Raw genomic sequence first — 49,224 nt, 5'->3', positions numbered from 1 at the left:
ATATTGTAAAAACGCGCAGCTTCTCTAATACTCATTTTCCCATTCAAAATAGGTTGGAGAGCCTGTAATTTAAATTCGATTGTGTAGTGTTTACCCATAAAAAATCTGCACCTCAATTGTTGGTTTGTTGAGTCCAACTTTTGGGGTGCAGATCACTTTTCTAAATTATTTAAAAACTCACCGCACTTTTTAATTTTTTCAGTGCATTAGTTTCTAATTGACGAATACGTTCCGCAGAGACATTATATTTTGCCGCTAAGTCGTGTAGTGTTGCTTTGTTATCATCTAGCCAACGAGCTTTGATAATATCCTGACTACGCGCATCTAGGCTTTGTAGCGCTGCACCTAATTGCTCGGTTGCTTGACTTTCAAAGTTTTCATTTTCAAGCTCCGCTGCGAAATTAGAACTTTTATCTTCCAAATAAAGGGCGGGAGAATAGGTCTCTGTTTCTGCATCATCAGTGGGTAAATCAAAACCTACATCGGCACCGCTCATACGCGATTCCATTTCGATCACATCTTCTTTGGAAACACCCAATTCATTTGCCACGATATCAACTTCATTTTCATTAAACCAGCCTAAACGTTGTTTAGTTTTGCGTAGGTTGAAAAATAATTTACGTTGAGCTTTCGTGGTTGCGACTTTTACGATACGCCAGTTACGAAGAACATATTCGTGAATTTCAGCTTTAATCCAATGCACAGCGAATGACACCAAACGTACACCAACTTCAGGGTTAAAACGTTTAACAGCTTTCATTAAGCCGATATTGCCTTCTTGGATTAAATCAGCTTGTGGCAAACCATAGCCAGAATAGCCACGCGCAACATGGATCACGAAACGAAGATGCGACAAAATGAGTTTTTTCGCTGCATCTAAATCCTCGTGATAATACAAACGTTCTGCCAATTCCTTTTCTTCCTCTGCGGTCAGCATCGGATATTCATTTGCCGCACGAATATAACCTTCGATACTGCCTTGAGGAACTAACATCATTTGTGTTTCTTTATCCATCGTTTCCCTTCTTTATTTTGGCTTTTGCCAATCAATGTACCTAGTTATAGCACAATAAGCTATCTTATTGAACCAATTTGTTAATAAGACAGGTTTTATCAATCAAAAGTTCAATTATTCTAATTAATTCTGATTAATTAGCAAAGTGGAATGAGGGTTAAATTAAGATTTTCATCAACCACTTTAAATAATAAATCAATGTTCGGATGTTTGCCTGGATTTGCTTTGGCATCTTCGACGTGTTCTGCAAACCATTCAACACCTTGTTGTGCGGAAGTGCGGTTTAATTTCCCGTTAAATTTTTCAGCCAACGCATTATAAAGGCGAAGCGAACCTAATTTACCTGGTATGGCTGGAATGTTGTGGATAATCGTTTCACCATCCATCACATTTAAACCGGTTAAATGATCGATTGTGGGTAAGGTTTCTAAAATTTCTTTAAAGCTCATAGTTTATTTCCTTAATCTATATAAATTATGCGATAGTTTGCTCGCTATTTACTTCGCTAGTTGCACCGATAAATCGTACTTCAGGTTGTAAATATACACCAAATTTTTCTGCAACAGTTTGGCGAACATGATGGGCGAGTTTGACCACGTCTTGTCCTGTTGCCCCGCTTTTGTTAATTAATACTAATGCTTGTTTTTCATGAACGGCTGCACCGCCAATTTGAAAACCTTTAAGATTGCATTGATCAATCAGCCAGCCCGCCGCTAATTTCACTGAGCCATCTGCCTGTGGAAAGTGCGGTAGATTTTCGTGATGTTTTTTGATTTCCTCAAAATGTTCCGAACTGACCACTGGATTTTTAAAGAAACTTCCCGCATTACCAAATTCATTGGGATTAGGTAATTTACTTTGACGGATATGACAGACTTCATTAAAAATTTGTTTAGCGGTGACCGTTTTGGAATCGAATTCTACAAGCGAGCCATATTTTAGAATAGGCTGCCAATTTTTTGTGAGCTTTAATCCAACCGCTGTAATCACGTAACCTTGTTGATAACGATGTTTGAAAATACTTTCACGATAACCAAATTCGCATTGTTCTGTGTCGAGTCGGAAGGTTTCATTTGTATTTAAATTAAGCACATCTACATAATCGCACACATCTTTAAATTCAACGCCATAAGCACCGATATTTTGAATGGGCGCAGAGCCTGCACAGCCAGGAATCAGAGCCAGATTTTCTAATCCATAAATACCATTGTTAATAGACCATTCCACCAATTCATGCCAATTTTCACCGCCATTCACATGCAGGTAGTGAAAATCAGAATCTTGTTGGTGAGTAATGCCCATTAAACGATTTAAAATCACCACACCATTAAAATCATCCAAAAATAGCATATTACTGCCTTGACCTAGAAAAAGTGCGGGTAAATTTTCCGCTTTTGAATGAGCCCATGCTTGTTGTAGTTGTTCAATGCTATGCGCTTCGATAATTTCACGAGCATTAGCATGAATATGGAAAGTGTGAAAAGGTTGTAAATTTTGCATTTAAAATACCATTATCGGGTGCATAAAAAATTTATCTTTTATGCCAGCTGCTATGAATAATTATATCCACCGTAATCAACATAATGCGTGTGGAAGCGTGATTTTCACCTGTGTACCGCCTTGTTCGCGACGGATGATGTTAAATTCTGCGTTAAGTTGGCGACTACGTTCAGTCATAATATTTAACCCATAATGACCTTCAGGCTCTTCAAGGTCTTGAATACCGATACCATTATCTTCAACTAAAATTTCGTATTCGCCTTCTGCATTAATTTTGGCACTAATTTCAATTGCTGTGCCTTGAGAATGTTTGATCGCATTGGTGGTGGCTTCACGTACAATTTGTAGCACATGAACCAGTTGTTGTGGATTCAAACTTTGTGATGGCAATTGGCTATTAACATTCATTTGCATCGTTGTTTGTGAACGTAATGAGTCAATCACTTGTTCTAGCGCAAGCTGTAAATTAGCTTCTTGTATAGTTAAACGGAAAGTGGCTAAAAGCTCGCGTAATTGTGCATATCCACTCGAAAGAGCCTGTTCAAAATCACGAATAATGACCAAACTTTGTTCTTTGGATGAATCGCCTTCTTTTTTCAAGTTATGTTTAAGTAATGTAAGCTGGATCTGTAAAAACGATAGCACTTGAGCCAATGAGTCATGCAATTCTCGTGCGATAATTGACCGCTCTTCCATCAATAAGAGCTGTTCTTGTTGGCGTAAACTTTTTTGGAAATAAAGGGCTCGTGCAAGCATTTGAGCAAGGTTTTGCATCATTCTCGGATCGGGACAAGGCAATCCTGCTTGCCAAGAGAGTGCGCCGAATTCCTCGTTATCGACAGAAAGTGTCTCAGTTTGCAAAGAGCAGTCTAAATCTTGAGTACCAAAAGCAATATCCCAATGCTCTGCACCCATAACTTCAACTTTAATATATTTCAAATTCTCGCTGACCAGAATGTGATCGAGCACTTGGCTTAATACTTTATCATTGATTGTGTTGGCATTAAGAATTTGAGAACTTTGATAAAGTGTCGTCAAAGAGCGGTTAGTTTGGCGTAACTTTTGTGTTTTTTCGTTTACTGTTTCTTCCAAACGTGAATAAAGCTGCCCAAGCTCCGTGGACATTTGTGTGAAGATACGCGCCAATGTACCTAGTTCATTTTGTTTCGTTGTATCTAGCGGAATGTGATTGAATTGACGCATTTGCACTTGCATACTGGCTTTAGTCATTAAGTGCAGTGGTTTTACGACTTCCCGCTGTGTGTACCAAATCACATAAGACACCATGAGTAAAATTAACCACATCGCGAAAAAGAGCACTGATACGCCCAAAATCCATTTTTGTTCACTGAAACGTTGTAGCTCAAACACAAAATAATCAACATCTGCCACGTAGTCAGTGAGCTGATTACTATAGTTTTTTACATCGTGTTGGCGCGCATATTTTTCCATGTTCGTCCAGCGTTGCAAAATGTTTTGATAGGAATGTTTTAATACATTCGGTGTGAAAAATTGATTTTGAACTTCTAGTAAAGCAGATGAATGAAGGCTTATATGATAACGGCGCAAGTTCGTTTCCACGCTTTCTGGTTGTTCTTGCATTTCATAGAGCAGGCGATAACTTTGCATCCGCAAAGAACCTGAAATATTAATGGCTTCTGCATCATATTTATTACTGCTCATAATTGCCAAACTTAGCGAGCTAATCACGCCAGCAACGATGAGAATGATGAATAAATATTTAGCAATACGAGTGGAAACTGAACGTTTAGTATGCACAGGAAACTCCAGTGGAAATTTAGAAAAGTGCGGTGAATTTTTTATTTCTTTTTAAATTTAGCCCAAACTTTATCTTCTTGACCGCGCCATAAACGTTGAACATTATCGTGATGACGATAAATTAATAGACAACAGACCAAGGCAACGGGAAAAGTAAATTCAGGTTTAAACCACCACACATAAAAAGGCACAAGTAAAGCAGAAATAACCGCACTTAATGAAGAATAACCGCTGATAAGAAAAACGAAGACCCAAGTGCCTAATGTAGAACCCGCTACAGCCCAAGAAATTGGAGCAATCGCACCGAAAGCGGTTGCGACGCCTTTGCCGCCTTTGAATTGGAAGAATATTGGGAATATGTGCCCCAAGCAAGCACCTAGTGCGACCATGCCTAATTCAAATTGTGTGAGACCTAAATAGTAACCAACCCATACTGGCGTCATGCCTTTTAAAATATCAATAATTAGTACAGCGAGAGCAGACCAGCGGCCACCGATACGAAGCACATTTGTCGCCCCAGGATTGTTTGATCCATTTTGACGAGGATCCGGTAAGCCAGCAATGCGACAAATTAGAATAGCACTGGAAATAGAGCCTAAAAGATAGGCACAAAGCATATAAAAAAGGGCAAAAAGGCTCATTTTGTACTCCAGCAAGAAAAAATATTCGTTATTCTACCCAAAGTTGATAGCATACGCCTACAATAATTTTAGAGGAAATCTTATGGATCGTGTTTTTATTGAAGAATTGACTGTTTTTGCTCAAATTGGCGTATATGATTGGGAACAGCAAATTAAGCAAAAGCTTGTGTTTGATTTGGAAATGGCGTGGGATTGTAAACAAGCTGCGGAAACGGATGATGTTGCATATTGTTTGAATTATGCTGAAGTGAGTCAAGTGATAATTGATTATGTGGAAAGCAAACCTTTCTTGTTGATTGAGCGAGTGGCTTATGAAGTGGCGGATTTGCTTGAATCACGTTATCAACTTCAAGGATTAAAAATGAAACTGAGTAAACCGAAAGCTGTCGCGCAAGCTCGAAATGTTGGCGTATTGATTGTACGTGGATGTTTAAAATAATGTGAAATTTTCGTAAAAACTTGTCGGCTTTTTAAACGAAATTGACTAAAATAATCATGAGTTTTTACTGCAATAAAGGAGATTGCAATGAATATGAAAACCTTATTAGCACTAGCGGTTAGTGCGGTATGTTCAGTTGGTGTTGCGCAAGCACATGAGCATAATCATGATCACAATATGGCACCAAAAGGTGCTTCTATTGAAGTGAAAGTGCAACAACTTGATCCAGTAAACGGTAACAAAGATGTGGGGACAGTGACTATTACTGAATCTAACTATGGTCTTGTGTTTACCCCTAATTTACAAGGATTAAGCGAAGGCTTGCATGGTTTTCACATCCATGAAAACCCAAGCTGTGAGCCAAAAGAAAAAGAGGGTAAATTGACAGCTGGTTTAGGCGCTGGTGGTCACTGGGATCCTAAAGGTGCAAAACAACACGGTTACCCATGGCAAGATGATGCACACTTAGGTGATTTACCTGCATTAACTGTATTACATGATGGCACTGCAACTAACCCTGTTTTAGCACCACGTCTTAAACATTTAGATGATGTTCGCGGTCACTCTATTATGATCCACGCAGGTGGCGATAATCACTCCGATCATCCCGCTCCACTTGGCGGTGGCGGCCCACGTATGGCATGTGGTGTGATTAAATAATTCAATTGTTCGAAACGAAAAGTGCGGTGAATTTTCACCGCACTTTTTTTGCTAGGTATTTAGCGTTTAATTCACGACTTCAGCAGTATATTTCAGCTTATGAATCGCATCGAATAATTGCTGGTTTGTGACTTTGGAATCTTCCACAACCGTCACTAAACCATCTTTAATGGATGGTTTTGTTGAAATAACGCCATCAATATTACGCAGTTCTTTATTGACTAAGTAAGCGCAAAGCTGGCAATTCATTTCTTTTACTTTTAGCACAATTTGTTTGGTTTCATTCGCATGGGCGAAAGAAATTGCAAACAGCGAAAGCAAAAGTGCGGTACATAATTTCTTCATTTTTATTCCTAATTCGCTAATTCTAAAGTCCAAGGCAAAATTGTTGGATAAGTTAAGAAAAAAATCATCACGATAAAGACAATCCAATATAAAACGATAAGTTTTTTACGGGAAATATATTTGTTACAAATGATTTTTTTGGAAAATATCAACAGCCAAAATCCATAGGCAAAGGCGCATAATGAAATAATGAGCATGGGAATGCGCAAATAATCATATTCGCCTAAGCCAATCAACCAAGTAGACGATACGCCGAACACTAAATAAATTAATGGTGCGATGCAGCACAAAGTTGATGCCACCGCGGCGCTAAGTGCGGTGGCTATGGCAACCCAAAAGGATTTATTAGAGCTTTTTAGAGACGTAGTCATATTTAAATTCTTTTGGATCAAAGAAATTTAACGGATCTCCACCTACTTCTGCATATGGATAGCCGAAGTTATTGATCGGAGCTAGTTCTGGTTGTGGATATAAATTGAAATCACGGGCATGATTAAATCCGACCCAGTTTGCTTCCCAGTTACCAAACAAATATTTTGCTACGGCTTGTGTATCTTTATCTTCAACAGATTTTTTCTCTGCTAAACGCATTTTGGCAACGTCTGCGGAATCAACTGGTACCCAACCAAACCCTGCAAGGTAGAATTCAGCACGGCAGTGCTGACCGCCACTTACGTTTGCGATGCCTTGTTCATTTGCACTACCGAAAGCACCTTTGGAATATTTTCCCATTTTCTCTGCCGCACCTAAGCGAATACCAAAAATTTCACGAGCTGGGATGCCTGCCGCACGAGCAAGCGCCACAAATACAGAGTTAATATCGGTACATTTACCTTTTAATACGCCAGTGGTAAGAATTTTTTCTACATCGCCGTCACCACAACCTAATACAGAATTATCACGTTCCATATTTTTTACGATCCAACGGTGAATAAGTTCTGCTTTTTTCAATGGATTTGTTTCTTTGCCTACGATTTTGTCAGCAAATTCTTTCACTATGCCATCAGTTTTAATGTGTTGGGTAGCTTTTAAGTACTCTTGTACATCCACGGAATACTGAATATCTTTTGGCGGAGTATAATTCTCTAAAGCACCTTTCACCATTGGTTCGCGGTCTTTTGTTTCAATGACCATCGTGACTTTTAAATCACGCTTTTGTGCATCTTTATCCCAAGTGGCAAATAAGGTTTTCGCACCGTATTTATTGTTTTCTGTTACATAGGCATTCATGTAATTACCCTCAAAGTGAATCGATTTCACTTGTTGGTATTCTTCATTAAATGGCAATGGAACCCATAAATTGGTTTGTCCTTGCGAGCCTTTTGGCACAACTAAATCATAGGTTTGCGTGAATTCGTAAAGATGGGCGTCTGTATTGTAGTTTGGAATGTTGGTGTTTGCATGAGCTAACGAGCCACATGCAGAAAGCACCGCAACTGCGATAAGTTTCTTCATGAAGAGATCCTCTAGTTAATAATAGTTAAACTTAACATATTAGATAAACTAATACGCCGCTATGCTAACGGATTTTTGAGCAATAATTCAACCGTTTTGCATAAACTTTTTATTTTTCTTATATAAAAAATATTTTATTTCCCAACCGCACTTTCCTTCTAACATTTGACACCCCCAGCCCTTACACCTATTATTCCGTAGTTATTTATTTAAGATTTACGGAACAAAATAATTATGGTGAATAAAACCGCTCAACTTAAACAAGCTCTAGAAAATCGTATTCTCATTTTAGACGGTGCGATGGGGACGATGATCCAAAAATATAAACTCACCGAAGCGGATTTTCGCGGCGAGCGGTTTAAGGAAAGTGCGGTCGATTTACGCGGTAATAATGACTTACTGACATTGACTCAACCACTGCTAATTTCCGCTATTCATGAGAAATATTTGGCAGCGGGTGCAGATATTATTGAAACCAATACTTTTAGTTCAACTACGATTGCTCAAGCGGATTACGACTTGCAATCTATCGCTTATGAGCTCAATTTTGTTGGTGCAAAATTAGCTCGTTTGGCTGCAGATAAATATAGCACGCCAGAAAAACCTCGCTTTGTCGCAGGCGTGTTAGGGCCAACAAACCGTACGGCTTCCATTTCACCCGATGTAAATGATCCCGGTTTCCGCAATGTGACTTTTATGGAATTGGTGAATGCTTATGCCCAAGCAACAAAAGGCTTAATCGAAGGTGGTGCGGATTTAATTATGATTGAAACCATTTTCGACACGCTTAACGCTAAAGCGGCAGTTTTCGCCATTGAAAGTGTATTCGAAGAATTAGGCGTGGAATTGCCAATCATGATTTCCGGCACCATTACTGATGCTTCCGGTCGTACCCTTTCAGGACAAACCACAGAAGCATTCTACAACTCACTTCGCCACGCCAAACCGCTCACTTTTGGTTTGAACTGTGCGTTAGGCCCGAAAGAATTACGTCAATATGTTGAACAACTGTCTAAAATCAGCGAAACCTATGTTTCTGTGCATCCGAATGCGGGCTTGCCAAATGCCTTTGGTGGGTACGATTTAGGGGCAGAAGAGATGGCCGCTCATTTAAAAGAGTGGGCAGAAAGTGGCTTTGTGAACATTATAGGTGGTTGTTGCGGCACCACACCGGAACATATTAAAGCCTTTACTGAAGCGGTAGAAAACATCCCGCCACGCAAATTGCCACAAATCAAAACCGCCATGCGTTTATCCGGTTTAGAACCACTCAATATTGATGATGAGAGCCTGTTCGTGAACGTGGGCGAACGTAATAACGTGACGGGTTCGGCGAAATTTAAGCGTTTAATTAAAGAAGATAAATTTGCTGAAGCCATTGAAATTGCTATCGATCAAGTAGAAAACGGCGCACAAGTCATCGACGTGAACATGGACGAAGCCTTGCTCGACGGCAAAAAATGCATGACCCGTTTCCTCAACATTATGGCGACGGAACCCGATGCAGCCAAAGTACCGGTGATGATCGACTCCTCCAAATGGGAAGTGATTGAGGCGGGCTTGCAGTCAGTACAAGGTAAACCAATCGTTAACTCTATTTCCTTAAAAGAAGGTGAGGAAAAATTTATCCATCAGGCTAAATTGGTGCATAAATACGGTGCGGCCGTTGTGGTTATGGCATTTGATAAAGTGGGGCAAGCTGATACCGAAGAGCGTAAAGTGGAAATCTGTACCCGTGCCTATAACATCTTAGTCAACCAAGTGGGCTTCCCGCCGGAAGACATCATTTTTGACCCGAATATTTTCGCCATCGGCACAGGGATTGAAGAACACAATAACTACGGCGTAGATTTCATTAATGCCACAGGTCGTATTAAACGCAGCTTGCCACATGCCAAAATTTCGGGCGGTGTGTCAAATGTCTCTTTCTCTTTCCGTGGAAATAATGTCATGCGTGAGGCGATTCACGCAGTGTTCCTCTATCATGCCATCAAACAAGGCATGGACATGGGGATCGTGAACGCAGGACAGCTCGCGATTTACGATGATCTGGATCCGGAATTACGTAATGTGATTGAAGACGCCGTCTTAAACCGTACACCAGATGGTACAGAACGTTTATTGGATATTGCGGAAAAATATCGCAACCAAGGTAACGACGAAAGTGCAGTGGATTCTGTCGCCGAATGGCGCACTTGGCCGGTGGAAGAACGCTTGAAACACGCCCTCGTGAAAGGCATTACTACGCACATTATCGAAGACACCGAAGAAGCCCGCCAAAAATTACCAACGCCGTTAGAGGTAATCGAAGGTCCACTCATGGCAGGCATGGACGTGGTGGGCGATTTGTTTGGCGACGGCAAAATGTTCCTGCCACAAGTGGTGAAATCGGCGCGCGTGATGAAACAATCTGTGGCATATTTAGAGCCGTTTATCAATGCCACCAAACAAAAAGGATCCAGTAACGGTAAAGTGGTGATCGCTACCGTGAAAGGCGACGTGCATGACATCGGCAAAAACATCGTGAGCGTGGTGTTGCAATGTAATAACTTTGAAGTGATTGATTTAGGCGTTATGGTACCAGCGGACAAAATCATTCAAACCGCCATTGATGAAAAAGCCGACATTATCGGATTGAGTGGTTTGATTACGCCATCTTTAGACGAAATGGAATACTTCCTCGGTGAAATGACTCGCTTAGGTTTGAGTTTGCCTGTGTTGATTGGCGGTGCCACTACATCGAAAGAACATACGGCGATTAAACTTTATCCAAAATATAAAGAACACGGCGTATTTTATACCTCAAATGCCTCTCGTGCGGTAACGGTGTGTGCGACATTGATGAACCCTGAAAGCCGTGCGGCATTGTGGGAACAATTCAAGAAAGATTACGAGAAAATTCAGCAATCTTTCTCTAACCGTAAACCGCTTCGTAAACAATTAAGCATTGAAGAAGCACGTGCAAACCGCTTTGATGGCTTTAGTGGTGAATGGGCAGATTACGTGCCACCAACACCAAATCAAACGGGCATTGTGGAATTCAAAAATGTGCCGATTGCCGAGTTGCGTAAATTTATCGACTGGTCGCCATTTTTCCGCATTTGGGGCTTAATGGGCGGATACCCTGATGCCTTTGATTATCCAGAAGGTGGCGAAGAAGCACGCAAAGTATGGAACGATGCACAAGTGGTTTTAGATGAATTAGAGCAAAACCATAAACTCAACCCAAGCGGTATTTTAGGCATTTTCCCTGCAGAACGTGTAGGCGATGATGTCGTGCTTTTCTCTGATGAAGAACGCACACAAACTATTGGCACGGCTTATGGCTTACGCCAGCAAACAGAACGTGGCAAAAACAGCAAAAGTCCGTTTAACTTTGCCCTAAGTGACTTTATTGCCGATCGCGAAAGCAGAAAAAAAGACTGGATGGGGATGTTCGCCGTTTGTGCTGGTATTGAAGAAATGGAGCTTGTCGAAGGCTATAAAGCGGCAGGCGATGACTACAATGCTATCTTACTACAAGCTGTGGGCGACCGCTTAGCTGAAGCGATGTCGGAATACCTGCACTTTGAACTCCGCACCCGCATTTGGGGCTACACGCAAGAGGAATTTGATAACCAAGGTTTAATCAATGAAAACTATGTCGGCATCCGCCCTGCACCGGGCTATCCAAGCTGCCCTGAGCATACCGAAAAAGCCTTGATTTGGGATTTATTAGAAGTAGAACAACGCATCGGCATGAAACTCACCGAAAGCTACGCCATGTGGCCGGCAGCTTCTGTCTGCGGTTGGTACTTCACCCACCCTGCAAGTAACTATTTCACACTTGGTCGTATTGATGAAGACCAAGCTCAAGATTATGCCAAACGTAAAGGCTGGGATGAGAGAGAGATGATGAAGTGGTTGGGGGTTGCGATGAAGTAAGATTTATAATACTTTAAATCATTCATTAGCTTTCATAAATAAATTTAGATTTTATAAAAGGCTCTTGTTTCATAAAAAATTGAATATATGATACAGAAAATATTAGAATAATTCCTTTAGGAAATATAATGAATAATTTTAAAAATAAAATCTCTCCTTCCATGTGGCTTAATAATTTTCTTGGTAAAAGAGACTTGAAAAAACCTAATGGTTCACCTTTATATACTTACCAAGTAAGCGATAGTGAATTTAATGAACTAAAAATATATTTACAATCTGCCGTTCAGTACGACAAAGAAAATTATATTTTACCAGCACTATTCTGTCTATACTGTTCAGAATGGTATCGCAGGTTTTATAAAGGGGAATGGAGTTGGGAGCCTATATTAAAATCATTAAATATCAAATTAGAAACTAACTTTCGTAGCTACTTAGTTCAGAATGGACTTAAGTATTGGAATAGACAAATAATTCGATATAATAATTCTCATAACAGTTATCTTGGTTCGATATTTCGTGAAGGTGGTCTGCCTTACTCATTACTTATCCAAGAAGGTAGTCGATTCCAAGAATTATTTCGAAAGATCCTCGACCTATACTATAAAAATCCTCAACTTATCTTAGAACAGAACTCTTTACTACCTTTTCTTAATTACTTCCCCGAAGCATTTAAAGAGAGAACAACATTATCTTTAATCATAGAAATGGCAAGTAATTTAATATCCTTAGTCGACAAACATGATCTTGCCCATCAATCCGATCCAATTGGCTATCTTGAGGAAAATATCCCTGATTGGCGAATTAGATTTCCTATTCCTTTAACTGATGAAACTGCTGATAAATTTATGCTTGGGCTATTTAATTCAGTAGTTAAAGAAAAAAGATTAAAATTAAACAATAAACTTACCATTAAACAATATTTATCATCTTTATGTAACACTGAATTTAGTGTTTCACTAGATATTCCTAAAGTTTTTAGTTTTATCCCTTCTGAAAAAATCGCCCCGCAGAGATTGACTCTTTATCTTTATGAAGGTAATAGATGTTTAAGTGAAATAAGTTCCGCATATCTGAACCACAGTGACTCATCGAACCAAGAGAGAGTGGAGATTAAATTACGAAATACTAATGTGAATGTAAAAAGAATAAACTATGAAATGCCGCTAAGGTTGGTCATTACACAACAAGGCATGATTGTTTATCAAGAGCCTCTTATAGAAAGTGAACTATTAATTGATGATATGCCCATAATTTTAAGTGATGAGGAACGTCTTCAAGTTATGGGAATAGGTAGTGTAAAGAAAAAAAAGACATCACTACATCTCATGGTGAATAAATCATCAACGATTGAGTTAATTAGCCCTCATTCCAAAATACAACAAATTGATGAAACTAGTAAATATAAACACTATCGATTTAGTGGCGAAATAGTAATTATTCAAAATAGTGAAAAATTCTTTATTTCAAGCCTAAATAACCATACTAGAGAGGAAATAAAGATTGTTGGACACATGTTGCCTTATTTCACACCTAGCGGAAACCCTATCTATTTAGGCAGACCGAAGCTTAGTCAAAAGAATGATGTATTCAATTTAGAAATTCTAAATAATCAACATGATAACTCTATTTATGGTAGTAACTATGCTCGAATCTTAGACGGTGAAGGCAATACTATATTTAAGAAAAAAATATCCATTCTTCCTCCTGATTTTAAAGTAAAATTATATAACAACAGAACACCTAAAAATGGGATAGTTGAGTTTTCAACATCTCAATCATTTACAATAGAAAACTTATCTGATGGTTTAAGTAGCCAAATTACCCCCATTCCTGATATTGGGAAAAAACTACATGTAATAAGCAACTCAATTCCCCCATCTATACTAAAAATTAGAATCCGATGTAATTTAAGCTCATCTGTGGATATAGAGCTCCCTTTCCCTTCTTCTGGGGTATTATTAAATAAAGATCAGAATGAAATTCCAATTAATGAAACGCTTTCTTTAAAAGAACTTTTAGGATGTCGCTTACGTTTTTATCCTGATATTAATACAGCCACGGTATATACTGTAGACATAAAAAATAGCTTAAACAATCAGAAGTATTGGACTTACCATATTAACGATAAGCCTATTGACATAAACTTATATGAATTACGTCAAGAGATATTATCTTTACTATCTTCAACAGGAGTTTTAGATGAAAAAATAAAATTAATTATTTCAAAAAACAATGTAGAAATCAGACAAGTTAATATTCAACTTTATTGTGATAATCTTTCAATTAAAGATGGGGTTATAGATATACATGACAAAGATATAAAACTAGAATTATTATCTTTAACAACTTTAGAAACTGACTCTTTAATATTGGATGATAAAGGAAAATATTTACTTCCTAATCAAATTCACAGTCCAAGCTTAATTATTCCAAAAAAAGAATCTATCTTACAAACTAGGGCGGAATTCATTCAAGCTACACACTTAATTCCAATTCAAGAAGAGTTACAACATGCTATATCGCTTCCACCTGAGCAATATCAGGTTGGTATCCAAGTAGTATTAGATAAAATGGCAAAAGACATAAATCATCCTGGATGGGAATATTTAGATAAGCTTTATTCTGGGTTTAACTATTTACCTCTCCCTACATTCTTAGTATGGAAAGAATTGATTAAAAACTATGAAGCTCTAGTCATGTTCGTGGTAAGACATGATGAAACAGATAAAATCATGCAAACATTACAAGATGAATATAATGTTATTTGGACACTTATACCAATATCTACATGGCATGATCAACTCAATAGGTTTATACAAAAATACCAGGAACTTCCATCAGAAATATTAAATGCTTTATCAGAAAATAAAATCGATAAAATTTATTACTTTGCACCAGCTATAAAAAAGAAAGAAAGTAACATATTACCAATATCTATAATGCATAATTCCATATTACCTCAATGGTATCAAGAATTAAATAGAAGACACTTTAAAGAATATTGGATTTCTGAGTTTTCTGAAGAACTTATGGAATGGATCGAGATAAATCATCCAGCATTAAATTTTCCACTCTATAGTAAAGCACATCAAGCAGTAGTATATTTTCCCTTCTTTGCTGCAGCTGTTACAACTGGAAAAGCTAAATTTAATGATTTGAGAGATATTACAGATAAAGATTTTTATATTTTTAAATCTCTTATTGAATTTGATCCAGATTGGTTTAAACCAGTTTATTTATTTTCACTTGAATACCTTAACCAATTCTAGAAAGTAATAATGGCGAGAATAATATGAAAGCTTATTTTTCAAAACTAAGAACACAAACAAATAATAAAGCAAAAGAAGCGTCTTTAAGTATTTTAGGTATATCACAACCAGAATTAAGAAATCACTTAAGTCAACAAATGACTCAGTGCGAAGCTTTCGTGACTCAACCTATTTTTGAACCTATGTTTAGTTGGGAAAAACATATTCATAAAATGGAAGAATTAGGTAGAGAAGGACTACTATCTGAAGCTGTGATTGAAGCCCTTAATTCTGATAAAAATGACCGATATGTATTTAAGAAGTATTGGTATCCTTTCAAACACCAATACCAAGCATGGAAAGATTTACTTTCTAGAAATACGCAATCTAGAATTATTACTAGCGGTACTGGCTCAGGTAAAACAGAGTGTTTTATGGTTCCAGTATTAGAAGATCTTTACCGAGAAACAGCTCAAAATAATGAACAATTAACGGGGGTGAGAGCTCTATTTCTTTATCCTCTAAATGCACTAATCAACTCTCAACAAGAAAGATTAAGTGCTTGGACAAGCCACTTTGGAGATAAATTACGATTCTGCTTGTATAATGGAGAAACAGAAGAGTTTTCCGATACAGTAAAACATGCCCAAAAACTAACACCTCAGCAAGTCTTATCTCGTGAACTATTGAGAGAAAATCCATCGCCTATTTTAGTAACAAATGGCACTATGCTGGAACATATGTTAATTCGACAAATAGATGCTCCCATTATCAATAAATCTAAGGGAAAATTACGCTGGATAATTCTTGATGAAGCTCATACTTATGTCGGTTCACAAGCAGCTGAATTAGCCTTACAATTGCGTCGAGTTATGAATGCATTTGAAGTAAAAGCTGAAGATATTCGTTTTGTTGCCACCTCTGCAACGATTGCTGGGACAGATTCTGAAACACAGCTAAAACGATATTTATCTAACTTAGCCAATATTTCTGAATCACAAATTGCAGTTATCGGAGGACAACGTCAAATTCCAGCCCTTTCTACACTCCCCAAAAAATCACTTACATTAGAAGATATTGAAAAAATTGAAAGTGAAAATGAAATTTCAGAGCTACGCTTCAATGCCTTACTTAGCTCACCAAAAGCTATTGAAATCCGAAATTTATTTGCTCATAAAATAGTTTCTACTCAAGATGCATTGAATAAATTTATAGATCTTGATGAACCTACATTATACCGCTGGCTTGATCTTTTAACGTCAACAAAAAAAGATTCATCTAGCGAAGCATTCCTAAAATTACGTGCGCATTATTTTCAAAGAACTCTATCTGGGTTATGGGCATGCATTGATCCTAACTGTCCAGCCAAACAACATACACCACTAAAACAAAATTGGGCATTCGGTAAAGTCTTTAGTCAACAGCGTACAAAGTGTGACTGTGGTGCAGCTGTGCTAGAACTCGTATTTTGTGAAGAATGTAATTCTCCACACTTACTTGCGAATCTAAAAAATGAAAAATTAGTACAATGGATAGGAAAAGCCGAGGATGAATTTGCTTTATTAGATGAAGTGCTCCCTGAGGAAATGGAAATACCTGAAATAAGAGAACTAAGCTCTAGCGAGGAAGTACTTTTAAGTCGGAATGAACATGCTGATTATGTTCATCGGTATTTTGATCGTGATGGTCACTCTCAAGATATAAAAGAAAAAGGTATTTCGTATTACCAATTACATTCCAATACTCAAACCTGTTCATTCTGTGGATATACCGGGCGTGGAGCTTATGGGAAAGCCATGCGAAGAAGCTTATTAAGTGTGCCTTTTTATACCATAAACCTTACACCAACTGTTCTAGAATATTGTGCTGAAATTGAAAAAGATAAGTTGGATAAACCAAGTCGAGGCAAACGATTAATTACATTTACTGATAGTCGTCAAGGTACTGCAAAAATGTCAATAAAAATGCAGCAAGATGCCGAACGCTCTCGCTTAAGAGGTTTAGTTGTCAAAAAATTAAAAAGCATGGTTGAAAGTAAAAGCATACTTTCAGATGATCTTAAAAATAAAATGCAAGGACTGGGCAGTATGCCTAAAAATCTATTAAAGCAAAATTGGGATACACTACAACAAATTTTTTCTAACGATGAAAAAACAAGACAAGAAATTGAAGCATATTTACAATCTGAAGATGAAATAGTACCTCTTGCAAAATCGTGGTCTGAAATGATAGCTGAGTTATCTAAAGATCTTGATCAAATCATGGTTGAAGAAAATAACAAGCTTGCCCCTAATGTATTTGATAATACTGAGGGAAGCTTGCGATTAGCAAGTTTATTATTATTACGTGAATTTATGCGACGGCCTAAAAACCGTAATAATCTTGAAACGCAGGGATTAGTCAAATTAGTTTATCCTGCATTAAATAAAGTTACCAATATACCTAACAACTATTGGTCAGAAAGAGGACTTACTCTTAAAGACTGGAAAGATTTTCTCAAAATAGCACTAGATTTCTATATACGTGAAAATTTCTTTATTAAAATTGAAGATACCTTAAAACGATGGGTAGGATTACCTGTTTATGAACGTAGTGTAATTAGTCCAAGATCATCCGATGAAAGTGAGACAAAAGTGCGCCATTGGATTCAAGTAAAAGCTGGAAAGGCTGAACAGCAGCGCTTAATTAGTTTGCTTTCAGCTGGGTCTGGGTTAAAACCAGAAAATAATGCGGATGCGGATATCATTAATGAATGGTTAAAAGCTGCTTGGGATGAATTAACTACACGATTAAATATTCTAACCGAGCAAGAAAAGAAATATCGACTAGATTTTAAAAGTCACGCTACGCCTAGCGAAAGTAATGTAAGTCTATCTATATTGGATAAAGCTTTTATTTGTCCAATTAGTAATAAATTACTAGATACAACTTTTAAAGGATTTACTCCCTATATCCCATCTGCATTTAGAAAGATTGCCAAAACAAGTGATTTAAAAGAATTTAAATGTGAAGAAATTAAATTACCTTCTTTATGGAAATTTGAAACGAGTAATGAATACATAGAATATATTGAATTAACAAGAAAGCAAATTGCTGAAAATGCTGAAATACAAAAACTACGAGAGCGAAATTTATGGACCGATATAAATGATAGTGCCGTAGAAGGTGGTTATTTTTATACAACTGCTGAACATTCAGCCCAGCAAAATCGAGATCAACTGAAACAATATGAAGAAGAATTCAAAATAGGTAGAAGAAATGTCCTAAATTGCTCTACCACAATGGAAATGGGGGTTGATATAGGAGGAATTATTGCTGTTATCATGAATAATGTACCTCCACATCCAGCAAATTATCTGCAACGAGCTGGACGTGCTGGACGCTCTCAAGAGGCTAGAGCAATTAGCTTTACTCTATGCAAAGATAATCCTCATGACCAAGCAGTATTCAATAACCCTAAATGGGCCTTTACTACACCTATTCCTGCGCCATATGTTGAATTTAGTTCCCCAAAAGTAGTGCAACGACATTTGAATGCGTTTTTATTGGGTAAATATCTTCTTTCACTTGGTATATCAAAGGATCGAACAAAATTAAGTAGTGAATGGTTTTATGGAAAAGCAGAAGGAGAAAATAGCTTTTCTTTTGCTGATAAATTCGAAAAATGGCTAAATAATTCTGATACCCAAGAGAAATTCAATACCTCTATAAATACAATTACAAGAGGAACTTGCTTACAAAATAGTTCTATCAGAAAAATCTATTCTGATACATCTAAATCTATTAAAAAATTAAATGAGAATTGGTTAAAAGAATATGAGTATATTCAAAAAGAGTTAAAAACATCTACAGGACATTACCATTATAGCTTGACACAAGCCAAAAAACGGCTATCTGATGATTACTTAATTAACTCTCTTGCTCAAAAATCATTCTTGCCGGCTTACGGATTTCCAACAAATATTGTAGAACTTGTAACTGACAATTTATCTCAATTTAAGCAAGAAAGTTATAATAGTCAGAGAAATAAAAAATTACCAAGTAGAGAATTACCAGTTGCTATTCGAGAATATGCACCTGGCGTAGATATTGCGTTAGACGGTGTAGTTTACCGTAGTGCTGGAATTACTTTGAATTGGCAAAAAATACATCAACAAAATGCAAAAGAAGCTCAGAAATTTGATATTGCATGGCGTTGCCCTCATTGCGGAGAATCAGGTTATGAAACAGGCTCAGAAAAATATGAGCAACTGAAATGTTCTCAATGTGAATCTCATATTCCTGATGAATATCAAAGACGAACAATTCAACCAACTGGATTTTTAGTCGATTTTTACCAACATTTATCAAATAATGTTGCAGAAAATCATTTTTTACCAATCCAAAATGCCTGGGTAATTGCAAAAACTAAAATGAAATCGTTACCAACGCCTGAACTTGGGATGATGCGAGCAGATTCACAAGGTCATGTGTTTTATCATAATTCTGGTTTTGGTGGAAATGGGTATGCTGTCTGTATGGAATGCGGTAGAGCCGAATCGATGACTAAAGACAACCATTTCCCTAAAAACTTAGATCCAGAGAATCCCAAGGCAATACATTACTCTCCCAAGGCAGTAAATATTAAAGAGGGAGAATCAAGAACTCCTTGTACTGGTAATATTTTAAAAAATATTCATTTAGGGGTTTCTACATATACTGACGTGTTTGAAATTATTCTAAAAAGCCCTGAAAACGGCTATTTATCTAATAGCGATAAAGATGTTTCTATTGCCACAACATTAAGTGTAGCATTAAGAAGAGCATTAACAGAACAACTTGGCATTTCGAATAATGAAGTTCAATATAGTATCCGTCCTGTCAAATTACCTGGAAAACAAAACACCTTTGCACTGCAATTATTCGATACCATATCTGGAGGTGCTGGATTTTCAAGCAATGCTATTCACCATATATCTGATATTCTAAAAAAAATGGTATCTATTCTTCATTGTCTTGAATGTGAAACATACTGTAATCATTGCTTATTGGAATACGACTCTAGGTTTGATTTTGAAAAATTAAACAGAAAATTAGCTCTAGAATGGTTAGGTTCTTTTGAAAATCACCTTTCATTACCACAACAATATCAAAGTTCTATTAAAAATGGGAAATATAGTGCACTTAATCTAAAAGAGAAATTAAATGACCTCATAAACAACCATATTTACAATATAAAATTTGTATTATCTGAAAAAATAGACGAATGGGATATCTCATTAAGTAAAGTTAAAAACATATTAATACCATTAATAACAGAAAATATAAATATTGAATTTATTATTCCTAAAAAGGATTTAAATGATGAAATAAAAGAATTTTTTTATCACATCCAATTGTTAGGTATAAAAATCAGTTATGCAGATACCAATAAAAACATTGTCTACCAAGCAACATCGGATAAAGGATGTATTACACTTGCTAGCTCAGAACAATCTAGTAAAATATTGGGTGATAATTGGCTAGATTCTGGAAGTTTAACTTTTTATTCATATGATGAATCGGAAATATTTGGTGAACAAGTAGTTTTTGAAAAATCTATATCACCAGTAAGCCAATCAATTATTGAGATAAATAATGAATTTAGTGGCAAGCAAGTAAATTATTTTGGGAGAGGAATTAAATCCCTATTAGAAAAAAATAATATTCATTTTAAAAACTTATTTGAAAATGAAGAAGTAATATCATTAACATATTGTGATCGTTATTTACGTAATCCAATAGTTGTATTACTACTAGGGGAAATAATAAAAGCATTCTCAAATCAATCAAATCCTAGAGTTTATATTAACACTGTCTATGTAAATAAGAGTAATTACCAAAATTCTTATTTGCTTAAACATGACTGGCAAAATGAATTAGATTACAGTGAGGTTATAGAACGATACATATCTCAGCGTACGGCACTTTCTGTACAAGTATCTGTATCAACAAATAATAAAGATCTTCCACATGCTCGCTCCTTGAAGTTAGAATTTAAATCGGGAAAAACCATGAAAATTTTCTTTGACCAAGGAATGGGATTTTGGAGTCTTAAGAGTGATGGTATGCTTCGTTTTGATTTTAATAGAAATATTGAAGAGCAGATTGAACGATTAAATCAAGTAAGGCAAAAGGCAACTATTGGAGATTCTGAACATAATACATTCTTATATATAAGAACAAGTTGAAATACTTTTGTTAAAAGCCCAACTATTTGTAAGTTGTAAGGAACCCTATGAAAAAAAATTATCTCTTTGCTTTGTTTATTATTAGCAGCTTGCTCCAGTAACAATACGCCACCTGCTTACGACAGTACGACGCTCTTTTACAAATATATGACTCGCTTGGAAAGTGAAGAAATATTGATTCGAGGTGTTGTTAAAACACCGGATAATAAAACTTATTTGCTTAGTGATAACGAAGATTATGAGTTTTCAGGCATTGATGCGCATTATTTACAACCTTTATTCCGACCTGAATACATGACAAAGCTATTAAAATCCAATAGAAGGGATGATAAATTTTATTTATGGCTTTCCTTTCATGCTGACCGTAGTAATAACCTTGTTAAAGTAAACTATGACCTAAAATTACCGATGAAATACCTTAATACGCTTCGCCAGAGCCTAAAGGGATTATAGCAACGTTGGCCAGTATTTTATGATAGTAGTAATAGTAGTAATTGCTATGTAAGTGATTTTTTCCACCAAGAACCGTCAGAATGTAAAGGGAAAGGACCTATAACCGCAATTACCCTTTATATGAGAAAGGGAGATGAGCAAATAATCAATGGGCGTATCGTGAAATTAAATAACCGTGATGAAATTTTGAAAAAATCCTCACTCCCTATACCAATACCTGCATATCTTAGTAATTATCGTCTAAAAACAGATGAAGAAATTCGAACAGAGAAACGGGATGAAATGAAAAAATCAACCCAATATGGAATAGAAAAAGCCGTAAGCATCATTACTGCACCAATTTGGTACCCTATGTTGATGTGGACAGGTCCTTTTATGGGCAAGTAGTTACTTATCATATTTCATTTTCTTTATAATGGCGCACGCTCGCAGCGTGTGCCAAATTTTACTAAAAAACACTTCAAAAACTCACCGCTCTTTATTTACTTTCTACGGCACGCGTTAGGAAACGCGCGCCAGCGTGAGCATTAATCACTGAAAGTGCGGTGAAAATTTTCAACGTTTTTATGTTTACTGCAACAACCAATCTACCACATACATCACTTCAATCCCATCAATCTCTGTTTGTTCGTAATATTTCCCCGTAATTAAGATCTTTTTGTAGTTATCCTTAATATGCAAAAGATTATCTGTTTCGTGGGTATTTTCAGGGATTTCAAAGGCGACTTGTACATATAGAATTTCATCGGCTTTTCGGGCAATAAAATCAATTTCTTTGCTGTCGAGTTTGCCCACATCAACGGTATAACCCCGTCTGAGTAATTCAATAAAAACGATATTTTCTAAGCGATTGGCATAATTCGCCCCTTTTTTGCCGATAGCGTGTCGTCTTAAACCATTATCCACAATAAAATATTTGGCATTGGTTTTTAAATAGCCTTTTCCGCGAATATCGTATTGTTTTGCTTTATAAAAAAGAAACGCATTTTCTAACAAATCAAGATATTTGCTGATGGTGTGATTTGAAGTGGGAACTCGTTCGGACGTGAGCGTGTTGCTAATTTTGCTCGGATTCACCAACTGCCCTACGTTATCCGCCAAAAAGAGAATCACGCTTTTAAGAATATGCGTGTCTTTCACACTGGCTCGGTGGGCAATATCATTTAGCACGATAGAATCAAAAATGCCGGATAAAATCGTTTCTTTTAAAGGTTCATCCGCAATGGCGACACTGGGGAAACCGCCGTATTTTTCGTATTCCAAATAGAGTTTATCTACCAATCTTGATTGGCTATCCACATTTTTGGCGTGCAAAAATTCTTTAAAAGAAAGCGGATAAATTTTGATTTCTACATACCGACCGCTTAACAGCGTCGCAAGCTCGCCAGAAAGCAAGTTAGCATTGGAACCCGTAATCACGATATCGGTGTTAAAACTCACGCGAAGCGCATTAACGATTTTCTGCCAACCTTCTACAAACTGAATTTCATCAATCAGAAAGTAAGTTTTCTCTTGAGAGGAGAGCATTTTTTCTTGAATAAGCTGTTGGAAATCTTGAGCGTTTTTCACCCATTGATATTCAAAAGACTCAAAATTGAGATAAATAATATTTTCGGAAGCAATGCCCTGCTGTTGCAGATAATCACCGTATTGCATGAGTAGCACTGATTTACCAGAACGACGAACACCAGAGATGACTTTAATAAAATCGGTATCTTTAAATTGAATCAGTTGTTGTAAATAATTTTCACGAGAGATCATGGCTTTACCAATTGGAAGTAAATTTCATATTTTAAAAAGTATACGAAAATTGGAAGTTTATTTCCATATTATTTATTTTTCGGTGTGTTTGGAATTACACTTCCAGTTTTTGTTGCGATTTTTTAATCTCATTCCAATCCCTTGCACAATCCCCAATTTCCGCTATCATACGCGCCTTCTTATTTCTCGGAATTTTGTATTTATGAATAAATTAAAGATGGCATTGTTTGTGGGGGCTCTTGTGAGTTTATTTGCTTGCACCACAACACATCAGCCGAAGAAAACGGTTAAATCTCGATTTTTAAAGAATAATATTAGCCAAGCTGAGTTAAATAATTCTGTTAATTACAAGCCATATCATTATCGTTGTAATAATAAAGAAACTGGGGGGATTTCTCATTTGACGACTTATTTCCCTCTGTCGCGTGAAAGTCGTATGAAAGATAACTTCGGTTTTTATTTCCAGCTAGATCATGGTAAGGCAGTGCCTTTTGATCATTCATACACACTGACACTGAATGCGCGCGGTACAAAATTTGAAGTGGTTTATCGTTCGTATGATCCGATTCAAGGAAGTTATGTGGATTTAATTGCGCGATCTCAAAGTTCAATTTACTACAAGAATCAACAAGGCAAGCAAGTTCCTTGGTTGATTTGTAAGGGCGGTTGATTTTTCTCGAAAATAACTTTTACTTTCAGCAAAATGAGAAATTGGAATTAGGTTTCCAATTTCTCTATCCCATAAATCTCTCTTCTTTCTGCGTCAAATTTCACGCTTATATCAAAGGCTTGAGCAAGATTCGTTGAATTTAGCACCGCTTGTGTTTTGCCAGTCGCAATAATTTTGCCTTTGTCGAGCAAAATCACTTCATCACAGTATTTATATGCAAGGGATAAATGATGGATCGCTACAACGCAAGTATGCTGTGGCGTGAGCGATTTTAATTGTTCCATCATGTCTATTTGGTAATAGGGATCGAGTGGTGCGATAGGTTCATCAGCGAGCAATAGCGGCGCATTTTTGATACAACAACGAGCGAGTTGCACTCGCGCTTTTTCTCCGCCTGACAGTTTCTGAAAGGATTTATTGAGCAAATGTTCTATCGAAAATTTTTGTGAAATCTCCGTGATTTTTGACCGCTCTTTTGCCGATGATAAGGGGGAATTTAAGCCGAGAGCAATAATATCATAAACTGATAAATCCCAATGGATATTGGTATCTTGCGCAAGATAAGCGAGTTGCTGGCTTTTTTCCGTTGTACTTATTTTGCTTAATGGGCTGTTTCCAAAATAAATTTCACCTTTTGCAATAGGTAAAATTCCTGCAATCGTTTTGAGCAAAGTTGATTTGCCCGCACCATTTGCGCCCATAATGCCGATCAGTTTTCCTTTAGGAAGCGTGCAGCTGATGTTGTTTAAGCCATAAGGCTGAGAAAGGTTTTCGATTCTAATCATTATCTTGCCAACTTGCGTTGCTCCGTAATTAAAATCCAAATTAAGCAAGGTGCGCCAATGATTGCGATGAGCGTGCCAATATAAATATGTGAAAAGACAGGAATATATTGCACGCAAAGATCCGCAATAAGTAGCAATAATGCGCCAAGTAATGCACTGGTAATGTAAAGTTGCGAAGGTCGTTTTTTTAGCAATAGGCGAGCAAAGTGCGGTGCGATTAAGCCAACAAAACCGATAGTGCCTGTTTGAGGAATCGTTGCCCCCACTAATAATGCCACGCCAAAGGTCGTGATGAAAAAGCTACGTTTAGGATTCACGCCCATTGTGCTCGCGGTTTCTTCACCGAAGGTGAGTAAGTCAATATAGCGGCGTTCACGATATAAACAAAACAAACCCAATAATACGATTGGAAATGAAATGAGTAGCGTATCAAGTTTTGCCCACACAAGAGAACCTTGTAGCCAGCGGTAGAGTTCAGCTAACGCCCACGGGCTTTCTGCGTTCGAAAGTAGCAATGCAACGGCAGCAGAGAGCAACATATTGACGGCTAAACCACTTAAAATCATCGCCGTTGTACCGTGGTTTTTAGCGATTAAATAAACCAATAAAAAACTAGATAACGCACCAGCCACACCGCCAATTAACAATAGACTTAAGGGTACGGAAAAATAGTAAAGCAAAAATACACTGGTGGTGGTTGCACCAGCACTACTTCCCAATAATCCAGGGCTTGCCAGCGGATTTTGAAATATCCCCTGCATTGCATTGCCTGCTAAAGCAAGGCTTGCACCAGTTAAAATGGCTAATCCGAGGCGCGGTAGGCGAATATCAAGCAATACGAGCGAGCGCATATCCGTGAGCACACCATCCGCATTTTTGAGATGGGCAAAATCGCCGAGCTGATGATAAATCGCAAAGCTGCTAATCAACAGCAACGCGAAGAAAAGTGAGGTATTTAATTTTAGTGTTTTGGTCAATGCTCAATTTCCTATGTAATCCAAATATCATTTTAATTGTTGATAAATCTTCTCTGCACCTTGCCACACGCCGTGATCAAAGCAATAAGTATATTTCATTGGAATACGAAAGTGCGGTCGATTTTTAAAAAGATTTTGCAAAAGCGGATGTTTAAGCAATTCCGCTTGCTCGTTATAACTTTGTTGGTCGCTGATTTCAATCAACACGTTGGGTTCGGCTAGTAGCACTTTTTCAAGAGAAAAATTTTGTGCCGTAAGTGGTTTTTTTTGCGGGGTTAAGCCTAGCAAGTTAAGTAAAGTGGGATACTGTGGTGTATAAGTTTCTACAATGCCCGTATCTGAAAGTATTAATGCGTCAGTGAGTGATAGATTGAGGCGAGAATCTTGTAATTTAAGTTTATCGATTAAAGATTTCGCATGCGTTTCATTGCCCGTAAGTTTGCCCAAGTGCAATATTAGCCCAAATAATTCTTCTGCCGTTTGTGGCGTGTCATTAATTGGCTCAATTTTTGCCCCAAGTTTTTTCAAATCTGCCACAAGTTGTGGGTAAAAGGTTTCATTGATAAGAAACGTTTTATCGAGATAGGGCAATAATGCGGTGAGTTGTGGCTTAAGAGTTGGCTTATCCACATTGAGTTTATCCAACATCATCAAGGGATTTTTAGAATAAGGAGACTGTGCGGCAATTTGCTCAGGACGCGCAATTTCCGACAAAAGACGATCGCTGCAAAGCGTAAGCGAGACAAATTGTTCCGAAGCCTGAGCGGTAAACGGAAGGAAAAGTGCGGTTAAAATTAAGCGAGTTTTTTGCATATAGATAATGATACGCTACGCCAGCAAGAATGTAAAAAGGCGTGCTAAGCACGCCCTTATGAGTGGGTAATAATTAGAACGATCCTTTCAAGCCAACGTAAACATTACGTCCGTCTTGGCCGTAGCCAAGTACGTTTTCGTATTTTTTATTGAATACGTTGTTAAGGTTTGCATAAATCGTTAAATTAGGAACAATTTGATAATTCACACCAATATTTGCCAAAGTATAGGAAGGCATTTTAGTTGGGTGTGGGTAAGTATCAATACGTTTACCTACATAAGATACGTTAACATCTGACCCTAACTTTTCAGTAATTTGATAAGCTAACCCTATATTACCTGCATGTTTTGGTCGACGGCTAAGATCAACCTTTTTATTATCTCTTGCTTGAGTATAAGTATAGTTCGCATAACTTGTTAGGGATGTAGTTAATTTACCACTGTATGCTAATTCAACACCTCTTATTTGGCTTGTTCCAGAAACATTTTTATTCTTAGATGTGGTACCATCATAAGAAATTAAATCTTTTACATTACGAGCAAAGTAAGTGATATCTAAACTATGTTGTCTATCTGTTGTTTCAATTAATAGACCAATATCACCACCACGGCTTTTTTCTGCTTTCAAGTCAAAATTTGGATTTGTCCAAGGGGCGTAACCAAAATATTCCGAGATCGTTGGTGATTTCGTTGCCGTACCAAAACTTGTGTGCGCTTTAAAGTTTGGAGATAAACGATATCCACCTGAAATTCGACTAGTGAATGTATTATCGTAAAATGAATTTTTAATATATCGACCGCTTACCGCAACATTATGTCCATCTTCATGGAGTAGACGATATTCAGCAGCAATACTTTTTTCAGTATTTTCTTTTGTGCTAGTATATTCACTACCTTCATATTTTGCTTTTTGATATTCAGCTAAGAAGCTCACACCCTGAGTAATAGCTCCGTCTTGATCAAAATTTATATCAAGTTGGTAATTTGCATTTAACCTTCTTGCATCAAACTTGGTTTCAATATTAGCTGAGTAAGGGGATAAATCGAAAACATTACGAGTTGTTTTAATATGGCTAATATTTACTTTATGCTTCAATAGTTCCTTATCATTTCCAAAGTATCCACTTAATTTAAATATTGATTCTCTTGTTCGAACATTATCATTAAATAAAGTTTCATCTGAAATAGGACGGTCATTATCATCGAAATGACTTGTTTGTGAGGAATGGGAAGAAAATAATTCAATACCTTTATTATTATCATCATAACCAAAACGTAAAGATGCATTATCTCGATGGAATTTATCTTTTTCCGAATACCCTCCTGTTGAGAATTTAGTTCCCGAAGTAGAAGTATAATTAAATTTATTTGAACTTTTTGATGATATACCGCTTGTACGATGACTATCGCCATGGAGAGAATAATAGAATCCGTCGTTGTATCCGGATAATGTAACAGAACCATCGCGAGTGTGATATGAACCTGTACCTAAATCAAAGTCTATATTAAAAGGTTTTTCTTTATATAAACCACTTTTTGTTGTGATGTAAATTACACCACCCATTGCATCACTCCCCCAAAGAGCTGATTGCTCTCCACGCAATACTTCAATACGTTCAATGTTACTGAGAGTCAATCCACCTAGGTTAAATGCATCTCCTGAAATAGGATTCATTTTTACTCCGTCAATAACAACAATCGCTTGATTAGGTTCAGCACCACGAACATAAAAATTCGTTTCTGTTCCACGTCCCCCATTTGATGTCATCGCAATACCTGGTACAGTCTTCAATACATCACTCACATAAGTCGCATTACGCTCTGCAAAATCTTTTTCTGTTAATACGGTGACTGATGATGCAGTTTGGTCTTGGTTTACTGGTGTTGCGTAAGCTGAATACACATTGATCGGTTCAAGCTCGGTTTTGGTTTCAGCTTGTACAAAAGCTGACGCACTCAATAAAAGTGCGGTAGTAATTAAGTTGGTTTTCATTATGTTGGTTCCTCTTTTTAAAAAGTGCGCTATTTTGGCACAATAGAAATTCATTTCCTAGTCGAGAATTTTCATTTACTTTACAAATTCTGTTCATTTTGTAAAAAAATTCGTTTTTTAACCGCACTTTTTCGCCTTTATCCGCCTTGCGCTTTCAAGTATAATGCGGGCATTTTTAATCACATTAGATCAACGATTATGAGCACAAAATTCAACGTAAAAACATTCCAAGGTATGATTTTAGCCCTGCAAGAATATTGGGCAAACCAAGGCTGCACCATTGTGCAACCTTTTGATATGGAAGTGGGCGCAGGTACCTCTCACCCAATGACCGCATTACGTGCATTAGGCCCAGAGCCGATGGCATTTGCTTATGTGCAACCTTCACGCCGCCCGACAGACGGTCGCTACGGTGAAAACCCAAACCGTTTACAACACTACTACCAATTCCAAGTAGTGATCAAACCTTCTCCAGATAACATTCAAGAACTTTATTTAGGCTCGCTTGAAATGCTCGGTTTCGATCCGACCAAAAACGATATCCGTTTTGTAGAAGATAACTGGGAAAACCCAACCTTAGGTGCTTGGGGCTTGGGCTGGGAAGTGTGGCTAAACGGGATGGAAGTGACCCAGTTTACCTATTTCCAACAAGTGGGCGGCTTAGAATGTAAACCTGTAACGGGCGAAGTGACTTACGGTTTAGAGCGTTTAGCGATGTACATCCAAGGCGTCGATTCTGTTTATGACTTAGTTTGGTCTGACGGCCCGTTAGGCAAAACCACTTATGGTGATGTTTTCCATCAAAATGAAGTTGAGCAATCAACCTATAACTTTGAACACGCAAACACAGATTTCTTATTCTACTGCTTCGACCAATACGAAAAAGAGGCACAAGAGTTATTAGCCTTAGAAAAACCATTACCATTGCCAGCTTATGAACGTATTTTGAAAGCAGCACACAGCTTCAACTTGTTAGATGCACGTAAAGCAATTTCAGTGACCGAACGCCAACGCTATATTTTACGTATTCGTGCATTAACTAAAGGCGTGGCTGAAGCTTATTATGCAAGCCGTGAGGCCTTAGGTTTCCCGGGTTGTAAAAAATAACGCTTAAAGGTAATTCAAAAAAGTGCGGTGAAATTTGGCCGCACTTTAGGAGAGAAAAATGAACAAACCCATTCTTTATTATGCGGCAGATTGCCCTGATACTGCGCCATTTGTGGCAGAGTTAAAACGCTTGGGTGTGGATTATGAGTCAGTGGAAGTACTATCTTCCATCCCGAATTTGAAACAATGGTTACGCTTGCGTGATCGTCACGCCGCATTTGATGATGCAAAAGCACAAGGTTATGCGGGCTTTCCGGCGTTATTGTTAGATGACGACCGTGTTATTTTGGATGAATCCAAATTAAAAGAGATTTTTTAAAGTAATGAAGAAAGTCGGGTTTTGGCAATTTTTATTTAAAATTGGCGATGATTATTTAATGTTTTTACGTAACTTAACGCCAGCAGTGTTATTTTTATCACTGGCATTATTTATGTTTTCTGAGCTGGATTGGCGGCATTGGGAGTGGGGTAATCTGCTTGTGCTATTTTTATGCCTCGCTTCTGGATTTATTGCACTTAGTGTAATGGCAATTAATACCGTCTTTTTTGTACGTAAGATGCTGAAAACCTTAAGAACACTGAGTGGAGAGAGCGAACTTGATGAAAATATTGGTACGCTCGCATTATTTAAAATGCTCTGGCTGGAAAGCAACAGTAAACAGTTAATCTTTTTTGCGGTAGTCAATATTGTTGCGGTATTTATGGTGTTAGTTTACGGCACCAAATATGCATTGAATTTTTATAGCTCAATTCAACATTAAATGATTAAGTCTCGAATATGAAAAAAATAACCCTAAAAGTCACCGCACTTTTGCTCGGCTCTGCTTTAGCAAATAGTGTGTTAGCAACAGAAAATAGCTCAAATTCCTCAACTTCTGATTATGAATTAGAGAAAGTATTGATTTTCAGCCGACATGGGTTGCGTTCACCAGTGGAAAAAGATCCGCAAGAAATGGCGAAATATTCCCCTTATGAATGGGCAAAATGGAATGTGCCATCAGGCTATCTCACGGCAAAAGGGACGGTGTTAGAAACCTATTTCGGACAGTATTTAGGTCAATGGCTTGCAGATAAAGGGTTACTAACAACAGAGCGTTGTGCATCGGGCGAAGGTATTTTCGCTTATGCGAATGGTGTGCAACGCACTATTGCTACAGGTCAGGCGATTGTTTCAGGTGCATTTGCGGGCTGTAATGTTCAACTGCAACATCACGGTAAAATTGGTTCAGAAAAAGATCCGATTTTTAATACACAAGCGCATAATCCAAGCAAAGCCTTGATTGAATCTGCAAAAAATAACGTTGATTTAACCGCTTTACAGCAAAAATTAGCGCCAAATTATGCGCTATTGAGTGAAATCATCGATTATAAAAATTCACCAAACTGCTTACAAAAAGGCGAGTGTGATTTAGGTGGAAAAGTCGGTGAATACAGTATTAAAGACGGCAAGTCAGTCAAAATTACTGGCTCTATCAGCAAAGGAAAGAAAATTGTCAGTGCATTATTGCTCGCTCATTATGTGGGTAAGCCTGATTCAGAAATAGCAAACGGCCGCGTGGATAGCCAAGAAAAATGGCGTGCGATTAACGAAATTAAAAACGAATATTACCGCACGTTATTTAAAAACAACGAAGCGTTGGCACAAAATACCTCATATCCGTTGTTAGCATTTATTCAGCAACAGCTAAATAGTGAAAACAAAATTAACTTATTAGTTGGACATGATTCTAATATCGTCGCTCTGCTGGCTGCACTAGGCGTTGAGCCTTATGAATTGAATGATTCATTGGAAAATATCCCAATCGGTGGCAAGTTACTATTTGAAGTGTGGAAGCACAAACCAAGTGGCAAGCTTAAATTTAAGTTGGATTATGTGTATCAAACCACTGAACAACTGATTAACATCACGCCATTAAGTTTAGCGACACCACCAAACCAAACAGCATTAACGCTCAAAGGCTGTGAAAAAGATGAAAAGGGCTTTTGTGATTATGAGCGTTTTCAACAGGTGTTGAGGGAGAGTATTGAAAACGGTAAGAAATAGTTTTCATGCAACCTTATGAAAAATACTTAAAAGAAAATTCGCAGAAATTGCGAGTGGAGCAGACGGATGCGGAAAGAAAATTATGGCAACGCATTAATCGAGATCAATTATTAGGATTTCGATTTAATCGACAAAAGCCATTTTTAAGTTATATCGTTGATTTTTATTGTGCGAAAGCAAAGCTGATTATCGAATTAGACGGTAGTCAGCACTATGAACCTGATTATCAGGAAAAAGATGCATTGCGAGATGCAGAATTAAATTCACTTGGTTTTACGGTGATGCGGTTTAGCAATGATGAAGTCATGCGTGAAATTGAAGCGGTAGTAGAGCAGATTTATTTGTTTTTAGAGAATGTAAGGGCTGATTGAGTATGAGCGTTAAGTAGCTCTGCCAAATCTCCCCTACCCCTCTTTGCTAAAGAGGGGGATTTCTTGAGTAAATTGATAGTAACTGACTCATTTACATTTTAATTTCAATAGAGATTAAATTATCTGCTTTCAAAAAACGTTAAAGTAGAACATAAATATTTAATTCTCCAAAGATCCAATCCCCTCTTTAGCAAAGAGGGGTAGGGGAGATTTGGCAGAAGTGAAAACAGAGAAATATAAAAGATGATTAAGAAACTATATTCAATAATTTTTATTTGCGTATTGTTAATAATAGGTTGTACGAATAGTAATTCCGTTGTTCAAAAACAAATAACACATATACGTTTTTTTGATAATTCTATTCATGTTCAGATAAATGAAAAACTGTATCATTTAAAGAGCAAAGATAAGAAAACAATACAACAATTTAAAGAATTTTATGATAGTTACCATTATAAAGTATCTAAACAAGCTTTAAACCTGCAAATACTAACGCAAAGTTCTAATGAGCTTATATACTCACTTTTTATTGATAAAAATCTATTAAGTGATGATGACTTAATCAAATTAAAAAAAGTATATCAAGCTGAAGCTTATGAAAAACAATATATAAAAGTAACATTCTTGGCTGATGCTGAGACTTTTTATGGTTTAAATAATTTAACTGATGAATATAAATTAGATACCCCACTACCAATAGTAGTAACTGACAAAAGACCTTTTTTTGAAACTAGTAACGGTCAATTGTTATTTATTTTAACAATGCCAGTTTGGGTACCATTTGCATTAGTATTTGGTTTAAAGCCTTAATATTTATAATGATATAAATTATGTTTACATAGAGACTCCAAAATGACAACCCAAAACTTCCTAGTAGAAATCGGCACGGAAGAGCTGCCACCAAAAGCTCTCAAAACATTAGCGACCTCTTTTGCGGATAACGTTGAAGCGGAATTAAACCAAGCAGGTTTATCATTCGACAAAATCGAATGGTTTGCGGCGCCGCGTCGTTTGGCGGTGAAAGTATTAAACTTAGCAACACAGCAACCGAGCAAAGAGATCGAAAAACGCGGGCCAGCAGTGTCAGCTGCCTTTGATGCAGAAGGCAAACCAACTAAAGCAGCAGAAGGCTGGGCGCGTGGTTGTGGCATTACTGTCGAGCAAGCAGAACGCATTGCGACTGATAAAGGTGAATGGCTTGTTCACCGTGCAAAAATTGAAGGTCAACCGACCAAAAACTTACTTAACGATATTGTGGCTAATGCCTTAGCAAAATTGCCAATTCCAAAACCAATGCGTTGGGCTGACAAAACGGTGCAGTTTATTCGTCCGGTTCATACTGTGACTATGTTGTTAGGTGATGAGTTAATTGAAGGCGAAATTTTAGGTGTAGCAAGTGCGCGTACTATTCGCGGCCACCGTTTCTTAGGCGAGAAAGAATTTGAAATTCAACATGCAGACCAATATCCGCAATTATTACGTGAAAAAGGTTCGGTGGTAGCGGACTTCAACGAGCGTAAAGCAGAAATTCTTGCAAAATCTCAAGCAAAAGCGACCGCACTTGGCGGCGTGGCTGACATTGAAGAAAGCTTGCTTGAAGAAGTGACTTCGTTGGTGGAATATCCAAACGTATTAGCGGCAAAATTTGAAGAACGTTTCTTAGCTGTGCCTGCGGAAGCGTTGGTTTACACCATGAAAGGCGACCAAAAATATTTCCCAATTTATGATAAAGACGGCAAATTATTACCGCACTTTATTTTCGTATCGAACATCAACCCTGAAGATCCAACCGCGATTATCGAAGGGAACGAAAAAGTGGTGCGTCCACGTTTAACCGATGCGGAATTCTTCTTCAAAACCGACTTAAAACAAAAACTGGTTGATCGTTTACCACGTTTAGAAACCGTATTGTTCCAACAACAACTCGGTACATTGAAAGACAAAACTGACCGTATCGAACAACTTGCAGGCGAAATTGCAAAACAAATCGGTGCAGATGAAGCGAAAGCAAAACGTGCGGGTTTACTGTCAAAATGTGACTTGATGACGAACATGGTATTTGAATTCACCGATACGCAAGGTGTAATGGGTATGCACTATGCTCGTCATGATGGTGAAGATGAAGAAGTGGCAGTGGCGTTAAACGAACAATATATGCCACGCTTTGCGGGTGATGAATTACCTAAATCTTTGGTGGCAAGTGCGGTCGCTTTAGCGGATAAATTTGACACCTTAACGGGTATCTTCGGTATCGGCCAAGCACCCAAAGGCAGTGCAGACCCGTTCGCATTACGTCGTGCGGCATTAGGTGCATTGCGTATTATCGTAGAGAAAAATTTACCACTAGATTTAGAAGATTTAGTGAAAAAATCAGCCGCACTTTTCGGTGATAAACTCACGAATCAAAATGTGGTTGCTGATGTAGTGGACTTCATGCTCGGTCGTTTCCGTGCATGGTATCAAGATGAAGGTATTGCGGTGGATGTAATTCAAGCGGTATTGGCGCGTCGTCCAACTCGCCCTGCTGATTTTGATGCGCGCGTGCGTGCGGTATCTCACTTCCGTACTTTAGATTCAGCAGAAGCGCTAGCAGCAGCAAATAAACGTGTCAGCAATATCTTAGCCAAAGCGGATGCTGCAATTGGTGAGATCAATTTGACCGCTTGTGTAGAACCAGCAGAAAAAGCCCTTGCTGAAGCTGTACTTGCATTACGCACTGAAGTTCAACCGCTTATCGCACAAGGCGATTACACCGCAGTATTAGATAAATTAGCGAACTTACGCGCACCAGTAGATAGCTTCTTTGATAACGTAATGGTAAATGCTGAAGATCCAGCATTACGCCAAAACCGCTTAGCGATTTTAAATACGTTACAAAGCTTGTTCTTACAAGTAGCGGATATTTCTGTTTTACAATAATGATTTAATGCCCAGAAATGGGCTTTTAAATTTATATTCTAATCAAAGAAGGAAATTATGCTTGAACAAACAAACAAACAAACAAACAAACAAACAAACAAACAAAAGGGTACGTTATTAATTTAAATCGATCTCCTGAACGATTAAAAAAGTTTTTTTCTCAAACTTCAGCAAATTTATTTACGCGTATGCCCGCTGTTGATAAGAAGTTACTTGAACTATTTGATTTAGAAATTTTTTTTAATATTTCACAGTGTGAAAGTTTAATGGGACAGAAGGTAACCTCAGGCGAAATTGCTTGTACCCTTTCCCATATTGCATGTTGGAAAGCAATTGCAAATGACGATGATTTACTGGAGCGAGATTTTGCTATTATTGCTGAAGATGATGTGCTCTTAAAAGATGATTTACAATCCTCACTTCAAAAAGTGATAGATGTTTTTGAAAACGGATATTTTTTGAACCAAGAAAATGTAGATTTAATTATTTTACAAAGTTTAGCCTTTGATTGGTTTAATTTAGATGAAAATTTCTGTCCTATGTATTATGGTTATAATAATCAGGGATCAAGTTTATATTTAATACGAAAATCTCTTGCAATTGAATTAACTGAAAACTTAAAAAAAGAAAAACCTTATTGGCTAGCTGATTGGTTTGAAGTTTTTTGTGATAAAGAAAGGGTAAGAGGGGTTAAGCCTCATTTGGGTTATATTATTGGAGGGCATAATGCACCTTCTGATTTAGAGGCGGATCGTCAAAGAGCAAGGTGTAATACGTAATAATTTGAATACTTTCCATAATTAAATATTGAGTGACATTTAGAGCTCTTCTTTTAATAGTGATAAATATGGATGATTGATTTTTCATCAATCATCCCTTCTTTTATAGACTTCAAGTGATTATTTCTCTATAATCAACCGCACTTTCCCCCCTTAGCTCAGTCGGTTAGAGCAGGCGACTCATAATCGCTTGGTCACTGGTTCAAGTCCGGTAGGGGGGACCATTTTCCCTTTCTATACCCTTTAAATTTCCTTAGATTAATTTCTTCTATCAATATTTATTACTTTAATTCCAGATCTTATTTTTGAATCGGATTCTCATTAGAAATAATTGGTAATGATTTCTAGAAAATGGTGCGTTAACTAAAAGTATCATTTCTAAGAGACCTAATACCTACATGACATGAAAAATCCATAGAATCTCTATTGATATTCCTTTCATAATGGTGTTAAATCACTCATATATTGTGAGGTTATATCTTATTTAAATTATGTGTCAATTACTCGGAATGAATTGTAATACGCCGACGGATATTGTCTTTTCTTTTGAAGGCTTTCGTCGTCGTGCTGGTTTAACTGATTGTCATTCAGATGGCTTTGGAATTGCTTTTTTTGAAGGGCGTGGAGTGCGTATTTTTCGCGACAATCAAGCTGCTAGCCTTTCCCCCATCGCTGATTGTGTGAAGCAATATAAAATCAAGTCTTTGAATGTTATTGCACATATTCGTAAGGCGACTCAGGGTGAAGTGAATATTGAAAATACTCATCCGTTTATTCGTGAAATTTGGGGGCAAAACTGGGTTTTTGCGCATAATGGTAATTTGAAAAACCTACCAGATATGACAAAACATTTTTTGCAGCCAATAGGTTCTACAGATTCTGAAGCTGCTTTTTGTTATATGGCGGAATATCTTAAAAATACTTTTCGTAAAAAACCGAGTGAAATGGAAATTTTTGAAGCTATTCAAAAAGTAACAAAAGAGCTTGCTCAACACGGCACATTTAATTTTATTCTTTCTAATGGAGAGTGGATGATAGCCCATTGTTCAACGAATTTACATTATGTCATACGACAAGCGCCTTTTGGTAAAGCACACAGAATTGATGATGATGGTGTCATTGATTTTAGTGATTATGCAAAGGAAGGCGATAAAGTGAATATCATTACAACCTTTCCATTAACCAAAGATGAAAATTGGACAAAAATGGAAAATGGTGGATTTGTATTTTTTAAGAACGGAGATAAAATTGCTGAAGTGGTAGGTACTCCGAAAGAAGCGATTGATGATGGTACCTTAGGTAATCGAGCGGCTTAATTAAATCTAGCCAAAGAAAAGTGCGGTTAAACTCAAAGAGAATTAACCGCACTTTTTTTATTGAAGCGTGAAACTAATTGGCACGTTTAACCCTGAAGGGAATCCTGAAGGTCTTGCACCGACAGGTCTTGCGCTGTTAACTGCTTCTAATGCTGCATTATCTAGGCTTTCATCACCTGATGATTGAGTAACGCGAGCACCACTTAGTGAGCCATCCGGGCCTACATTGAAGGACACACTGACTTTACCTTGCTTACGCATCATTTTTGCGCGAGTAGGGTAACGTTTATGACGTTCAATTTCACGACGAATTGCGGAGCGATAGGCTGCCATTTCGCTCGTGTCTGTTCCACTACCCGCTACTTGTGCATTGCTATTGGTGGCGCCAGTTGTGGTCGCTTTAGCATTCACGTTTGCACTTGAATCAATATTTTTATCACCTTTTGGTAGATCTTTATTGATTGGTTTTTCTTGTGGTTTAACGTCTTTTTTCGGTTTATCCTTTGGCTTTTCTTTAGGTTTTTCTTTTGGCTTTTCTTTTTCCGGTTCTTTGATTTTTTGTGGTTCAGGTTTTACCGTTGGATCTTCCACAACTTCTTGTTTTTCTGGTTCTGGCTCTTTTTGTACATTTTCTGGCTCAGGAGCAGGTTCTTCCATCACCATGCCTTGCACCATTTCCATGGAAATACTTGTGGATATGTCGCCTGGTGCGCTATTGGCGCTATCACTTGGCTTATTCCAACTCCATAAGATTAACCCTACAACAATGCTGTGCACGATCAAAGAAATAAGCAAACCTAATAGCGAACGTTTTGTTTGCTGCATAATTATTCCTTAAGGCGTCGTTGGCACAGATTGAGCGGGTGCAGATTCTTGAGGATTTTTACCCGCACTTTTACCCTTATCTTTCATAGAAACAATAGCTACATTTTTGATCTCATTTTTAGAGAGCATATCTGTAATGGTAACAAAGTCTTGGAAAGAGGCTTCAGCATCAATTTTTAATGTGACTTTTTGATCTTTATTCCATTGGGCAATTTCTGCTTCTAGGGCTTCTTGTGTAATAGGTCTATCATTGAAATAGAGTTGTTTATCCGCTGTCACAGTCAATAATTTAGCAAGCTCATCAGCTTTAAATGCAACGGCTGTACTGGCTTTAGGTACGTTAACTTGAATTTTACCTTGAGAGATAAAAGACGCAGTGATAAGTACCACAGCAAGCAACACCAACATAATATCAATGAAAGGGATAATGTTGATTTCATCGAATTTTTTCACAGACTATTCCTTATCTTTTTGTTCGTTTAACACTTTCCATTTCAAACGATTAACTTCAACTTTACGACCTAAACCGTTATAAAACACCATCGATGGAATAGCCACAAGAATACCCAATGCTGTCGCTTTTAATGCTAAAGATAAGTGCATCATAATCACGCCAGTGTCAATTTCGCCACCGCCATGACCTATTTGATAAAACGTTAATAAAATCCCGATAACTGTACCAAGCAAACCAACATATGGCGCGTTTGCACCAATAGTAGAAATCACGGTCATATTGCGATTTAAATCGATATCTAATGCGTGAATGGTGGAATAGTGTGCGACGTTTACCTTTCTTAAGAAAAGATAACGTTCAATTACCATGGCTAGCATAATAATGCTCATCAGTAATAATAAACCGATGATAAAGTAGTCACTGTACTGTTGTAAAAAATCAAAAAGCTGCATCATTTTTTTCTGTCCTTATTATTTGAGAAATATCTTGGGAATATAATTGAGAATGAATTTCAATCAAGGATAAATTCTAGCAAAGGCGGAATAACGCGTAAATATTGAACTGAAAAAATAATGAATTTTTACCGCACTTTATATAGAAAAGTGCGGTAATTTTTGAAGGGTTATAGGGATCGAAGATAATCTACGATAACTTGATGATGTTCTGTTGTTTTGAATTTATCAAATACGTGAATAATTTTTCCGTTTTCATCAATTAAAAAACTAATTCGGTGAATACCATCGTAAGTTTTACCCATGAATTTTTTTTCACCCCATACACCAAATTGTTCTGCAATTTTGTGATCAGGATCGGAAAGTAGTGTGAAATTAAGGGCTTTTTTCTCAATAAACTGAGCTAATTTTTTCGGTGTATCGGGGCTAATGCCAAGTACAACTAAACCTAATTCATCTAATTCTGATTTACTATCACGCAATCCGCATGCTTGCGTTGTACAGCCAGGCGTGAGTGCTTTCGGGTAAAAATAGACTAACACTTTTTTACCGAGAAAATCATTTAAAGAAACGGGTTGTTCTTGCTGATTTAATAACGTAAAAATGGGTGCTTGGCTACCAACGGATAATGGATTCATAAAAAGCTCCTTTGATGAAAAAATATTTGCAAATTCAAGTCATTTTAGCGACTATAACGAGCTATACCAAATAATAAAATTAAAAAACCAACGGAGGTTCTATGTCAGCACTAAATCCTTTATTTTCAGGCAGTATTGTTGCACTTGTTACACCGATGAATAATTACGGTGAAGTAGATTTCGCTTGTTTAGAAAAATTGGTGGAATATCACATTGAGGCAGGCTCTAATGCGCTTGTTTCTGTGGGAACAACGGGTGAATCAGCAACATTAAGTATTGAAGAAAATGTAAAGGTTATTGAGAAGACGGTTGAATTTGCCAAGGGGCGTATTCCTGTGATTGCTGGCGCAGGCGCAAATGCGACAAGCGAAGCAATTACAATGACTAAATTATTACGCGATAGCGGCGTTGCGGGTTGTCTATCCGTTGTACCTTACTACAATAAACCAACCCAAGAAGGAATCTTCCAGCATTTTAAAGCCATTGCTGAATGTACAGATTTACCGCAAATTCTTTATAACGTACCAGGTCGTACCGGTAGCGATATGAAGCCAGAAACGGTTGCTCGTTTAGCAAAAATCAACAACATTGTTGGTATTAAAGAAGCAACGGGAGATATTAGTCGTGTCACCAAAATTAAAGAACTCGCAGGCAAGGATTTCATCGTTTTAAGTGGTGATGATGCAACGAGTTTGGATGCGATGAAACTCGGCGCAGAAGGCGTGATTTCTGTAACGAATAACTTAGCACCAAAAGATATGGCTGATATGTGTCGCTATGCGCTTGCGGGAGATTTTGCTAAAGCCGAAGAAATTAATGCTCGCTTAATGCGTTTACATCATGATCTCTTTATCGAATCGAACCCAATTCCTGTGAAATGGGCGGCTTATCGTTTAGGTTTAATTAAGTCAGCACATTTACGCTTGCCATTGACGGTGTTAAGCGAAGAGGTTCAACCAAAAGTAGAAGAAGCACTGAAAATCGCAGGATTATTATAAAAATCAGGGATAAGTTATTACCCCTAAACTTTTTGCATTATAGGCTGTCGAAGTGCGGTCAAAATTCATAAAGTTTTCAATTTAGTTAAGGTTCAAATATGAAAAAAATAATGTTGAGTTTAGCAGCGGTTATCGTATTGTCTGGTTGTTCGTCTGATCCTGAAGCATTAAAGACTGCTAATGATTCTTTCCAAAAATCAGAGGCTTCTATCCCTGGGTTCTCACCATTGGCGAGCGCTGGTGTAATGCTACCAAAAGCAGACGATACTTATGCTTTGCCTAATATTGCGGTGAAAAAGGGAGAAAATATTGATATTCGTCCTCCATCAACACCATTAGCGATTATTGAAAATTCATTAACACAATTCGATGGTGAACGTGCATTAATCGTGTATCCAGAACAGCAAGCAAGTGTGTATAACCTCCAACAAGTTGAACGCTTATTGAAAGAAGACGGTATTTCATCAACGACGAATGGTGCGATTTTAACGACGGATTGGGCGCCTACAGGAAGAATTGGTGATAAATCGGGCACTGAGATTAAATATCAAGTAGAACAAGTTATGGCTCAAGATGCGAGTGCACTAGCAGTATCTGTTTTGCAAATGCGTCGTGATGGCGTGATTTTCACTCCAAGTGTATCTGATAAGCAACGTTATACGTCTGAACGATTAAATCACATTGTGTCTGCATTAACTTCTGCTTATAACAAACAGCAACAAGATTTATCTAGCGCTTCTGTGGGAGCGATTGCTTCGCAAATTATTCAGGATTTAAATGGCCAAACTGCATTAGCGATGAATGTTAATTTTGGTCAAGCGTGGGAAAAACTGGGTAGTGCTTTACCTAAAGTAGGTTTTGCAATCAAATCTGAAACTGCAGGTAAAGGTTATCGTGAATTAAAATATTCAGCATTAAAAAAAGAAGATTGGTTGCGCATGGGAACTGAACTTCCAGAACTTGAAAATGGCACTTACCAAATGCAAATTTCTGATCATGGCAGACAAAGCTCCGTTGTCATTTCTGATGAAAAAGGCAAGGCATTGTCTGGCGATTCAGCCACAAGAATTTACCAAGCAATTAGTAATTTGATTGCAAGATAAATAAAGGCTCAGCATTAGCTGAGCTTTTTTCTTTAGAATAATCCCAATTTTTTCATTTGTTCAATGACGGGTTCAACTTGAATCTCTGCCATCAAATTTTTCCCTTTTAGTTTGGTTGCCCAAGGTAGTTCAGAAGACGGTTTGCCAAATTCTTTTTGGGCATTTTCTTCATATACAGATACCACGTTATCTAAATTATTATAAGGTGCAGTACGCAAAGGATTGTGATACGCATATAAGCCAATAACGGGTGTACCTTGTGTTGTCGCAATATGGGCTGGGCCAGAATCTGGCGAAAGCACCAGATCAACCTTAGAAATTAAAGCAGTAAGCTGTTTTAGGCTTGTTTTCCCTGCAATATTGGTTGGTGTGAAATGGCAAAGTGCGGTAATTTTTTTGACTATTTCTAATTCACGTTTTGCAGGCGAGCTGCAGAAGATTACATTTATATTATGCTGATGGGCAATATTGGCAACCTCTGCATAACGTTCGATTAGCCAATCTTTTTCGGCCTTGCTAGAACAAGGGGAAATCAATAAATTTTTACGAGAGAAATCAATAAATTGATCGGCAAATTTATAATCATCTTCTGAGATAGCTAATTCCCATTTCGGTTCTGATTTCGGTACACCAATATATTCAGCAAAAGCCATAAATCCATCTAATACGTGGGGCAATGAGGGATCTGTGATACGATGATTTACAAATAGCCATTGCCCTTCACGAGAACGTTTTTCTCCAAATCCAATTTTGAATTTTGCTTTAATTCCTAAAGAAAGGATTGATGCACGAAATGCTGTTTGCATATTTAATAGGGCATCAAATTGTTTATTTTTTAGTTGTTTCCAGAGTGATAAAACGCCTTTCCATCCCGCTTTTTTATCATAAGGAAGGAGCGTGATATTAGGAATGCCTGAAAGTAAACCCATTTCGGTTTTGCCTACAATCCAAGTAATTTCTGTTTGGGGATAATATGCCTGAATGTGCTGAACCACAGCTAAGGCGTGGCAGACATCGCCTACCGCTGACAATCGGAGAATACAAAGGGATTTTGGAGCTTCGGTAAAAAGTGGCATTGACATTCCTTTCTCATTTAACTTGCGCTTATTTTAAAGTAGAATGAGTCCATTTTCTATTCATAACAACATTCCCATGCACCAATTCCAACAAGATAACCAATATTTTGTCTTTAATTTTGACCGCACTTTTGAGCAAGCAACTGAGTTTTTCCAAGCAGAATTTTGGCAAAAACAAGAACGAGTGATAGGGAGTGCAAAAGGTCGAGGTATCACTTATTTCTTGCAAACTGAAGATTGGTTTGGCGTAAATTGTGCGTTGCGTCATTATTATCGAGGTGGACTTTGGGCTAAACTGAACAAAGATCGTTATCATTTTTCTGCTCTTGAAACTACCCGTAGTTTTGCTGAGTTTCATTTATTACAACGTTTGTATGAAGCGGGTTTACCTGTGCCTAAACCCATTGCCGCACGTATTCAAAAAGGCAAGTTAGGTATTTGCTATCAAGCGGATATTTTGATGGAAAAAATCGAAAATGCGCAGGATTTAACCGCACTTTTACAAACACAAACATTGCCAAAAGAAATTTGGAGTCAAATTGGTCGTTTGATTCGAAAACTACATGATTTACAAATTTGCCATACAGACTTGAATGCACACAATATTTTGCTTCAACAAACTGAACAAGGGCAAAAATGTTGGTTACTCGATTTTGATAAGTGCGGTGAAAAATCTGGAGATTTTTGGAAAGTGCAAAATCTGAATCGTTTAAAGCGTTCCTTCGAAAAAGAAGTTGGACGAATGAATATTCAATTTACTGAGCAAAACTGGGCTGATTTAACGGCAGCTTATCATCAATAAAAGGATTGATTATGAAACAAAAAATCGTACTTGCTACAGGCAATAAAGGCAAAGTGAAAGAAATGGCTGATGTTCTATCTGATTTTGGTTTTGAAGTGATTGCACAAACAGATTTAGGCATTGAAAGCCCAGAAGAAACAGGCTTAACTTTCGTTGAGAATGCGTTATTAAAAGCGCGCTATGCCTCAGAGAAATCAGGTTTGCCTGCTATTGCGGATGATTCTGGGTTAGTAGTTTCCGCACTTAATGGCGCGCCAGGTCTATATTCTGCACGTTATGCAGGTGAAGAGGGCAATGATGCTAAAAACCGTGAGAAATTATTGGCAGAGCTTGCTCATGTTGCACAAGATAAACGTCAAGCCAAATTTGTGAGCTGTATTGTGTTTTTACAGCATCCAACGGATCCATCGCCAATTATTGCCGAAGGTGAGTGTCATGGTGTGATTGGTTTTGAAGAAAAAGGCGAAAATGGTTTTGGTTATGACAGTTTATTCTTTAGTCCAGAACAAGGTTGCACATTTGCTGAATTAGAAACTGTTGAGAAGAAAAAAATTTCTCATCGTGCACGAGCATTGACAGTATTAAAAAGTAAGTTATAAATCTAGTTAAACGTATAATGATAAAAGGCACGCATATTTTTTATATGCGTGCCTTTTTATATGGATTTTATCTATAGCGGAAAAGTAATATTATTCAGCATGTTCACTTAAAAATCCGCCACTTTGATGATTCCAAAGTTTAGCATACAGACCATTGCGCTCCAGTAATTCAGCATGGGTGCCTTGTTCAACAATTTGTCCTTTATCAAGCACAATCAGGCGATCCATCGCAGCGATGGTGGATAAACGATGGGCAATGGCAATCACCGTTTTATTTTCCATCATCTTATCGAGACTTTCTTGTATTGCCACTTCCACTTCAGAATCCAGTGCACTTGTGGCCTCATCTAACAATAGAATTGGTGCATCTTTTAACATCACACGAGCAATAGCAATGCGCTGACGCTGACCACCTGAAAGTTTTACACCTCGTTCACCCACATGGGCATCGTAGCCTTTTCTGCCTTGAGCATCAGTGAGGAATGGAATAAAATCAGCGGCTTCTGCTCGTTCAGCAGCTAAAATCATCTCTTCATCTGTGGCATTAGGGCGTCCATAAATAATATTGTCACGAACAGAGCGATGTAGCAGCGAAGTGTCTTGAGTCACTAAACCGATTTGGCGACGTAGGCTTTCTTGCTGAACATCTAGTACATTTTGCCCATCAATGGTAATCGCGCCTTGTTGTGCTTCATAGAAACGCAGTAATAAGTTCACAATTGTAGATTTTCCTGCACCAGAACGACCGATTAGTCCGACTTTTTCACCTGGTTTGATGGTGAGATTGAAATGATTGAGCAATGGTTTTGTCGGATCATAAGCAAAGCTAATATCGTTAAACTTAATTTCCCCTTGTGTCACTTGTAACTGAGATGCTTGTGGTTTATCCACAATAGTGTGAGGTTTGGTCAACGTATTCATTCCGTCGTTTACGGTTCCGATATTCTCAAACAAACGGGCAGATTCCCACATAATCCAACGAGACAGCCCATTTACGCGTAATGCCATTGCCGTTGCCGTTGCTATTGCACCCACGCCAACTTGACCATTTTTCCATAAAATAATTCCGAGTACGGCTGTGCTCAGTGTAAGTAAAATATTAGCTGCGTAGGTGAGCGTATCTAGTGATGTGGCTAAGCGCATTTGGGCGTGTACTGTTACCATAAAATCTTCCATAGAACGCTTTGCATAAGCGGCCTCGCGCGAACCGTGAGAGAATAATTTTACTGTGGCAATATTGGAATAAGCATCTGTAATGCGTCCTGTCATTAACGATCGTGCGTCAGCTTGTCGTTGAGCAGTCTTTGATAATTTAGGAATGAGGGTTCGTAGGATAAAAATAAAAATCGTAATCCAAGCAATAAATGGCAGTAAGAACCAAGAATCTAATGCTGCGAGAACTAATCCTGATGTAATAAAATATACGATGACATATACAAACATATCCGCAAGTGTGAGTACCGTATCACGAACAGCAAGTGCGGTTTGCATTACTTTGGCAGACACTCTGCCAGCAAATTCATCTTGATAGAAACTTAAACTTTGTCCAAGCATTAAACGATGGAAATTCCAACGTAATCGCATTGGAAATACGCCTTGTAAGGTTTGTAAACGTACGGTAGAGGCTAAAAATCCCCACACAATGCTAATAAGTAATAGCGCAGCCATACCAATTAATAAATGACCTTTTTCTTGCCATAATGTCTCAGGCGTAAATGTCCCTAACCAATCCACAAGCGTTCCCATAAATTGGAATAATACGGCTTCCATTACACCCGTACCAACCGTTAACACTGTCAGTAAGAGAATCCAACCTTTCATTCCTTCAATGCTAGACCAAATAAAGCGCAATAAGCCTTTTTTAGGTGTTGTTGGATTATCTTCTGGATAAGGATTTAAACGGTTTTCAAACCACGAAAAAATTTTGTTAAACATATCTTTTCCTTAAAAAGAAAAGGCAACAGATGTTGCCTTTCAAAAAACTTGGCGATTATAGCGCAAAAATTCTCCAATTTATAGGCTGGCAGATTTTCTGTATTGGCTTGGTGAAAGTTGGTAGTAATTCTTGAAGGCTTTACTAAAATGCGCCTCCGATTGATACCCAACTTCCAAAGCAATAGCAAGTACGGATTGTTGGGATTGCTTTAATAAAAACGCAGCTGATTGTAACCGCACTTGAGTAATAAAACGCCCAGGCGACATACCAAGTTGTTGTTGAAAAACACGAATAAAGTTTGCACGAGACATTGCAGAAAGATCAGCTAATTGTTCAATTCTCCAATCTTCTTGAGGGCGTTGTAATATCGCACCTAGTACCGCATTTAATCGCTTGTCTTGCAGAGCAAGTAGCACACCGCCTGTAATTAAGTTCTCTTGAATCGCATGGCGTAAAATATAAATTAAAAGTACATTGGAAAGTGCATCGACGACTGATTTTGTACCTGCATCGTTTTTTTGGGCTTCTTGTAGAAAAAGTTGAACCAAAGGATGAATCGGTGTATCACATAAATTGAGATGCAAATATTCAGGCATAGAAGCAGTGAGGAGTGCATCTTGCTGATAATAAAACGCCCCGCAGAACATTTTTAAATCCGGTGTGCCTTGCCCTACTTGATACAATTCAAACGCACCTTGCCAGCTTTTTTTCAATGATGCGTCCTTTGTTTGGGTGGATGAATGACGCATAAAGTGCGGTTGATTTTGGGGAAGGAAAAAGATATCACCTTCCTTTAAATGAAATTGCTTTTGTCCGAGTGTAAGCCAGCATTCGCCTTGTTCAATAAGATGGAATACGCCTTTTCCTGCATCTTTTTCTTGATGGGCAACTTGCCATTCACCTTGAAATTCACAGCGAATATTAATTTCCCCACGCACTTGTGCTAAATGGGTGAGTTTATCTAAATAATCCATAATGAGATGTTAGCGATAAAAATTGAGATAAATGAGCAAGTATCATAATCCAATCTGCCTATAATTTGCCACACCAGTTCGTTATTAATTCAATATATTTAGGAGAACATTATGTTTGCAGATTGGAAAGAAGAAACATCACACGTTAAAAAATCATTTGGTGCGTTAGGTAAACAATATCCAAAAATGTTACAAGCTTACCAAGCATTAGGTGCAGCTGCGGCAGAAGGTAATGTGCTTGACGCCAAAACTCGTGAACTTATCGCATTAGCAGTTGCGGTAACAACTCGTTGCGAAAGCTGCATTAGCGTACACGCAGAAGAGGCTGTAAAAGCTGGTGCAAGCGAAGCTGAAGTAGCTGCAGCATTAGCAATGTCTATCGCATTAAATGCAGGTGCTGCTTATACTTACTCTTTACGTGCATTGGAAGCATATAACGTACAGAAAGGTTAATTACCCGTCATTCCATAGAGTTAAGTTGATTAAAGGAAAGGGAGTATTTTTAATACTCCCTTTGTTTTTATCGATATTTGACTGCCTAGCAAAATAAAAGAATTTCTCGATTAAAATTCTAACGATTTTCTAGCGCTTTTTTCACTGGGGCAAAACTACGACGATGTTGCGGTAACGCGCCAAATTCAGCTAATTTTTCCAAATGTAATTTGGTTGGATAGCCTTTATGCTGGGCAAAAGCGTATTCGGGATATTGCTTGTCTAATTCTTCCATTTCTTGGTCTCGTGCTACTTTTGCCAAAATAGAGGCCGCACTGATTTCTGCCACAAGGCTATCACCTTTTACGACGGCTTGTGCAGGAACATCTAAATCTTTTGGGAGCTTATTGCCATCAACCAACACAAAGTGCGGTTGAATTTTTAAAGATTTCACTGCTCGAGTCATTGCTAGCAAGGAGGCTTGCAGGATATTTATCTCGTCAATTTCGTTAGCTTCTGCTCGTCCTAATGCCCAAGCAAGGGCTTTTTCTTTGATTTCTTCAGCAAGGGCTAAACGTTTTTTCTCAGAAAGTTTTTTAGAGTCAGTGAGGCCTTCAATTGGGTTATTAGGATCTAAAATAACGGCAGCCGTTACAACAGCCCCAACTAGAGGGCCTCGCCCAACTTCATCAACGCCAGCGATCAATTCATAGCCTTGTGGATATTCAAACATTTTCTTTTTCCTCTAATAAATCAATGACTGCTTGAGCCGCTTGCTTATCGGCATTGCATTGAATTTTTTGGTGTAAATCCGTGAAGTGCTGAATTAAAATATGGCGATTTTTTACCGCACTTTCATCATCAGAAAGATAAGCAGATAGTTTTTCAGCGAGTAATTCTGGTGTGCATTCTTCTTGAATCATTTCAGGCACGAGCATTTCATTCGCAAGCAAGTTTGGTAAAGAAATATAATCGGTTTTTACTAAACGTTTTGCTAAGAAATAGGTCAGTGGTTTCATTCGATAACCCACCACCATTGGGGATTTACAAAGCATTGCTTCAAGTGCTGCTGTCCCCGAAGCAAGAAGTGTTGCATCAGCTGCAATCATTGCTTGTCGTGCATTGCCATCAATTAAATGTAGGTCTAGATTTGGCGCAATTTTATCTTTAATAGCTTCAAATTGCATTCGTCGTTTTTCGTTCACCAAAGGAACTAGGAATTGTAAATCAGGGAATTGTTTTTTTAACAATAAAGCCGTTTTCAAGAACGGCTCAGCTAGAAATTCCACTTCAGAACCACGGCTTCCAACTAAGATAGCTAAATAGCGTTGTGCGGGATCAATCTGTAGCATTTGGCATGCTTCGGCACGGTTTGGTTTGAGCGGAATAGCATCTGCCATTGTGTGTCCAATAAAACGGCAAGGCACATTAAACTTATCGTAAAAGGCTTTCTCAAAAGGCAAAAAGGCAAGAACTTGATGAGTCGCTCTGGCGATTTTATGAATGCGATTTTGACGCCAAGCCCATACAGATGGGCTCACGTAATGAATAGTTTTAATTCCGTTTGCTTTGAGCTTGAGTTCTACATCCAAATTAAAATCAGGCGCATCAATGCCGATGTAAACATCAGGTTTTTCTTGCAACATGGTTTGAATGACATTTTTGCGAATTTTCAACAGACGAGGAAGATGTTTCAAAATTTCAGCCAAGCCCATGACTGAAAGTTCTTCCA

44 protein-coding genes and 1 tRNA gene (1 of these 45 cut by a window edge) are annotated in these 49,224 nt (G+C 37.7%); 23 read left to right on the top strand and 22 right to left on the bottom strand.

What is annotated here, in order from left to right:
• Positions 1-169: 169 nt before the first annotated feature.
• The 5 genes from rpoH to plsY form a co-directional block, all read right to left on the bottom strand.
• Complete coding sequence (rpoH, locus tag DV434_RS05450) at positions 170-1,015, bottom strand: RNA polymerase sigma factor RpoH (RefSeq protein WP_005626842.1); 846 nt, start codon at positions 1,013-1,015, stop codon at positions 170-172.
• Positions 1,016-1,152: 137 nt separating this feature from the next.
• On the bottom strand, positions 1,153-1,464 hold the full coding sequence (locus tag DV434_RS05445) for a DUF2322 family protein (RefSeq protein ID WP_118785403.1): 312 nt from the start codon (positions 1,462-1,464) through the stop codon (positions 1,153-1,155).
• A 25-nt stretch (positions 1,465-1,489) separates the two neighbouring features.
• Positions 1,490-2,515, bottom strand: a complete 1,026-nt coding sequence (gene murB / locus DV434_RS05440) for a UDP-N-acetylmuramate dehydrogenase (protein WP_118785402.1) — start codon at positions 2,513-2,515, stop codon at positions 1,490-1,492.
• Between the two features lie 75 nt (positions 2,516-2,590).
• Positions 2,591-4,294: a nitrate/nitrite two-component system sensor histidine kinase NarQ gene (gene narQ, locus DV434_RS05435; protein WP_118785401.1), complete on the bottom strand. Its 1,704-nt coding sequence runs from the start codon at positions 4,292-4,294 to the stop codon at positions 2,591-2,593.
• Positions 4,295-4,335: 41 nt separating this feature from the next.
• Positions 4,336-4,935, bottom strand: a complete 600-nt coding sequence (plsY, locus tag DV434_RS05430; protein ID WP_009500818.1) for a glycerol-3-phosphate 1-O-acyltransferase PlsY — start codon at positions 4,933-4,935, stop codon at positions 4,336-4,338.
• Between the two features lie 82 nt (positions 4,936-5,017).
• Between plsY and folB the strand changes: the two genes are divergently transcribed.
• Both folB and sodC read left to right on the top strand, forming a co-directional pair.
• Positions 5,018-5,374: a dihydroneopterin aldolase gene (folB, locus tag DV434_RS05425; protein WP_118785400.1), complete on the top strand. Its 357-nt coding sequence runs from the start codon at positions 5,018-5,020 to the stop codon at positions 5,372-5,374.
• 87 nt (positions 5,375-5,461) lie between these two features.
• Complete coding sequence (gene sodC / locus DV434_RS05420) at positions 5,462-6,034, top strand: superoxide dismutase family protein (protein WP_005626862.1); 573 nt, start codon at positions 5,462-5,464, stop codon at positions 6,032-6,034.
• Positions 6,035-6,100: 66 nt separating this feature from the next.
• Here sodC and DV434_RS05415 read toward each other — a convergent pair whose 3' ends face one another.
• From DV434_RS05415 to DV434_RS05405, 3 genes are read right to left on the bottom strand one after another with little or no spacing between them, the layout of a single operon-like run.
• Positions 6,101-6,379: a heavy-metal-associated domain-containing protein gene (locus DV434_RS05415; protein WP_118785399.1), complete on the bottom strand. Its 279-nt coding sequence runs from the start codon at positions 6,377-6,379 to the stop codon at positions 6,101-6,103.
• Between the two features lie 8 nt (positions 6,380-6,387).
• A complete protein-coding gene (locus DV434_RS05410; RefSeq protein WP_192881484.1) occupies positions 6,388-6,750 on the bottom strand; it encodes a hypothetical protein in 363 nt (120 codons plus the stop codon).
• The gene (locus DV434_RS05405) at positions 6,725-7,834 is read right to left on the bottom strand and encodes a transglutaminase-like domain-containing protein (RefSeq protein WP_118785398.1); all 1,110 of its coding nucleotides are present in this window, start codon (positions 7,832-7,834) and stop codon (positions 6,725-6,727) included. The genes DV434_RS05410 and DV434_RS05405 overlap by 26 nt, the downstream gene beginning before the upstream one ends.
• Before the next feature lie 234 nt (positions 7,835-8,068).
• Between DV434_RS05405 and metH the strand changes: the two genes are divergently transcribed.
• From metH to DV434_RS10980, 5 genes are all read left to right on the top strand, one after another.
• Positions 8,069-11,758 carry a methionine synthase gene (gene metH, locus DV434_RS05400; RefSeq protein WP_192881483.1) on the top strand — a complete coding sequence of 1,230 codons (3,690 nt, stop codon included), beginning with the start codon at positions 8,069-8,071 and terminating at the stop codon, positions 11,756-11,758.
• Between the two features lie 128 nt (positions 11,759-11,886).
• Positions 11,887-15,027, top strand: a complete 3,141-nt coding sequence (locus DV434_RS05395; protein ID WP_118785396.1) for an STY4851/ECs_5259 family protein — start codon at positions 11,887-11,889, stop codon at positions 15,025-15,027.
• Positions 15,028-15,050: 23 nt separating this feature from the next.
• Positions 15,051-21,215, top strand: a complete 6,165-nt coding sequence (locus DV434_RS05390; protein WP_118785395.1) for a DEAD/DEAH box helicase — start codon at positions 15,051-15,053, stop codon at positions 21,213-21,215.
• A gap of 147 nt (positions 21,216-21,362) precedes the next feature.
• Complete coding sequence (locus tag DV434_RS10985; protein WP_239992760.1) at positions 21,363-21,668, top strand: hypothetical protein; 306 nt, start codon at positions 21,363-21,365, stop codon at positions 21,666-21,668.
• A 120-nt stretch (positions 21,669-21,788) separates the two neighbouring features.
• Complete coding sequence (locus DV434_RS10980; RefSeq protein ID WP_239992759.1) at positions 21,789-22,055, top strand: hypothetical protein; 267 nt, start codon at positions 21,789-21,791, stop codon at positions 22,053-22,055.
• A gap of 183 nt (positions 22,056-22,238) precedes the next feature.
• On the opposite strand, the gene DV434_RS05380 is transcribed toward DV434_RS10980, so the two are convergent.
• Complete coding sequence (locus DV434_RS05380) at positions 22,239-23,429, bottom strand: ATP-binding protein (RefSeq protein ID WP_192881482.1); 1,191 nt, start codon at positions 23,427-23,429, stop codon at positions 22,239-22,241.
• A gap of 202 nt (positions 23,430-23,631) precedes the next feature.
• Between DV434_RS05380 and DV434_RS05375 the strand changes: the two genes are divergently transcribed.
• Complete coding sequence (locus DV434_RS05375) at positions 23,632-24,099, top strand: hypothetical protein (protein ID WP_118785393.1); 468 nt, start codon at positions 23,632-23,634, stop codon at positions 24,097-24,099.
• 47 nt (positions 24,100-24,146) lie between these two features.
• Here DV434_RS05375 and DV434_RS05370 read toward each other — a convergent pair whose 3' ends face one another.
• The 4 genes from DV434_RS05370 to DV434_RS05355 all read right to left on the bottom strand — a co-directional run bounded on the left by DV434_RS05370 (position 24,147) and on the right by DV434_RS05355 (position 28,667).
• Positions 24,147-24,884, bottom strand: a complete 738-nt coding sequence (locus DV434_RS05370; protein WP_118785392.1) for an ABC transporter ATP-binding protein — start codon at positions 24,882-24,884, stop codon at positions 24,147-24,149.
• A complete protein-coding gene (locus tag DV434_RS05365; RefSeq protein ID WP_118785391.1) occupies positions 24,884-25,861 on the bottom strand; it encodes a FecCD family ABC transporter permease in 978 nt (325 codons plus the stop codon). Before DV434_RS05365 ends, DV434_RS05370 begins: the two co-directional genes overlap by 1 nt.
• Before the next feature lie 27 nt (positions 25,862-25,888).
• Positions 25,889-26,674, bottom strand: coding sequence for a substrate-binding domain-containing protein (locus DV434_RS05360; protein WP_118785390.1), 786 nt, complete (start codon positions 26,672-26,674; stop codon positions 25,889-25,891).
• 73 nt (positions 26,675-26,747) lie between these two features.
• Positions 26,748-28,667 carry a TonB-dependent receptor plug domain-containing protein gene (locus DV434_RS05355; RefSeq protein ID WP_118785389.1) on the bottom strand — a complete coding sequence of 640 codons (1,920 nt, stop codon included), beginning with the start codon at positions 28,665-28,667 and terminating at the stop codon, positions 26,748-26,750.
• A gap of 198 nt (positions 28,668-28,865) precedes the next feature.
• Between DV434_RS05355 and glyQ the strand changes: the two genes are divergently transcribed.
• The 10 genes from glyQ (at position 28,866) to DV434_RS05305 (ending at position 37,203) form a co-directional block, all read left to right on the top strand.
• Positions 28,866-29,774: a glycine--tRNA ligase subunit alpha gene (glyQ, locus tag DV434_RS05350; RefSeq protein WP_005628151.1), complete on the top strand. Its 909-nt coding sequence runs from the start codon at positions 28,866-28,868 to the stop codon at positions 29,772-29,774.
• 58 nt (positions 29,775-29,832) lie between these two features.
• Entirely contained in the window at positions 29,833-30,093 is a 261-nt protein-coding gene (locus DV434_RS05345; protein ID WP_118785388.1) for a hypothetical protein, read from the top strand.
• 4 nt (positions 30,094-30,097) lie between these two features.
• Positions 30,098-30,535 carry a hypothetical protein gene (locus DV434_RS05340; RefSeq protein ID WP_118781762.1) on the top strand — a complete coding sequence of 146 codons (438 nt, stop codon included), beginning with the start codon at positions 30,098-30,100 and terminating at the stop codon, positions 30,533-30,535.
• A 17-nt stretch (positions 30,536-30,552) separates the two neighbouring features.
• Positions 30,553-31,818 carry a histidine-type phosphatase gene (locus DV434_RS05335; protein ID WP_118785387.1) on the top strand — a complete coding sequence of 422 codons (1,266 nt, stop codon included), beginning with the start codon at positions 30,553-30,555 and terminating at the stop codon, positions 31,816-31,818.
• A 5-nt stretch (positions 31,819-31,823) separates the two neighbouring features.
• On the top strand, positions 31,824-32,189 hold the full coding sequence (locus DV434_RS05330) for an endonuclease domain-containing protein (RefSeq protein ID WP_118785386.1): 366 nt from the start codon (positions 31,824-31,826) through the stop codon (positions 32,187-32,189).
• A 243-nt stretch (positions 32,190-32,432) separates the two neighbouring features.
• Positions 32,433-32,999, top strand: a complete 567-nt coding sequence (locus DV434_RS05325) for a hypothetical protein (RefSeq protein ID WP_118785385.1) — start codon at positions 32,433-32,435, stop codon at positions 32,997-32,999.
• Between the two features lie 42 nt (positions 33,000-33,041).
• On the top strand, positions 33,042-35,108 hold the full coding sequence (gene glyS / locus DV434_RS05320) for a glycine--tRNA ligase subunit beta (protein ID WP_118785384.1): 2,067 nt from the start codon (positions 33,042-33,044) through the stop codon (positions 35,106-35,108).
• A 116-nt stretch (positions 35,109-35,224) separates the two neighbouring features.
• Positions 35,225-35,887, top strand: a complete 663-nt coding sequence (locus tag DV434_RS05315) for a glycosyltransferase family 25 protein (protein ID WP_118811528.1) — start codon at positions 35,225-35,227, stop codon at positions 35,885-35,887.
• A 147-nt stretch (positions 35,888-36,034) separates the two neighbouring features.
• A tRNA-Ile gene (locus DV434_RS05310) sits at positions 36,035-36,111 on the top strand.
• A gap of 267 nt (positions 36,112-36,378) precedes the next feature.
• Positions 36,379-37,203 (top strand): class II glutamine amidotransferase, encoded by an 825-nt coding sequence (locus DV434_RS05305; protein ID WP_118785382.1) that lies wholly within the window; start codon positions 36,379-36,381, stop codon positions 37,201-37,203.
• A gap of 57 nt (positions 37,204-37,260) precedes the next feature.
• On the opposite strand, the gene DV434_RS05300 is transcribed toward DV434_RS05305, so the two are convergent.
• The 4 genes from DV434_RS05300 to bcp all read right to left on the bottom strand — a co-directional run bounded on the left by DV434_RS05300 (position 37,261) and on the right by bcp (position 39,572).
• Positions 37,261-38,028, bottom strand: coding sequence for an energy transducer TonB (locus DV434_RS05300; protein WP_118785381.1), 768 nt, complete (start codon positions 38,026-38,028; stop codon positions 37,261-37,263).
• 9 nt (positions 38,029-38,037) lie between these two features.
• Entirely contained in the window at positions 38,038-38,481 is a 444-nt protein-coding gene (exbD, locus tag DV434_RS05295; protein ID WP_005627856.1) for a TonB system transport protein ExbD, read from the bottom strand.
• A gap of 3 nt (positions 38,482-38,484) precedes the next feature.
• A complete protein-coding gene (gene exbB / locus DV434_RS05290) occupies positions 38,485-38,937 on the bottom strand; it encodes a TonB-system energizer ExbB (protein ID WP_005627854.1) in 453 nt (150 codons plus the stop codon).
• A 167-nt stretch (positions 38,938-39,104) separates the two neighbouring features.
• On the bottom strand, positions 39,105-39,572 hold the full coding sequence (gene bcp / locus DV434_RS05285; protein WP_118785380.1) for a thioredoxin-dependent thiol peroxidase: 468 nt from the start codon (positions 39,570-39,572) through the stop codon (positions 39,105-39,107).
• 101 nt (positions 39,573-39,673) lie between these two features.
• On the opposite strand from bcp, the gene dapA reads away from it, so the two are divergent.
• Together dapA and bamC are read left to right on the top strand one after the other, a co-directional pair.
• On the top strand, positions 39,674-40,570 hold the full coding sequence (gene dapA, locus DV434_RS05280; RefSeq protein ID WP_118785379.1) for a 4-hydroxy-tetrahydrodipicolinate synthase: 897 nt from the start codon (positions 39,674-39,676) through the stop codon (positions 40,568-40,570).
• Positions 40,571-40,668: 98 nt separating this feature from the next.
• Positions 40,669-41,673 (top strand): outer membrane protein assembly factor BamC, encoded by a 1,005-nt coding sequence (gene bamC / locus DV434_RS05275; RefSeq protein ID WP_118785378.1) that lies wholly within the window; start codon positions 40,669-40,671, stop codon positions 41,671-41,673.
• 32 nt (positions 41,674-41,705) lie between these two features.
• On the opposite strand, the gene DV434_RS05270 is transcribed toward bamC, so the two are convergent.
• The gene (locus DV434_RS05270; protein ID WP_118785377.1) at positions 41,706-42,749 is read right to left on the bottom strand and encodes a glycosyltransferase family 9 protein; all 1,044 of its coding nucleotides are present in this window, start codon (positions 42,747-42,749) and stop codon (positions 41,706-41,708) included.
• Between the two features lie 76 nt (positions 42,750-42,825).
• Between DV434_RS05270 and DV434_RS05265 the strand changes: the two genes are divergently transcribed.
• Entirely contained in the window at positions 42,826-43,551 is a 726-nt protein-coding gene (locus tag DV434_RS05265; protein WP_053521062.1) for a 3-deoxy-D-manno-octulosonic acid kinase, read from the top strand.
• 11 nt (positions 43,552-43,562) lie between these two features.
• Positions 43,563-44,150, top strand: a complete 588-nt coding sequence (rdgB, locus tag DV434_RS05260) for an RdgB/HAM1 family non-canonical purine NTP pyrophosphatase (RefSeq protein ID WP_114909537.1) — start codon at positions 43,563-43,565, stop codon at positions 44,148-44,150.
• A gap of 90 nt (positions 44,151-44,240) precedes the next feature.
• Here the strand turns inward: rdgB and DV434_RS05255 are convergent, their stop codons facing one another.
• Positions 44,241-46,085 carry an ABC transporter ATP-binding protein gene (locus DV434_RS05255; RefSeq protein ID WP_118785376.1) on the bottom strand — a complete coding sequence of 615 codons (1,845 nt, stop codon included), beginning with the start codon at positions 46,083-46,085 and terminating at the stop codon, positions 44,241-44,243.
• A gap of 78 nt (positions 46,086-46,163) precedes the next feature.
• A complete protein-coding gene (locus tag DV434_RS05250) occupies positions 46,164-47,060 on the bottom strand; it encodes a cupin domain-containing protein (protein WP_111696007.1) in 897 nt (298 codons plus the stop codon).
• Between the two features lie 111 nt (positions 47,061-47,171).
• Between DV434_RS05250 and DV434_RS05245 the strand changes: the two genes are divergently transcribed.
• The gene (locus DV434_RS05245; protein WP_005627672.1) at positions 47,172-47,513 is read left to right on the top strand and encodes a carboxymuconolactone decarboxylase family protein; all 342 of its coding nucleotides are present in this window, start codon (positions 47,172-47,174) and stop codon (positions 47,511-47,513) included.
• Between the two features lie 118 nt (positions 47,514-47,631).
• On the opposite strand, the gene rnhB is transcribed toward DV434_RS05245, so the two are convergent.
• Both rnhB and lpxB read right to left on the bottom strand, forming a co-directional pair.
• On the bottom strand, positions 47,632-48,225 hold the full coding sequence (gene rnhB, locus DV434_RS05240; RefSeq protein WP_118785375.1) for a ribonuclease HII: 594 nt from the start codon (positions 48,223-48,225) through the stop codon (positions 47,632-47,634).
• Positions 48,218-49,224 carry the 3' portion of a lipid-A-disaccharide synthase gene (lpxB, locus tag DV434_RS05235; RefSeq protein WP_118785374.1) on the bottom strand. It continues 166 nt past the right edge of the window, so 1,007 of the gene's 1,173 nt are visible here — the last part of the coding sequence; the start codon falls outside the window, past its right edge; it ends in the stop codon at positions 48,218-48,220. The genes rnhB and lpxB overlap by 8 nt, the downstream gene beginning before the upstream one ends.

Origin of the sequence: Haemophilus haemolyticus (assembly GCF_003493685.1) — a bacterium.
Lineage (GTDB): Bacteria > Pseudomonadota > Gammaproteobacteria > Enterobacterales > Pasteurellaceae > Haemophilus > Haemophilus haemolyticus_O.
This window is presented reverse-complemented; position numbering and strand designations above follow the sequence as displayed.

Coding starts and splice junctions, on each gene's coding strand:
- rpoH (WP_005626842.1), bottom strand. CDS start 1,015: ATGGATAAAGAAACACAAATGATGTTAGTTCCTCAAGGCAGTATCGAA.
- DV434_RS05445 (WP_118785403.1), bottom strand. CDS start 1,464: ATGAGCTTTAAAGAAATTTTAGAAACCTTACCCACAATCGATCATTTA.
- murB (WP_118785402.1), bottom strand. CDS start 2,515: ATGCAAAATTTACAACCTTTTCACACTTTCCATATTCATGCTAATGCT.
- plsY (WP_009500818.1), bottom strand. CDS start 4,935: ATGAGCCTTTTTGCCCTTTTTTATATGCTTTGTGCCTATCTTTTAGGC.
- folB (WP_118785400.1), top strand. CDS start 5,018: ATGGATCGTGTTTTTATTGAAGAATTGACTGTTTTTGCTCAAATTGGC.
- sodC (WP_005626862.1), top strand. CDS start 5,462: ATGAATATGAAAACCTTATTAGCACTAGCGGTTAGTGCGGTATGTTCA.
- DV434_RS05415 (WP_118785399.1), bottom strand. CDS start 6,379: ATGAAGAAATTATGTACCGCACTTTTGCTTTCGCTGTTTGCAATTTCT.
- DV434_RS05410 (WP_192881484.1), bottom strand. CDS start 6,750: ATGACTACGTCTCTAAAAAGCTCTAATAAATCCTTTTGGGTTGCCATA.
- DV434_RS05405 (WP_118785398.1), bottom strand. CDS start 7,834: ATGAAGAAACTTATCGCAGTTGCGGTGCTTTCTGCATGTGGCTCGTTA.
- metH (WP_192881483.1), top strand. CDS start 8,069: ATGGTGAATAAAACCGCTCAACTTAAACAAGCTCTAGAAAATCGTATT.
- DV434_RS05395 (WP_118785396.1), top strand. CDS start 11,887: ATGAATAATTTTAAAAATAAAATCTCTCCTTCCATGTGGCTTAATAAT.
- DV434_RS05390 (WP_118785395.1), top strand. CDS start 15,051: ATGAAAGCTTATTTTTCAAAACTAAGAACACAAACAAATAATAAAGCA.
- DV434_RS10985 (WP_239992760.1), top strand. CDS start 21,363: ATGACTCGCTTGGAAAGTGAAGAAATATTGATTCGAGGTGTTGTTAAA.
- DV434_RS10980 (WP_239992759.1), top strand. CDS start 21,789: ATGAGAAAGGGAGATGAGCAAATAATCAATGGGCGTATCGTGAAATTA.
- DV434_RS05380 (WP_192881482.1), bottom strand. CDS start 23,429: ATGATCTCTCGTGAAAATTATTTACAACAACTGATTCAATTTAAAGAT.
- DV434_RS05375 (WP_118785393.1), top strand. CDS start 23,632: ATGAATAAATTAAAGATGGCATTGTTTGTGGGGGCTCTTGTGAGTTTA.
- DV434_RS05370 (WP_118785392.1), bottom strand. CDS start 24,884: ATGATTAGAATCGAAAACCTTTCTCAGCCTTATGGCTTAAACAACATC.
- DV434_RS05360 (WP_118785390.1), bottom strand. CDS start 26,674: ATGCAAAAAACTCGCTTAATTTTAACCGCACTTTTCCTTCCGTTTACC.
- DV434_RS05355 (WP_118785389.1), bottom strand. CDS start 28,667: ATGAAAACCAACTTAATTACTACCGCACTTTTATTGAGTGCGTCAGCT.
- glyQ (WP_005628151.1), top strand. CDS start 28,866: ATGAGCACAAAATTCAACGTAAAAACATTCCAAGGTATGATTTTAGCC.
- DV434_RS05345 (WP_118785388.1), top strand. CDS start 29,833: ATGAACAAACCCATTCTTTATTATGCGGCAGATTGCCCTGATACTGCG.
- DV434_RS05340 (WP_118781762.1), top strand. CDS start 30,098: ATGAAGAAAGTCGGGTTTTGGCAATTTTTATTTAAAATTGGCGATGAT.
- DV434_RS05335 (WP_118785387.1), top strand. CDS start 30,553: ATGAAAAAAATAACCCTAAAAGTCACCGCACTTTTGCTCGGCTCTGCT.
- DV434_RS05330 (WP_118785386.1), top strand. CDS start 31,824: ATGCAACCTTATGAAAAATACTTAAAAGAAAATTCGCAGAAATTGCGA.
- DV434_RS05325 (WP_118785385.1), top strand. CDS start 32,433: ATGATTAAGAAACTATATTCAATAATTTTTATTTGCGTATTGTTAATA.
- glyS (WP_118785384.1), top strand. CDS start 33,042: ATGACAACCCAAAACTTCCTAGTAGAAATCGGCACGGAAGAGCTGCCA.
- DV434_RS05305 (WP_118785382.1), top strand. CDS start 36,379: ATGTGTCAATTACTCGGAATGAATTGTAATACGCCGACGGATATTGTC.
- DV434_RS05300 (WP_118785381.1), bottom strand. CDS start 38,028: ATGCAGCAAACAAAACGTTCGCTATTAGGTTTGCTTATTTCTTTGATC.
- exbB (WP_005627854.1), bottom strand. CDS start 38,937: ATGATGCAGCTTTTTGATTTTTTACAACAGTACAGTGACTACTTTATC.
- bcp (WP_118785380.1), bottom strand. CDS start 39,572: ATGAATCCATTATCCGTTGGTAGCCAAGCACCCATTTTTACGTTATTA.
- dapA (WP_118785379.1), top strand. CDS start 39,674: ATGTCAGCACTAAATCCTTTATTTTCAGGCAGTATTGTTGCACTTGTT.
- bamC (WP_118785378.1), top strand. CDS start 40,669: ATGAAAAAAATAATGTTGAGTTTAGCAGCGGTTATCGTATTGTCTGGT.
- DV434_RS05270 (WP_118785377.1), bottom strand. CDS start 42,749: ATGCCACTTTTTACCGAAGCTCCAAAATCCCTTTGTATTCTCCGATTG.
- DV434_RS05265 (WP_053521062.1), top strand. CDS start 42,826: ATGCACCAATTCCAACAAGATAACCAATATTTTGTCTTTAATTTTGAC.
- rdgB (WP_114909537.1), top strand. CDS start 43,563: ATGAAACAAAAAATCGTACTTGCTACAGGCAATAAAGGCAAAGTGAAA.
- DV434_RS05255 (WP_118785376.1), bottom strand. CDS start 46,085: ATGTTTAACAAAATTTTTTCGTGGTTTGAAAACCGTTTAAATCCTTAT.
- DV434_RS05250 (WP_111696007.1), bottom strand. CDS start 47,060: ATGGATTATTTAGATAAACTCACCCATTTAGCACAAGTGCGTGGGGAA.
- DV434_RS05245 (WP_005627672.1), top strand. CDS start 47,172: ATGTTTGCAGATTGGAAAGAAGAAACATCACACGTTAAAAAATCATTT.
- rnhB (WP_118785375.1), bottom strand. CDS start 48,225: ATGTTTGAATATCCACAAGGCTATGAATTGATCGCTGGCGTTGATGAA.